Raw genomic sequence first — 55,362 nt, forward strand, 5'->3', positions numbered from 1 at the left:
CAAGGATGCATTTATCCATTCAGATCAAGGGAGTCATTATACGAGCCCTAAGTACCAAGAACTTTTGAAGCAAAAAGGGTTAGGTCAATCCATGTCTAGACGAGGAAATTGCTGGGACAATGCGCCTCAAGAGTCTTTTTTTGGCCACATGAAGGACCATGTTGACCATCGTAATTGTTCCTCATTAGGAGAACTACAACGAGAGATTGACCGTTATATTCGCTACTACAACAATAATCGATATCAGTGGGGATTAAAAAAGATGACTCCTGTGCAATACAGGAATCATCTATTGTTAGCCGCCTAGACACAAGGCTTTTTTCAAGTGTCCTTGACAAAGGGTCCAGATCACTTCTATCGCGAGACTCCTTTTTTGATTCATGAACTAACAATTAAAACTTCAGAATGGCGCCTGCGCTAGCATTCGTCACCATTTTGGTGTAACGCGCCAAATATCCAGTTCGGATTTTCGGCTCAAAACCAGTCCAGCTCTCGCGGCGCTTCGCAAACTCTTCATCGCTGATTTGCAATTCGATTTTACGGCCGTCCATGTCCACATCAATGATGTCTCCGTCTTGTACGAAAGCAAGAGGTCCGCCCTCAGCCGCTTCCGGTGACATATGACCGATTGAAATACCACGGGATGCGCCTGAGAAACGTCCATCTGTAATCAGGGCAACCTTCGCGCCAAGACCCATACCTACGATTTGGGAAGTAGGGGCCAGCATTTCCGGCATACCAGGTCCACCTTTCGGTCCTTCGTAGCGGATAACAACTACATGGCCTTCTTTGACTTTGCCGTTGGCAATGCCGTAAAGAGCTTCATCTTGCGAGTTGAAGCAAATCGCCGGACCTACGTGACGACCGCCAACAGATTTATCAACCGCGCCAACTTTAACAATACTACCCTCAGGAGCAAGGTTACCGAACAGAACAGCTAGTCCGCCTCTTTCACTGTGCGGGTTGCTCAGTGGTCGAATCACATCTATGTTCTGGATTTCGCAGCCAGCTACGTTTTCACGAAGCGTTTTTGCTGTGACCGAGAGGCGATCGCCATCGAAAGCGCCTGGCTTTTTCAACAGCTCATTGATAATGGCACTAACACCACCGGCTAGATGCACATCTTCAATGTGATAGTCGGAAGCTGGCGCAATTTTCGCAAGGTGAGGAACACGCTCCGCTACTTCGTTAATACGTGCTATTGGATACTCGATGCCTGCTTCAGCTGCAATAGCGAGTGTGTGCAGAACCGTGTTCGTGGACCCACCCATAGCCATGTCGAGAGCAAACGCGTTATCAATCGCTTCGATCGTAACGATATCACGAGGCTTGATATCTTTTTCGATGAGAACCATCAATTGCTTTGCACAATCTTTCACAAATTGCTTACGTTCTTCAGCAACAGCAAGAATTGTACCATTTCCTGGCATCGCAAGGCCTAGACCTTCAGCCAAACAGTTCATGGAGTTCGCTGTAAACATACCTGAACAAGATCCGCAAGTCGGGCAGCCGTATTGCTCAAGCTCTTCTAAGCCTGCTTCATCCAATTTACCAGCTTGGAAAGCGCCCACGCCTTCAAATACGGAGGATAGGGAAATGGATTTACCGTTTTTATCTTTACCGGCTTTCATTGGGCCACCACTGACTAACATCGTAGGAATGTTAACGCGTAGAGCACCCATGATCATACCCGGTGTAATTTTATCACAGTTAGGAATACAGATAAGGCCATCGAACCAGTGTGCGTTTACGACCGTTTCCAAGGAGTCGGCAATAATCTCACGGCTTGGCAGGGAATAACGCATACCGATATGCCCCATCGCAATACCATCGTCAACACCGATTGTGTTGAATTCGAATGGAACACCACCCGCTTCACGTATCGCTTCCTTTACGAGCTTACCGAATTCTTGCAAATGAACATGTCCAGGAATAATGTCTATATAAGAGTTACACACCGCGATAAACGGCTTGCCGAAATCTTCCTCTTTAACGCCGGCTGCACGCAGCAAACTGCGATGTGGAGCGCGGTCGAATCCTTTTTTAATCATATCGCTGCGCTGTTTTGGATGAGCCATTCTCTATTCCTCCTAGATTCCATTTCTTTTGAGAAAACAATGAATCTATCATACCACACTTTTCATAAAATTTCTCCCTTTAGTGTGTTGAAGCGTCAACGTAATACCGAAGATTCCAACATTAAGCTTCTTTGTTTTCTCCTTCGTTTCGACTACATGTTACTTTCTACCGAAGTCGGCCTTAATTTCTCCCCACTTCTTCGTATCCCATTTCACGATTTTGTTGGCGTAGCTATTCGTACGAAGCCATTTCAGTGCGCGGTCAACAAGTGTCCAAATCTCTTCCGTAGAGGCATCTCGGACTAGATTGGTGGAGACTTCTTTCTTCCGAATCCAACTCAACGCCGTCACGGAATCCGTATAAATGGTTTTATTACTGCCTTGCTTCTGCAAATAAGCTAGACCATGCACAATGGCTAGAAACTCGCCCAAATTATTCGTTCCTTTAGAAATAGGGCCTTGATAGAAAATAATTTCACCGGTTCTCGTATCAACCCCTTTGTACTCCACAATACCCGGATTACCCGAACAGCCCACATCCACAGAAATGCTGTCATAATCAACTTCCGGAGCCGTTTCAGGGGTTGCGGACTTGCTCGTAGAGGTCGCAGCCGCACCTCCATTTCCAGAGAAATTCAGCGATTTCTGCCAACCCTTCTCAAATGCTTGTCTCGCTTCTGACTCTGATTCATAGGATTTAAATCTTGCTTGCGGGTAGCCTTTGGTCTGCGCTTGGCAGTCAGCCCACGTGCGATAGATCCCTGGTTGATGCCCCACCCAAACGACATAATATTTCACTGACGCCATGTTATTCACTCCGTAATAGTTGATGTAATTGATGTACAAGATCTTCGACAACTTTCACTGTAGCGCCGAAATAAGGTCGATAATCCAAGCCTTTAATAAATTGAAGATAAGCTTCCCCTATCGCCAAAACCTGTTGGCAGTATGCCATCCTGGGAATAATATGCGCCTCGAGCTCGCGGTGCGTTCCATTCGTGCGTTCCTCAACCGCTATAAGCTCTAATTGTTCTTCCGCCAAATGACGTACTACGAACGAAAATCCTCTACATTCCGGATCTCCGCAGCCACATACAAAGAACGGCATCCGTTCCCATTGATCTGCTGGAGCAAAACGATTGGGCGTTGTATCATGCAGTGCACTGTACAAAAACGCAGGAAGCCCCACATCGATACACAGAGGCTCTTCAATAAGAATACTATCGAAAGCTGTCATAAGGACATCTGCCTGAATAATTTGCAAATCTTTATCTAGAGACCAGCCCTTAACAGATACATTAAACATGATTCCCGCCTCCGTTCTCTCCATGATTGGTTTTCTTATTATAGCAAAGACTGTACATTCCTGCTTTTAAGGTTTAAATCGTGGATATAATTTCCAGTTTAGGCTATGAGTATAATTGCCAAAAGAGATAATACTACCTACTACTGGAGGTGATATCAGATGGCATCAGGACAATCTCGCAGCAGCAACTCCCTAGTTGTTCCACAAGCTAACCAAGCTTTGGACCAATTGAAATATGAAGTTGCTCAAGAACTAGGTATCCAAATCCCTCAAGACGGCTACTATGGATACATGACTTCCCGCGATACAGGCTCCATTGGGGGCAACATCACTCGTCGTCTCGTTCAAATTGCTGAACAGCAGCTTGCAGGCGGTACCAGCGCTAACAGATTCAGCAGATAACAGTTCCCCCTATACTTACGCACAAAACGGGCTTTCTTTTAAGTAGCTACCTACTTGGAAAAAAGCCCTTCGTTTCTTCTATCAGCAAAAAAAGGACTGCTATCTATAAGCAGTCCTTTTCGTTTTACGGCTTGACCTGATATAAATTATATAAATCATCCAGCATAATATTCGCGGCTTTCACACCGCCGGCTGTATTCCATGTCGCATCATTAACTTTGATTAATTTATTTTCTTTAACCACTTTGAGATTTTTCCAGAGCGGGTCATTCATCCACTCCTGTTCTTGCTTGGCTCCTTTGCCATCTCCGGTTTCATAAGTAAAATAAAACACTTTATCAGCGGCATCAAGCTCAGTTAAGCGCTCCTTTGTAATGTCTTCGAACGATTTCTCATCACTCTTGGCATCCGAACGAACGATACCGATTTGTTTAAAAATAACACCAGTGAACATATTCCCGTAATAGTATCTGGTTTTACCACCCATAAAACGAACGACAGCTACTTTCTCTTTCAGCTTATCGCCTGCTTTGCTTTTGAAATCATCAATGCGTTTATCAAAAGCTGCAATGACTTTATCGCCTTCTGCTTTCTTATTTAACGTATCGGCATACAGTAGGAAGTTAGTTTTCCACTCACCACGTAGTGTCTCCGAATATACCGTTGGAGCGATAGCTTTTAATTGATCGTACACTTTCTCATGACGCATCTTGTTACCAATGATTAAATCCGGTTTTAGCGATGCGATCAGCTCCAAGTTCGGCTGTGCTTCACCGCCAACCGTCGTTACACCCTGCATATCAGCTTTTATATGCTCAAACCACGGACTCCCATAGTAAGATTCAACAGCACCAATAGGTTTAATGCCAAGCGCAAGAAGTGCTTCCGTTCCTTCATTAGTCAAAATGACTACACGCTTTGGATGAGCAGGTACAGATGTTTCTCCCATGGCATGTTTAATTGTACGAGGACTTTCCGACTTTGCTGTTTCTTGTGGTGCTGCAGATGCCGAAGGCTGTGCACTTGGTTTCTCTCCACATGCCGACAAAACAATAGAGAAAACAAACATAAGAGTAACAAGAGCCCAAGCTCTCCCTTGGCGACGATTTCTTTTTCCAAACATATAAATGAGTTCCCTCCACGCTTTCAATTGCTGATAACGATTATCATTATCTATCATACTACTAAACTTGAAGTCAGATTGTCAATAAATATTGATAATGATTATCATATTCGTTGACTTCGTTTGCCGGACTCATTAAAATAAACGAAGCAGCATTTAAGGAAGCAGGCACTCATTCATGAACTATTCAAGCAAAGAACGTCTCAACCATTTCTATAAAAGTATTGGATTTCTCGCGGCTTGCTGCATACTGGCTGGCATGATGCTCAGCAGTGTCATGTTCGGTCTTCATTCCTACTCATGGGATCAAATCATGACTTCTTTCGAACATGTCGCAAAGTCGACGAATGAGGCCATTATTATCCAAACTGTACGTATTCCAAGAGCGCTGATAGCCGCACTTGTAGGCGGAAGCTTGGCTATCGCTGGCGCACTTATGCAAGCTATCACCCGAAATCCACTGGCCTCTCCTAGTATTTTCGGGATTAATTCAGGTGCAGCCTTTGCCATTGTTCTGTCAGTTGGTTTTTTTAATGTGTCCAGCCTCTCGCAGTTCACATGGATTGCATTTCTCGGAGCCGCAGTGAGCTCCGCCCTGGTCTATGCACTTGGTTCATTAGGTCGCGACGGCTTAACGCCGATGAAAATAACACTTGCCGGTTCTGCGATGACAGCATTTTTCGCTTCGCTGACCCAAGGCATTTTACTTGGGAATGGCAAAGCGTTCGACCAAGTCCTATACTGGCTCGTCGGCTCAGTGGAAGGTCGAACCATGGCTATGCTTCAATCCGTATGTCCTTACATCCTCCTCGCTTGGATTGGTGCCTTACTACTATCGCCGCACATCAACATTTTATCTATGGGGGATGATGTAGCCAAAGGGCTTGGACAACGCACTGTACTCGTGAAATTCATCACCGCTGTGGTGATTGTCATACTTGCAGGAGGCTCTGTAGCTGTCGCTGGTCCTATTGTTTTCGTAGGGATTATCGTTCCTCATATCGTCCGCTTTCTCGTCGGTATCGATTATCGCTGGGTCATTCCGTATTGCGCGATTCTAGGCGGTATTCTCTTAGTTGGAGCAGACATCATTGCTAGGTTCATCGTTATGCCGAAAGAAGTTCACGTCGGTGTAACGACAGCGATTCTCGGAGTTCCCTTTTTTATCTACATAGCTCGCAAAGGGGGCCTTCTGAAATGAGTCATTCGAATCGTTATCTCACCATTCGGAGCAGAAGCTTCTCTTATCTGATTAGTAAGAAATCTCTGATTATTTCTTTGCTGCTGCTTCTTGCAGTCACCGTAGTGATGATTCTGAGCACAGGAATTGGCAGCATTTATATCAAACCTACAGAGGTCGTTCGTGCTGTTTTTGGTTACGGGGCTGATCCTAGCACTATGATTGTTAGGACTTTACGTCTGCCGAGAGTTATTGTTGCTGTGTTAATCGGTGCATCTTTGGGAGTATCCGGAGCCATCTTGCAAGGCATAGTGCGAAATCCGCTAACCTCACCAGATACAATTGGCACAACAGGTGGTGCTACACTCGGTGCAGTATCATTTTTCTTCTTTTTCTCGGATAAAATCAGTATTCACTGGCTGCCAGTTGCCGCAATAATTGGTGCTTTCACTGCTACAATATTGGTCTATACTCTCTCATGGAAAAATGGAATCACGCCGCTGCGACTTGTCCTTATTGGGACAGGATTCACCGCAGCAATGAGTGCACTTTCTTATCTGATGATGCTTTCAGGACCGATTATTCTCGCTAATCAATCTCTGACCTTCATGACTGGCAGTATTTACGGAGTTTCCTGGCAAAAAGCGGTATACCCGCTCTTACCCTGGGTAGTGCTGCTAATTCCCATCATCTTCGTGTATGCGCGGCACATTACGATACAGTCCTTGGGTGAAGACATCGCCCGTAGTGTTGGAAGCAACGTCCAACGTCAGCGCTTCCTTTTGATTATCCTGAGCGTTGCACTTTCAGGTGCTGCAGTGGCTTTCGGGGGAGCCATTAATTTCATCGGTCTCATGGCCCCGCACATCTCTCGTAAGCTTGTAGGTCCTAGCTTTGGTGCGCTTATTCCAGTATCTGCGTTGACCGGCTCCCTGCTCTTGCTTTTAGCAGACTTGGCTGGACGCTTTTTATTCAGACCGCTCGATATCCCAGCAGGTGTATTCACAGCGGCTATCGGCGCTCCTCTCTTCATCTACGTGCTATATCGCAGTAGAAATCGTGGTTAACATTCCCGTTTCATATAAAGGAGGACAAACGAACTTATGACCAGGAGCACAGTACTAGAGGCACAATCGCTTCAGTTAACATATGGAGAGACTTCTATCTTCCAAAGCTTGAGTTTGCAAATTCCTAAAGGCAAAATAACCGTTTTCATAGGCAGTAACGGTTGTGGGAAATCAACACTCCTACGATCCCTTGCTAGGCTTCTGAAGCCGAAATCTGGAGCTATCCTACTGGATAGCAACGAAATCGCGAAGCTCTCAACGAAAGAGGTAGCCCGGCGAATGGCTATATTGCCACAAGCCCCTTCTGCACCCGAAGGGCTCACGGTACGCCAACTCGTGAAGCAAGGACGCTACCCCTATCAAAATTGGCTGCAGCAGTGGTCCGCTGAGGATGAGAGCAAAGTACAAAGCGCACTCCAGCTTACCGATATGCTGACCTATGCGGATCGCAGCGTCGATTCCTTATCTGGTGGGCAACGTCAAAGGGCTTGGATCGCCATGACACTGGCCCAGGATACCCCTACCCTATTACTCGACGAGCCCACTACCTATCTGGACTTAACCCATCAGGTTGAAGTGCTGGACCTATTGTTCGAGTTGAACGAGAACGAACAACGCACAATCGTGATGGTTCTTCACGACATCAATCTCGCCTGTCGCTATGCTCATCACATTGTGGCCATCAAAGACGGCTCCGTTTATGCAGAAGGAATGCCGGAACAGATCGTTAATGAGCAGCTGCTTCTTGATGTGTTCGATATGCAATGCCGCATTGTACTTGATCCTCTCTTCGGTACACCCATGTGTATCCCTTACGGGAAGGGCCGCATTCTTTCCCGTAAATAAAGCAACACCCCTGGTCATCGACGTGACCAGGGGTATTTGCTATATAAGGAATGAGTCCTAAATCGTTCTTGCAAAATTAGCCATATTATAATTGCTTTCAAACATGATGCTCGCGGACACCATATTCTGCCTAATCGTGAAATCAAAGAATATTTCGCCATGCGTCCAACTTTTCTTCCGCTTCAACGATTCAATTGCCATCTGGCGAAAGGATTGATACTGCAACTCTGTCAAACCATTGGTCGTGGTTGCAGGCAACACACCGTCCTTGCTCTCAAACGGAAGGTGTTTAATACCGAATTTACCGATTTCATTGTTGCGAATGTGAACAAACACGGTACCCGAATTCACATGAGATAATTCTTCTTTGATCTTTCTAAACACCAAATCGATTTGTCTTGCGAGTGGTTTCTGTTCCAAATTCATCACTTTCCTCCTTAAGTTTTAATTTTTTACTTATTATGTAATTTATGTGACTGTGGACCTATTATATCCATACAATTTGCATATTTCAACAGATTTTTTCCAATTTTCATACAATTACTTGTATTCTTTATGAGATTTTTATAAAAATTCCAATTTTAGATTCGAATATAAGCGATTTTTGTCGAATTGATGTAGAATGTTTCCCGTTACAATGGTATAATTTTCAAACATAACTCACATATTCCTGCACAAATAAACAAATTTCGCGAGGAGTCGGTCAGAATGGACAAAATGTCAACCCTATCGTTTAGAAGGAAATTACAACTAGGTTGCTATGCACTGATTGGTCTAAACTGTGTATTCTTGCTAGTTCTAACTTTCGCCTCAGAATGGAATCGCTTACTAGGTATTATTTTCGTTGTCGTTATTTTGGGATGCAGCTTTCCCTTCATTAGATGGTTTGAGAACCAACTGACGGAACCCGTGACAGACTTATCCCGAATTGCACTGAACATTTCCAAAGGTGACTTCTCTCAAAAGGTAACCGTAACCTCGGACGATACATTAGGACAACTTGGCCAATCTTTTAACAAAATGATTGATAAGCTCCGTGAAATTCTTCACGACACAGGCTCTATTTCAAAGCAAGTTTTTCAAACAAGCCGAGATATTTATGTCAAAAATGAAAGCTTCCGCACCGTCCTCGAGCAAGTGAGCATTTCGGCCCACGAACTGGCCTCAGGTGCCGGGCAAATTTCAGAAGAAGTATCCGGTGTTTCGATCACCTCCAAAGACATTGAAATGAAAATCGTCAACTATGCCGGATCAGCGAAAGAAATGAAAGATCGTTCAGATCAAATGATGACTCTTGTAGAAAAGGGACGCACTTCCGTTGAAAGCCAAGGCATAGGTATGAAACGAAATGTAGAAGTCACGCAGCAAGTGTCCGATACAATCGACATGCTGGCTCGTCAAGCTGAAGGCATCAGCAGCGTTACCCGTTCCATATCCGAGATTGCTGAGCAAACGAATTTGTTATCCCTCAACGCTTCTATTGAAGCTGCCAGAGCTGGCGAGCATGGCCGAGGCTTTGCTGTCGTAGCGCAGGAAGTGCGTAAGCTTGCCGAGGAGTCGACTTCACTCACACGCGAAGTATTCGGTTTTGTAAAAAGCATCGAGCAAGGCATACAAGATGCCATACACAGCATTCAAGTAAACGAAGATGTCGTTAAGAAACAAACCGTGTTAATCGACCAAACTGAAATTGTCTTCGCTGAAATTGTCGGCAGCGTAGGCTTTATTTCGGAAGAAATTACCCGCTTCGCGGAAGAGAGCGAGCAAATGCTGGCGAGTTCCGGACAAATCGCTGCCGCCATGGAAAACATATCGGCTATCACAGAGGAATCTGCAGCCGGCACGCAAGAAGTTTCGGCATCTATGAATGAGCAAATTTCTACAGTACAAGGGATTGTAGCTCAAGCTGAGGAAATGACGCGTGTTGTAACACAATTACAGCAAACCATTCAGGTTTTCAAATTATAAGGGCTCCGCAAACCACGAAAAAGGCTTTCCCTCTATTAAGGGAAAGCCTTTTGGCTTATAATTGGACCTTTGCTTCTGTCAGCTGCATGAACTGCTTCACGTCTTGAGCTGCCATATCAACAGCGCTCTGCCAGAAATCCGGCTCTGTCAGATCAACGCCGAGATGTTTCTGAGCAAGCTCCTCCACGTTCATACTCCCTGTATCTCTAAGCAAAGAGATATATTTGTCTTCGAAGGCTGCGCCTTCTTGCACTGCTCTCGCATAAATACCGCTACTAAACATGTAACCAAACGTGTATGGGAAATTATAAAAAGGTACGTCTGTTGCATAGAAATGCAGTTTAGCCGCCCAGAAATGCGGGTGATAACTACTTAATGCATCTTTGTAAGCAAGCTTCTGAGCATCTACCATAAGCTCATTTAAACGCTCAACGCTAACTAATCCTTGACGTCGTTCTGCGTAGAAGTTCGTTTCAAAAATGAATCTTGCATGGATGTTCATGAAGAAAGCGATCGCTCGCTGGATTTTATCTTCGAGCAAAATGATGCGTTCTTCATCCGTGGAAGCACTCTTCACAACCGCGTCCGCGACAATCATTTCAGCGAAAGTAGAAGCTGTCTCCGCCACGTTCATCGCATACTCCTGCGCTAATGCAGGCATATCTGTCATGACATGCTGATGATAGCCGTGACCAAGCTCATGAGCTAACGTTGAAACATTGTTTAGCGTCCCGCCGTACGTCATGAATATCCGTGTTTCACCGGCTATCGGGAACGATGTGCAGAAGCCGCCTGGCCGCTTGCCTGCGCGATCTTCCGCTTCAATCCAGCGTTTCTCGAATGCTTCTGCCGAGAAGGCAGCCAGCTTCGGACTGAAACGTTCGAATTGTTCAATAATCAGACTCGCACCCTCGTCGTAAGAAATTTTCTTCGAAGAATCGCCCAGCGGTGCATCCACGTCTACCCAAGCCAGCTTATCAACGCCAAGCAGCTTCGCTTTACGGTTCAAATAATCAACGAAAATCGCTTTATTACGGTCAATGACTTCCCACATGACATTCAGCGTTTTCTCTTCCATGCGATTAATTGCAAGCGGCTCTTTATGTATGTTCTTCCAGCCTCTGTACTTATAAACTTGGAGACGGAATCCTGCCAAATGATTCAGTGCTTCCGCACAATATTCCTCTTTGTCAGTCCAAGCCTTTTCCCATTTTTCAAACAGTGCCAGTCGTTCTTCACGATTCTCTGTATGCAGTTTATTAAACGCTTGACCAGCAGAAAGCTCCACTTGTTCACCGTCAACCTCTACAGGCATGCGGAATTGACTAACGCTCGTATTATACAGATCCCCCCACCCATGATAGCCATCTACGGCCAAATCATTAATTAAGGCTTCCTGCTCAGGGGGCAACTTTTCTTGTGCCAAGGCACGGCGTTCATCTAGCGGGAATGCGATCGCTTTGAACGGCTCTTTCTGCAGCAGCTCTGACCATACATCATCTGGAATACCCGTCAGTACTTGATCGAAATGTGTGAGTGAAGAAAGATGCTCCGCAAACAAGCTTTTGACCTGTCCGTTAAGTACGGGTGCTTTCTTATCCTTCTGATTATCCGCTAACAAACAACCTACGAAAGAATCCGCCTCATGGATATGTTTCAAATTATGCTGCAGCAATTCAATCAGTTTTGCTAGGGAAGCTGTATCTGCCGCCTGCTGTGGCGAAGGGGTGCTTCGCACCTGCTCTTGAAAAGAAGCAATTGAGGCTTGAAGCTCCTTGAGATGAGCTGCGAATGCAGGTGACTCACTGCCGCCAGGAAAAAAGGTTTCCAAATTCCATGTTTGATTAAGTGGTAAATGAAGCAAAGCTATCACCTTTCCTTTCCATCTTTTATTAAATCATAAACAACGCATTATGGGCAATAATCCTAATCTTCCTCATTGCTTATAGGTAAAAAGTATGATTCAATTAAGTATAGTTCCACATTATAAATCTTAACAGGATGGTGTGATTTCCAACAATGAAACCATTACAAATTTCTCCAGAAACTGCTGTGAAGCTTGCTGAACAGCTTAAAGTGCCTTTAGAACATCTCATGCATATGCCACAACATATTTTACTTCAAAAATTAGCGGAGCTCGCAAAAAATTCCTCTTCGGAAAATAGCGGCCCAGAATCGAAGTAAGCTTTGATCCCTTTCGCTAACACTTGGCCTTATGACATTATTATGAAGGACGTTTATGTGGCCGAATGTCCATTTTGCCATAGCCCCAATGTGCTGCTACCGCTGAAGATCCACGAACTGAAATCCATTCATGAAGGTAAAAAAAAGCTGCTTGTGTTTCCTTGCTGTCATAATAAGCTGACGCTCGTTGACACAGACCGCGATTATTTATTGGCGGACACCGCTGTACGAAACAATTAATCGTAGCTTCCAAGCGCAAGGAGTAGAAAAAGCCCCTATGAATGAGTACCTCGTTCCTTTGACAAGCGCATGTACACTAGTCACGCTAAATTACATGGCGATGAAAGTTCGCAGCAAGATGCTGATCGAGTCCTATGAGCATTTTCTGGCTCCATTGCTCACAGGTCTTGCCTGCATCATCATGATGCTAGAACCCTTGCCGGAGCCGCTAGGTCTGATTGATTTGCGCTCCTTGCCCATCTTCATGGCCGGCTTGCGTTATGGACTGCCTGTTGCCCTTTTATCAACAGTATTGCCATCGGGCTTCAGCCTCCTTTTTCAAGAAAGCAATGCCTGGTTCATCACCGCACAAGATCTAATCGCCCCAGCTTTGATAAGCTCCTTGTTCCACAATAAAGAATACCGCAGCGGCTTCTTGGACATTCCTATTCGTCACGGGCTACTAATATGCTCATTCCTCTTTCTCCTTCGCCTCTTGATACACGGTTTACTAGAAAGCCACCTATCCTGGCCATACGCGGGAGATCAACTGTTTATGCTAGCCATCATGTCAGCCACATTCATCATCCTCATCATCATGGTCAATGATGAGAATAAAAGTTGGCGGCTGCAGCGCCAGCTGGAACTGCAAGCCAATCAAGACGGCTTAACCAAACTTCCGAATTTACGCAGCTTTTTACCGATTGCCGACAATGCGCTCCTCAAAGGCAGAGTATCCATCTTTATGATTGATCTTGATAATTTCAAGCAATACAACGATAGGTTCGGACATTTGGAAGGAGATCAACTGCTTCGAGAGATTAGCAGTGTACTGCGGCACCTTATTCATGAGCAAGATTATATTGCAAGGTACGGCGGGGAAGAATTTATTCTGCTGAGCACAGAGATTGATCCGCTGCGGCTTCGCATATATGCAGAGCGATTATGCTCTCTTGTCGCTGACACATTCCTCCATAAGAACCATGGTGATACTGCACCCATCACCATCTCGATAGGAATTTCTACGGCAGAAGAGCCTCAGGTCGAGTTGACCCGAATTATTTCTGAAGCGGATCATGCGCTCTATGAATCCAAGCATCGCGGCAAAAATCGCTCTACCTTTTACAAAGATGTACCATTCATCAACCAAAAAATGAACGCTTAACGATTCAAGGGATGCAGTACAGCCCCAAGAATTGAGAAGCGTTCATTTAATTTATAAGGCATATGTTATGTCGCATGTTTCATCTCGTCTGGCAGCTCCATGCGCCTGGCAAGCATATCTTCACGCGTTGTTATCCATTGTTCCCGACTTGCTCTAATCATTCCGGCATCCATAATTTTGCGGTCATTAATAATTCGCGAAAACCATTTAACCGCCTCATTAAAGCGACTCAATCTGCGATTGAGTTCTCCCATTAAGTACATGAGACGGGCGTTATTGAGATCCATTCCTTCTGTTTCATACACAATGACATACGCATCCAAGGCAAAGTTCAGGAATCTCTTCTCTTGCTCCCAGTCTCCTTTGGTACGATACAGCCAAGCCAAATGGTGCAGAAGACCTGCTACAACACGGGATTTCTCATCCTTAATCTGCGCGCTTAGCAGAGCCAGCTTATAACTCTGAAGCGTATCTTCCCAGGTTCTTTCTCCACAATAACTGCGCATCGACCAGTTCTGGGCAACTTTCTCGTGAAAGGCTTGCCTCTGCGCTGGTTTCCATTTATCCGAAAAGTTTTCTGTATGAGCATACCCACAAAACGGACAGATCCGAACAACATAGTAATCGGGGTTGATGTCTTTATAATGAACACAGAAATCCGTGTCTGTTTTACTCGCCTTTTTGAAACTTGGGCGAACCTTCATCGTTTTGAAGGAGTTGTCGCAATAGGTACACTTCACCGAAATTTCATATAAAGGATCGACCACCATCTTTGAAACCCCGCCTTTTACTTAAAGGTATATAGGAAAGAAGAACTATTCGTCTGCAGGTGTGTTAACAAAGTGATATGCAGAGCCTTTCAGCCGATCAAGTAAAAAGTCCCGCAGATCATTCGGTATGCCGACTTCCACCATTGCTTCTGACATGCAGCCTAACCATGCGTCTGCACGTTCCACTGTAATGGGAAAAGGCATATGCCTTGCTCTCATCATCGGGTGTCCATGAGCATCTGAATACAAGCTAGGACCGCCAAAAAACTGACTTAAAAATAGGTATTGTTTATCAATAACGGGTCCTATATCAGAAGGGAACAGAGGCGCCAATAAAGGGTGCTGCTGCACTTTAGGATAAAAGGCTTCAACGATTCGGCGAACCGTCTCCGCTCCCCCCATCAATTCAAACAACGTGCTGCGATCACTCTCTGACATCAGGGTAAAACCTCTCTATTCATAATCACTTTAATAGTTTTCTAAATCCTCATCCCCTGCATGCATGAGCGTTTCTCGAATGACAAACACAAACATACAAACAATCAAACCGGCAATGATACCTGTCATTTGAATCACTCCCGTTGCCTAGGATATAAGACTGTAATTAGTTCTATTTTACCATAAAATCAGGCTCTGAACAGTACCGAAGTCTAAGTTTTTGGGGACGGCATGTATGTCCCATCCTATTCATATAGTTGAGTAGGAGGAGGTGTAGAGTTCCATGCAGAAACGAAACTTCACCGCTGCGTTACTCATGGCTTTTGTTGTTATTGCCATTATTCTATGCTTATTTGCGTTCCCTCATGACGGCCTTCATGCAGCTTTGCGCGGCGTTTCCATTTGGTGGGACGTGCTCTTTCCTGCACTCTTTCCCTTTTTCGTCATTTCTGAAATTATGCTTGGCTTTGGCATCGTTCATTTCTTCGGCACGCTGCTTGATCCGATGATGCGTCCCGTCTTCCGTATTCCAGGCATTGGAGGCTTTGTGATGGCCATGGGCTTCGCAGCGGGGTATCCTGTCGGCGCAAAATTGACCTCTCAACTGTGGGATCGGCAGCTTGTGAATCGGGAGGAAGGTGAACGACTCGTTGCGTTCACAACAAGCTCCGATCCGATCTTCTTAATCGGAGCTGTTTCGATTGGCTTCTTCCATGACGCCTCTCTGGCCATGATTCTAGCTGTTGCCCATTACGGAGGCTCTATCCTTATAGGTTTGATGATGCGATTCCACGGCAGGAAGAGCCTGCCTACTCCACAAAAGAGCAACAGTGAGGGCTGGGTCTGGAAGCGTGCATTCGATGCGATGCACGCCGCTCGTATCAGTGATGGCAGATCCATAGGCGCACTGCTTAGCCAATCCATCATGCAATCAATTAGCTTGATTTTCGTAGTAGGCGGACTGGTTGTCTTTTTCTCAGTTGTTTTAGAGGTCTTAACAGCAGCTAAGGTCATGAATGCCATGTACCTGCTCATCTCCTACATTCTGCAACTCACCGGATTACCTCATGAGCTATCCCAAGCCGTTATGAATGGTTTGTTTGAGGTAACACTCGGAGCGAAGGCCGCGGGTAACGCTCCGGCAGCGCTAGCTCTTTCCAGCAAAGTTGCTATCGGCGCTTTCGTTTTATCATGGGGCGGCATGTCCGTACATGCTCAAATTGTCAGCTTGTTAAGCCATACGAATTTGCGCTACCTGCCTTTCGTCATCGCTCGTTTCATCCATGCCCTGCTCTCCGCTGCTATTGTGCTCGTTATTTGGGAGCCTATGCAGATTTTCCGCGATTCGAAAGCCGTTTTCTTACCACAATATGAACCGTCTTCTCCTGTTCTAAGCTATCTGCGGCTTATGCTTCCTGTTAGCGGAACGATTTTCCTAAGTGTTTTTGCAGTCATTGCCGGGCTCTTTGCTGCATATTCCTTACTTAAACTCGTGTATGAAAAGGTTGGTGGAACAAGATAATATGGTTAATCACGATCATGATCATAAAGGGAGAGAACATCCAGACATGCAAGCAGCCTTCCCCCAAGAAGCGAAACATTTGCCTCCTTCTATTGAGCGATTAACTGAGCTGGCAACCAATTTATGGTTTAGTTGGAACCATGATGCTTTACAGCTTTTTGCTCAAATGGATCCCGCAAAATGGACCCAATCCGGCCATAATCCGGTTCGCCTGCTTCACGATTTGGACGATTCCCAGCTCATTACCCTCAGCACGAATACAGATTTTGTAGAGAGCTATCGACAAGTGATCGACAAGTTCGATTCATATTTGAACAGCAAGACTTGGTTTCAAGAAAAGCACTCGGATCAGGGCTATGTGCAAATTGCCTACTTCTCCGCAGAATTCGGCTTCCACGAATCTTTGCCGATTTATTCGGGTGGACTGGGCATCTTAGCAGGCGATCATACGAAGTCAGCGAGTGATCTGGGCATCCCTTTAATCGGTGTTGGCCTACTGTATAAAAAAGGATATTTCACACAAAAAATTGATGTCTCAGGCGGTCAGCAAAGTGAATTGTACCCGTATGATTTCACCAAACTGCCAATCGAGCCCGTGTTTCAAAATGGCCAACAGCTCGTCGTGTCTATCGAAATGCCTGGCCGCGCCATCACCTTACAGGTTTGGCGTGTACGTATCGGCCGAAATTCAATCTATTTGCTGGATGCCGATCATGAAGCCAACAATCAGGCGGACAAAGAGTTGACCGCTCAGCTTTATGGGGGCAATCAAGATACGCGTATTGCCCAGGAAATGGTACTTGGCATTGGTGGTGTTAAGACGCTTCGCGCACTTGGGATCTACCCCAATGTGTACCATATCAATGAGGGGCACGCGGCTTTCCTCACACTTGAGCGTCTAAAGGAGCTTCTGAAACTTGGTCTTCCGTTTCACGTGGCGGTTGAAACTGTACGCTCTGCCACTGTGTTTACTACCCATACGCCCGTACCTGCGGGCCATGACACCTTCTCTATCGAGATGGTGGAACACTATCTCGGCCCACTTCTCCAGGAGCTGTCACGTTACAAACAGGACATTATTGCGCTCGGGCTCGATCATCACACGGGTCAATTCAATATGACACATTTGGCCATGAATACGGCTGGACTGCGCAATGGCGTCAGTAAGCTGCACGGTCATGTATCCCGAGAAATGTTCAAAGATTTTCACGGTCATATCGATGCGAGCGAAGTTCCCATCAGCTCCATTACGAATGGGGTTCACCTGGACACATGGACAGCGCCTCAATGGAAGGAGCTGCTTGATCGTTTCCTTCCCGGTTCCTGGCGTGAAGAACAGGCCAATAAGCATCAGTGGCAGCAAGTCGAAGTCATTCCAGACGAATCCATTTGGAAGGTGCATCAACAGCTGAAAGAAGATTTAGTACGATACGCTCGCCGAAATTTGCTCGAGCAGCGAAAGCGCAACGGAGAATCAGAGTCGCGAATCGAGGAAGTTAGACAGTATTTGAATCCCAAAGCCTTGACTATAGGATTCGCCAGAAGGTTTGCGACTTACAAGCGTGCTAATCTCATTTTTAATGATTTGTACCGGCTCAAGAAATTAATCAATGATCCCGAAAGACCGGTCCAAATTATTTTTGCAGGTAAGGCTCATCCTGCAGATTACCCAGGCCAAGAGCTTATCCGTGAAATTTACCGCGTTTCGCAGATGAAAGAATTCGTTGGCAAGATCGTTATGCTTGAAAACTATGACATAAATATGGCCCGCTATCTAGTTCAAGGTGTAGACGTTTGGTTAAATAATCCCCGTAGACCCCTTGAGGCTAGTGGAACGAGCGGTCAAAAAGCCGCCATGAACGGAGTACTTAATTTTAGTGTACTAGATGGTTGGTGGGAGGAAGGCTACAACGGTACAAACGGTTGGGCCATTGGTTCTACAGGAGCAGCTGACTGGGCTACACAAGAGAAAGAAAATACGCAAGCGATCTATCACATACTGGAGAAAGAAATTATACCGCTGTACTACAATCAAGGAAATATCCCTCATCAATGGATCAGCCGTATGAAGCGTTCTATCATATCGCTTAGTCCAATCTATAACACTCATCGCATGGTACAGGATTACACAGAGCTTACCTATTTGCCAACAGCGCAGCGAGCCCGACTGTTTGTCGCTAATCAATACGATGTGGCAACCAAGGTCGCCGATTACAAGCAGTTCATCCGTAATAACTGGTATCACGTAAAAATCATTGGTATCGATGACCGCGCTGCCAAGTTATCCACAGAAGTACCGTTAAGCGAAATTAAACCTTCAACGAAGGAAGTCACGACGCAAGTCCATTTCGGACCTATTTGGCCGCAAGATACGGCTGTTGAAGTCATATATTACGAGGAAAATGGCGAAACATGGGAGCAAAAAATCATTCCTATGGAACCTACGGGTGAGCTGATTGAGCAAATACAGAGCTTTAAAGCGACCATTCCTGGTCATCTCGTTCATGGGCCGCACTTCTCTATTCGCGTTCGACCCATTTCATCAAACTTCGCCCACTCCTTTGAACTTTCCTTAGTAACTAGCACATTATCGTGGCAGTAAATACGTAATTTCTCGGATAAAGCCCCGTTTGGGGCTTTTCTTATTTTCTATTATAAATTATTATGAAAGAGGACTTTCGGTATGTGCATGCGTTCATGAATGCAAATCTAACCACTTGGTGATGCTATGGATTGGAATAAGGCACTAGAATTGGCATATATCGCTCCGAATACGGACTGTCATTTGATCGTTGTCGGAGAATGTAAAGATGGGCAACCTTTTTGCTATGAAGAGAATTTCACCATTGATAAAATAGGTGAAACTTCGTTCACGGTTTGTTTAGAGCTATCGGGACTTTTTCCATTCGACAAACTTGAACATGTTTCTTTCATTGAATTTTCTTTTAGAGATCGTGGAATTTTATATTATACAAATGTCGATTTGCTTCAACTTGAGTTGAAAAAGACGATTTGTTACCTCACACTATCCATTCCCGAAGAAATTCAGCATCATCAGAACAGACATTACAGCCGAACTAAGCTTTCCCTTCGAACGCCGATCACACTCCAAATTGTTGGCATTCGCGGCATATCCGCACGCAAGGGTGTCGCCTTCTCAGGACAGCTGCTTGATATCAGCGCGGGAGGTCTTTCTTTCATTACAACGAATCGGCTCTTCTATCCCTTATTTTTGGAATTCAGCTTCATTCTCCCTGGGTTTCCCTATCCCATTACGGCCTATGGTGAAATTGTCAGGGTGACGAATTTCAGCAACGATTCCTATCGCGTTGCCGCCGAATTCCGACATACACCTGAATCGATACTTCAAGAAATTGATAAATACTGCTCGACTGAATAAAAGCTTATGCTTACGATGCAAGTTTTCTTACGAAAACTCAGCTTATGCTTACGAAGAAAGTTTTCTTACGAAAACTCAGCTTATGCTTACGATGCAAGTTTTCTTACGAAAACTCTTAGGAGGAAAACGATTGAAATACAACGTCATTGAACGAGGGGATGACATCTCCAAGAAGCTGACAGCGCGATTCCACACACTCGCCGCAGAGCAAGGTATGCCGAGGGATGAAGAAAATCCCGACATTGTCCTCTCAATTGGCGGAGACGGTACGATGCTGCAAGCCTTTCATAAATATGTTCATCAGCTAGATCACATCGCTTTCGTTGGTATCCATACCGGTCACTTAGGCTTCTTCGCTGATTGGAAACCGGATGAACTGAACCATCTCGCTTCGTTGATGTTCAGCGTAACCACCCCTGAAGAGCTGCGCGCTGTGCAGTACCCCGTTGTTGAGATCGAAATCACAACTGAGAAGGGCGTCGAAACGCATCTAGCTCTAAACGAATTTACCATACGAGGAATCGAAGTTTCGCTAGTCGCTCGTCTTCATGTGAACGATGAAATGTTCGAAATGTTCCGCGGGGACGGAATTTGTATTTCCTCGCCTGCCGGCAGCACAGCTTATAATAAAAGCTTAGGCGGAGCCATGGTTCACCCTTCACTGGAAGCCATTCAAATTGCTGAGATCGCTTCGATTAACAATAGAGTCTACCGAACACTTGGCTCTTCCATGATTTTACCGAAGCATCATCACTGTGACATATATCCCAAGGCGCAGCAGAATATGCTTTTATCCCTTGATCACTTATATATGCAGCGGAACGATGTGGTTTCCATACGCTGTCGTGTAGCAGCTAATGTGAAAGTAAAATTTGCCAGGTTCCGTCCATTCCCTTTCTGGAATAGGGTTCGAGAAGCTTTTGTTGGTTTAGAATTGAAATAAACAATCAAAAAAGACGCCCCACTCCCCCTAATTCACGGGAGATTGAGGCGTCTTTATTTTGAAACGATTATGGCGTGGTTGAGATCACTTCAGAAGGCGACTGCTGCTTAGCAACATTCACTTTCTCAATAATAAAATACGCGCAACCGAAGTTGCAATATTCATTCAAGTAATCCTGAAGTGCTGCAATCGATGATTCCTTCGTCGCTTTAGGATGGATTTCTTTAAAAAATCCTCTCAGCCTTAACTGGCTGTAACCCCAATCGCCAACAATATAATCATAACGCTCCAACACTTCGCTAAAGCGTTCTTTAAAAACTTCAAAGTTCCAGCCATTCTTATGGTCTGTGACAAGCTCGTATGTTTTATTCGCAATATGAATCATGATGTTAGGAAGCTCTCCTTTCTCTAATCCGTTAGTTAGATGCGGCTTGAACCTGCTCATGGGCATGGTACGAGCTTCGCACCAATGGCCCCGACTCTACGTGCTTGAAGCCGCGCTTCATGCCCTCTTCTTTGAGAACGGCAAACTGCTCCGGCGTATAGTATTTCGCTACTGCCAAATGTGTCGTGGACGGCTGCAGGTACTGCCCAATAGTCATAATATCACAGTCAACTGCGCGTAAATCGTCCATTGTCTGCAGCAGCTCGTCCCACTCCTCGCCTACGCCAATCATGACACTAGATTTGGTTGGGATGTTTGGAGCAATACGCTTCGAGCGCTCGAGCAGCTCGAGCGAACGGCGATATTTCGCTTTGGAGCGGACCCGGTCCGACATGCGCTCAACTGTCTCCATATTATGGTTCAGGATATCTGGCTTCGCCTCCAGAACCGTGGCCAGTGATGCTTCACGACCCAAAAAATCGGGAATCAGCACTTCAACTGTGCACATTGGTAATTTGCGGCGAATCGCCTTGATAGTCTCAGCGAATATCATCGCACCGCCATCTGTCAAATCATCACGTGCAACGGAAGTTACGACACAATGGCGCAGTCCCATTTGTAAAGCGGCATCGGCTACACGTTCCGGCTCTTCAAGATCCAGCTCTGTAGGAAGCCCCGTCTTCACTGCGCAGAAACGGCAAGCTCGGGTACAAATATCGCCCAATATCATAAAAGTAGCTGTTCGATTCGCCCAGCACTCATGAATGTTCGGGCATTTGGCTTCCTCACAAACCGTATGCAGTGTTTTGGAACGCATCATTGACTTTATTTCTTTGAAATTCTCATCAGTCTTGAGATTGATTTTTAACCAGTCTGGTTTTCTTTCTAATGGCTTTGTAGGCACTATATTTCCCGCCTTTTATTTGGTTTCTCATTGTAGTTATTATAACATGAATGCCTGACAAAACAATCCACTTTGCCAGCCAGTTGTGATACACTTATCTAGATGAACCAAAACAGCTCTACGAAGATATAAATGCTGTATGGGAGGGAAGAAACATGAGCATACAAGAAGTAACGCGAGAGAAAGACCGCAGGCTGGGAGAAATTTTAAGAGGAATGGGCCGTGTGTTGATCGCCTTCTCCGGAGGTGTAGACAGTACTTTTGTCCTCAAACGTGCGAAGCAGGAGCTCGGAGATCAAGTTTTGGCCGTCACTGCAGCATCCGAAACGTTCCCTTCTCGGGAATTCGATGCAGCCGTTGAACTCGCAGAACAAATCGGTGTCCCACTGTATAAAACAGAGGTCAAAGAATTGGAGAACGCTAATTTCGTCGCCAATAATCCAGACCGCTGTTATCATTGCAAAACGGGACTTTATTCACATCTGCAGCAACTAGCCAAAGACTTAGGTTACCCTTATATTCTGGATGGCTCAAACATGGACGATCTAGGTGATTACAGACCGGGTCTGCAAGCCAAGAATGAGCAAGGAGTCCGCAGTACTTTACAAGAGGCCGGCATGACCAAAGACGAGATCAGAGCGCTTTCCAAAGAGTTAGGTCTGCGTACTTGGAATAAACCGTCTTTTGCTTGCTTGTCTTCACGTATCCCTTACGGGACGCAAATTGAGAAATGGAAAATCGACCAATTGGACGAAGGCGAATACTTCTTGTCCCAGCTTGGTCTATATCAAGTGCGTGTGCGTCACCATGAGAAGATTGCCCGGATCGAGGTTATGCCGGATGAGATACATAAAGTGGTTGAACACCGTGATGCGATCTATGAAAAATTTACTAAACTTGGCTTTACTTACGTGACACTGGATTTACAAGGCTACCGAACAGGCAGCATGAATGAAGTGCTGTCTGAGGAAACCAAAGAAAAGGTGAAAGAAGCATCCTTATGATGGACTTGGAGAAAATATTAAAGCTCGTCCAGGCGGGCGATCTGGACGTAGAAGAAGCAAAAAAGCAAATCATCAAGGATGGTATCGGCGAAGGCCCTGCCAACCTTGATCTTGGATTTGCTCAGCTCGACATCGAGCGCGAAAAGCGCACGGGCTTCCCCGAAGTCATATTTGGGGAAGGCAAGACAGCCGAGCAGATCGAGGCGATTTTCCGGCGGCTGATGGAGCACACCGACCGCGTGCTTGCTACACGGGTAGATGCAGCCAAAGCCGCCCATGTTGTCGCTGCCGTGGAAGGTGTCACCTACCACGAAACCGCAAGGTCGCTCACTTGGTTCAAGCGACCGATGCTTAAAGTCCACGACGGCTACATCGCCGTCGTGTGCGCAGGCACCTCCGACCTCCCCGTGGCGGAGGAGGCGGCCCTTACGGCAGAATGCCTAGGCAGTCACGTTGAACGTGTGTTCGACGTGGGTGTAGCGGGCATTCACCGGCTCTTCCGCCGGCTAGACCTCATTCGAGGTGCCAACGCGATTGTGATCGTCGCCGGCATGGAAGGCGCGCTCGCCAGTGTCGTCGGCGGGCTTGTGGCCAAGCCCATCGTCGCTGTGCCGACGAGCATAGGTTATGGCGCGAACCTTGCAGGTATCGCGGCTCTGTTGTCGATGTTAAATAGCTGTTCGCCAGGCATCTCTGTCGTGAACATCGACAACGGATTTGGAGCCGGCTACTATGCAGGGCTCATCAACAAAAATATGTCGAAACGAGCGTGAGGTTCCTACAATGCGCATTTTATATTTGGACTGCTTCTCCGGAATCAGCGGCGATATGACACTCGGTGCTTTGGTTGATGCGGGAGCAGATCGAGCTTACATTGAAGAAGAGCTTACCAAAATCAAGCTAGAGCCTTATATCTTGGAATGGAAGCGCGTCATTAAGCGCGGGATCTCTGCTCTGAAGCTTGATGTCATTCTAGATCCACTCCATCCCCCGAAGCATCATCGTCATTATTCGGAGATCGTACAAGTCATTCAGACGGCTGGATTTAATGAGCGTGTCACGGCTCTCAGTTTAGCCATCTTTGAAAAGATCGGTATTGCTGAAGCCAAAATCCATGGCATTCCCGTTGAGAAAGTACACTTCCATGAAGTCGGAGCCATAGACTCCATTGTCGACATCGTAGGTGTGGCTCTAGCCATTGACTCTTTGCAAATCGAGCGCATCTTCGCTTCTCCGGTACCTCTAGGTTCAGGAACGATACATATCGATCATGGTACATATCCCGTACCCGCTCCTGCGACACTGGAAATGATGCGAGGCTTACCCATAGCCTCAACCAACTATAGCCTAGAGATGACCACGCCAACTGGAGCCGGCATTATTTCCGGTATCGTGGACGAGTTCTCCAAAAGCTTTCCTCCTATGATCGTTGACACCATCGGTTACGGTGCAGGTACAAGAGATTTACCTAATCAACCTAATGTGCTTCGCGTCGTGGTTGGCAAAGTTGATCCTTTCATTGGGAAATGGCAAGTAAGCCATGAACACCTTGCACATGAGCATGGTCATACCCATTCACATGATGATCATCACCACCATGAACATTCGCATACGCATTCTCATCACCCAGGTGCAGCCAATCAGGGAGCTCATCAATAAGAACGCCAAAAACGCCCCTTCCTTTCAAAATCAGGAGGAGGCGTTTTTTTGTTTTTGCTGCATAAACTGCAGCCTAACTTCTTCATAAACCTGTTTCAAAGGAACTTGATGCTCCTTAGCCACTTGTTCACATTCTTTAAACTCAGGTGCATATTGCACTAATTTTCCTTGGTGATAACCGACTTTTATAGTTAACAATCCCCACCGTGTTTGCACTTGTTCAAATTCTCTCGCCAATCTATGACAGGAAGCTTGCATATACCGTATGCCAAGTGTCGTTGTCTCGCTAAATATAACTTCCTCAATAGCAGAAAGGCGTTCACTTTCAAGCAACACATTCAGCATTATACCTGGCCGGCCCCTCTTCATTATAATCGGTACCACGAATACATCATTCGCACCAACTTCAAAGAGCTTGTCCATGATATAAGAAACCCACTCCGGGTTCATATCATCCAGATTAGCTTGAATTAACAGCATACCATCATCCACATGCTCATCCCTGTGATTAAAACTCAATGTTCCCACCTCTTACAGGCATCATATCAAAAATCGGATAACAACGAAAGATGCGGGGATAAACATTCGTTGATGAGTACATCCTAAGAACTAACATTTCAGGAAGGATGATAGAGATGAAAAGCAGACCGTTTTGGTCACGGGTTCTTGTAATTAGCCTCCTCCTATCAGTAACCGAATCCGGGACTCTTTCAGGCAGTGCTGCATCCCATGCCGTTACATCTGACCAATTAGTTGTCCCAGCCCCGCCAAAGGTTACTACAAATCTAAACGCTGAGCGGAAAGAGCTATTTGAAAAAGCAAGCATCTTGTCAGGCATTCCATGGGCGTATCTGGCCGCAGTTGACCAATACGAAAGAACGATGAATATCGCGAAAAAAAGGCCTGTGCATCAAGGAATTACCAGTATTTATTTCCCTGAATCGGATTGGGTAGGTCTCTTGAATCCAGACCAGCTGGATACGAATCCGAGAAGCATCTCCTTCTTTCATGGTTTCGGCCGAGATGGCTCAGGGGACGGGGTCGCAGATCGAAACAACGATTTGGACGTGCTTGCAGCCATGGCCTCTATAATGAGCAAAAAGGGTAACCGCGAGGGAAATTTACAAATAAACTTATGGAATTATTATCAAAACTCACGCAGTGTTGAACGTATCAAACAATTCGCAACAATCTATGCCACTCTAGGTACACTTGAAGTTGGAGAACACGCCTTTCCACTTCCTGTCACTTCAGACTACTCCTATCGCAGTACATGGGGAGACAGTCGCGGCTGGGGCGGGCATCGTTCCCATGAAGGGACAGACTTATTTGCCAATTACGGCGTTCCTGTAAGAAGCACCTGCTTTGGCATTGTGGAAGTAAAGGGTTGGAATCCATACGGGGGTTGGCGGATTGGTATTCGAGATGTTAACAATATTTATCACTACTACGCTCATCTTTCCGGTTATCAAAAAGGGATCAAAGAAAATGACATTGTAAAGCCTGGTCAAACCATTGGCTGGGTTGGTAGTTCTGGTTATGGTAAGCAAGGAACATCTGGGAAATTCCCACCTCATCTTCATTTCGGCCTTTACCGTGATAATGGGCTAACGGAATGGAGCTTCGATCCTTACCCCTCCCTTCGCAAATGGGAACGTGAGGATCTGAATAAAAGACATAAATAAGCCGTCCCTTATTGGGTCGGCTCTTTTTGTGTCTTGCTATCTTGCGTTGAACTTCCCTCACCCTTAGGAGTAGTTGTTCCTGCATTCGGTAAACTAGGTAGTGATAAGCTCGGTAGCCCTGCGTCCTTATTACTACCCACAGGCTTCCCTTTGTTATCATAGTAATACGTAGGGACATCCCCAACTACGAGTGAATATGAAATGGGAATTTCGGTTTCTACAATTTCAGTATCGGAATCAAATGGAATAATCACAGATACTTCAGCAATAATTCGAACATACACTTCAAACATAACCATATTGATACCCGCATTTTGCGAACGCGTATTCAAATCAACCTTCACATTACCAACCGGCAGCAGCCGGATCGGAATATCCGGGCCAAATGAAGATAGAATAGCACTATTCAACGCCTGCCCAACCGGAATATGCTCTGATATACTTTGCAAATGAATTAGTTCACCTTGCACTGTTTTAATCGTATCCGCTGTAATGCGCATGTGTTCATTATAATTTAGCATAAACCCAGTCACTTTGCCGTTTTTGTCCATTTTCCAATCAATTAATTGCTCCGCATTTGTACTTTCAGCCACATGATCGGCAATAGCACTATTAATCGCTTGTGTTGCTATCTGCTTTATGCGTACTTTTGCCAAATTCATCAGTGGAGGCCTGAGATTTCGTTCCACGAAAATAAAAAACTGTACACAAAATAAGACAAAGATGAGAAGACCGATCAACAGCACCTTTTTGCGGTTTGTTTTCCCAGTAGGTCTGCTTCTCCACCGTCGCCTTTGCAGCATCACGTTCCCCCCTAAACCCACTTATCATTAGTACTACCTTATGCGGACATGAAGTGAAAAAGAAGAACCTATAGCTTCCGGATCTCGATACAACCGAGTTAAAGGGCTGCCGGACATAGGTGACCACAAACGAAAACCCACCTTCGTTAAAGGTGGGCAGTTAAGTTAGTGAGTGTTTGAGTGGTCAGATAAATTTCATTTCAGTATGTCTTGGAGTTCATCCCAAGCTATAATTCTGGGCAGGTTCATATGCTGATTATACGTTCTATCTTTCACATATACCTTTAAAGGCAGGTGGGACAAGGTGTCCAAAACGGTTGGTTTATCATCGAAATAATAGTCCAAGTTCAATTTTTCAATAATATGAACCTTTTCGGAATCACTCATTCCGCAAAAAAAATGGCCTTCAACCACCGGAAATCCATTGGCAATTAGCCAATTTTTCGTTCGTTCCGTATGCTCTACAGCCCTTGCCGTAATATAGAAAACCTCATGACCTTGACGAACTAATTCCTGCAGCATGTCAACGGCATAGGGAAAAGGAGGGCACTGGGTATAATAGATCTCATCCCGAAGGCTTAACCAAAGCTGACCTCCTTCTTCCTTCGTCAAACCGAAGGCCTCGTGTATTTCCATTGTTGTTAAGTCATGGAACACATCCAGCCCAATATTTTGTTTCAGCTTGCTATTATAGATATGAAATGCATGTTCTCTTAAATTAATGAGTGTATCATCAATATCAAAACCAAATTTCACGGTTGCCTCCTCATTTCACTGTTGCCTTTATTCCTTTAGTATAAGCCCGAAAAGACTTGCAAATACAGAAGCTTGTCCTCTCGAAATTATGCAGCCGCGCAAATCCTCTATACCTACACCTAAACTAGTGAAATCACAACTACTTATATCGATGCCTGCAAGCTTCGCACCCGTGAATTGAGCCCGATCTAGCTGACACGAATTGAAATACACTTTTTGGAGAGTCGATTCATAGAAATCGGCGTTTAAAAGCGAACATTCTTGAAAAATAATTTGTCTGAAATTGGCCATCCGAAAGGTTGCATAATCGCTTAAGCAGGCATGGAATAAAACATTTCTGATAGTTGCTCCCGTTAGGTCAATCCCAATAATTTTACAATTTCTAAATTCAGTCCGATGAATCGTGGCTTCACCGAAATCAACATTTGATAAATCGCATCGCTCGAAAATGACATCTGTCAGCTCAATGTCTTTCATCGAAATTCGTGTAAAAGTAACATTCCGAAAAATGACTTTATCAAACGCGACTTTATAAGCTGTCTGATTATCAAGCGTACAATCACTTATAATACCTGTATGGTAGCTGTCCTCCGAACCAATTTCCTCATTTGGCAGCAAAATTGTTGGCAATTCATTGGGCATCTTTGGTACTTCAATTTTGGGAATGCTCACAGGGTACTCCTTTGTCATCAAGTAATTTATGTATATTTGTTAGAAAATAATGATGGAAGCCAAACTTTGCATCATGAAGAATAAGGATCCCCATTTTCTTTTGATGTAATTTCGACCGCGAAACAATCTTGTTTTAATCGTCGAAACGGGCAAATTAACTTCTGTACTAATATCCTCTAAAGACATGTCTAAATAGTATTAATAAACGATTAGCGTTTTGTATTTATCAGGCAGGTCTCGAATCATTTGCTCTACTTGCGCGGCAGTTTCTTGCTGAATCAATTGAAGCTCAGGCGTTTTCTCATGACTTGTCAGCTTATCATAAAAAGGAAGTGCATCCTGGAATGGATGTGGATTCGTATCCATAGACAGCTCAATCTTCTTTTTGCGCAAAAAATCAATGGCCACATTTTTACCGATACTAAAAATCCAGCTAGAGAAATTCTTGGTCGCGTCAAATCGATGGGAGTGAAGGTACGCCCGAAGAAATGTCTCTTGTACGACATCTTCCGAGTCCGACTTATTATGCAGCATCCGATACGCTAATCGATAAATTTTGTCCTTGTACAGCTCAAGAAGTCGACTGAATGCTTTAGAATCCCCTTGACTCCACATTGTTGCAAGCTGACTATCGCTTAATTGCAGCATGTTAAATCTCCTTTTTCATGAAACTACCATCTCTTCTTCTCTCCGGACAATAAATTCCTTAAAATCCAGCAACGTACATCCCCTCCCGAACATCGCAAACCCTATCTTACATTCTACCAAATCACATCAAAAAAAAGAAACCTTTTCAGGTTTCATAGATGACTATTTATCAATAAATTTAGACACAGATTCCGCTTTTTCAGAGCTTGCTACGACAATGAGTACGACGATTATTCCGAAAAGTATAATCCCGCCTATCATCATACTTTGCACCTTCTTTGACAGATTTGACCATCTATTATCAAAGATATGATGCGCAGCTTTTTTTATTCGCGATTGCTCGCATTTAGGCTAGTTTGAAATGTTCATAACAACCGATTTCTCGACATAACTGGCCAAAATATCATAGGTCGGTTTTTGAATATCCACTGTCTCACCCAAAATCGATTTTACAGCCAAGTAACATCCTTGAATTAATTTCAAGTAATTTAGGCACTCCCTGGTTATACTTCACTTGAATGTTGTAATTAAACGGAATCCGATACGTTTCGACTCCTTTATGATGAATGGATTACTTAGTTCCACGTGTACGCCTTGTACAAACTTCAGAATTTCACCGGGACGGAAATATCTCAAAACCGATCCCTCCCTCTTTCGTGTAAAAAACAATCCCTCCGTCAAAGGAGGGATTGTCATGTAATGTCGGTATGATTAGTTAGTTGACTCCGGCTTGTCCTTCTTTTGAAGCAAGCTAAGAACAATCGTGCCTCCAAATATGACAATAAGTGTGGAGAAGAAGATAACATGCGAAATTTCGAATCCGAATGCACCAGCAATCATCTTAATACCGATAATGATAATAAGGATGAACGCTGTTTTCTCCAATTCCGGGATCTTGTCAATGAGCTTTAAGAAGACTTGAGCTACGCCTCTCATCATAAGCACGCCCAAGACGCCTCCAAGGAATAACACCCAAACTTTTTCACTGACACCAAAAGCGGCAAGAACACTATCGACACTAAAAGCGATATCCATAACTTCTACTGCTAAGACCGTACGCCAGAAGGAAAGTTCTTTATTCTGAATTTCACCTTCCTCTTCATGCTTCTTGAAGAAGAGATTGCTGATGGCAATCCAGAGGAGATACACACCGCCAAGCACTTTAATCCAAGTAATTTGTACCAGGAATGTACCAACCCCAATTGCTAGAAATCGGAATATGTAAGCTCCTATAAGCCCGTAGAACAAGGCTTTTTTCTGCTGATCCTTTGGTAAATGTCTAACCATTACGGCGAGAACTAGTGCGTTATCGGCTGATAGCAAACCCTCTAAGATAACAAGTGTACCGATAATTCCCCAGTTAACCGGGTCGGTGAGTGTAGCTGATAGTACTTCCCAGCTGAAAAAGTTAAGAAAATTATTAATAAAACTTTGAAAAAAATCTGACATGTGCCTTGACCCTCCTGTATATTTCGTCATTTATTTACTGCCTGCGACCCATCTCATGCCCCATCCAAAAGCTTCATCCAATACCTTATGACCGGAGAAATATTGCTTTTCCCGAACAATCCAGAGGATTTCTTCTTTTGATTCTTCTTCTTCAATTAATTGGAGCCGGAGGAATAAGAGGAGGTTTAATCGTTGGAGTCGCCTTCAGTCCACCTGAAAAACCAGATCCAACCGCACTGAATTTCCATTCAGCACCATATCTATATAATTCCCCAATAAAAATTGCTGTCTCTACGGAGAACTGATTTCCTAATTCATACCGCAACATATCTTGCCCTGTGCCAGGATGGAAAATCCGTATATTGCTGGAACGTCGGAGAACTGAATGGAAAATTGCTTCTTATCCGTCTCCGGAGGAGGGGGTTGAATAATCAAATTCACAAAAGAAAGCCGAGGTATCCAACTCCACATTAGCTGGAGCATTCCATCCGATCCCAATACCCATAATTGAAGGGTGATGCCTTACCCGCACCACCCTATCTATATCTGATCCTACTGGACATCAAGTCCATAATTTTTACATAGCGCTTGAAGACCGCCTTGAAAACCACTTCCAACGGCTTGGAACTTCCATTCTTGACCTTGACTGTCTCTGTATAATTCACAGATGATAACGGCTGTTTCAATGGAGAAGTCCTCGCCAAGGTCATAACGTAAAATTTCCCGATTCGTTACTTCATCTACAAGACGTACGAACGCATTGGAAACTTGTCCGAAATTTTGACTGCGGTTTACTGCATCATGGATCGTTACTGCAATATCGACACGTTGAATATGCGCAGGAATCTTGGAGAAATCAACCCTTGGCACCAACCAGATTATTATAAAAAATGAAATCCTCAATTCCTAGCTAATTGTCATTTTTCTGCAGCTCCTTAGAGTTTTCGCAAGAAATCTAGCATTGTAAGCATAACCTTAACTAGTTCTTGTAAGTTTAGTTCTTAGGAAGTTTGCAAGCCGTAATCGCGAGCCAGTCCTGCAAGACCGTCTTTGTAGCCGCTGCCGATTGCGCTGAATTTCCACTCACCATTGTTACGGTATAATTCGCCGATAACAACACCTGTTTCAATGGAGAAGTCCTCGCCAAGATCGAAACGGATTAATTCTGCGCCCGTACCTTCGTTTAGAATACGTACATAAGCATTGGAAACTTGTCCGAAGTTTTGCGCTCTTGCTACTGCATCATGGATCGTAATGCAGAATGCGATTTTATCGATTTCAGCTGGAATATTCGTTAAATCTACACTTACTTGCTCATCATCACCATCTCCTGCACCTGTACGGTTATCACCATTATGTACAACGGAGCCATTCGCGTTCTTAGAGTTGTTATAGAAAATAAAATCGGATTCAGATGCTACTTTACCCGCTGCATTCACACAGAAAACGGATGCGTCTAAATCGAAATCTTTACCGCCGTCATACTTATTCGTATCCCAGCCTAAACCGACAACGACTTTAGATAAACCTGGGTTTGTTTTTGTTAAATCTACTTTTTGACCTTTGGATAATGAAATTGCCATTGTAATAACCTCGCTTTATAGGGGATTTGATTTTGCTTTATGTGTAACGTTTGACCAACTGTCCAATTGTTGTATCCGTACTGCCTTCACCAATTGCGCTGAATTTCCATTCACCGTTATGGCGATATATTTCACCGGCAATCAAAGAAGTTTTACCTGAATAAATCTCTGATAGATTAAATTTAACCAATTCTTGATTATTGGAGTCATTCACTATCCGAATATAGGCCGATTGAATGAGTCCGAAATCTTGTTTTCTATTCACACAATCGTAAATATTAACGACGAAGATGATTTTACTAACATCCGCAGGCACCTGACCCAAGTTAACAGAAACTTGCTCATCATCGCCTTCGCCTTCCCCTGTGCGGTTATCACCAGAGTGAACGACCGAACCATCAGGACTTTGCAAGTTAGCGAAGTATACAACATTCTTCTCTTTTGTCAATTTACCGTTTTCATCTAACAAAATGACAGAAGCGTCACAATCAATTTCTACGGTTGTTTTTTTAGATCCAAAAAAGCCTTTCTTCTCAACCACTGCAGGATCCCAGCCTAGTCCTACAATCACCTTAGTAAGACCAGCGTTGCCTTTTGTTAAATCGATTTTTTGACCTTTGACCAAATTGATAGTCAACGAGGTCACCTCCCTTCAGAGCCTGTTTGATAAAATCACACTATTTTGATACGGATGAATCACCATCACGTTTCAATATTCCGATTAAATATTTGTAAATTCGACGATCACAGACTAAATTCGGCAGGATTAAGGTTTAGCGTTGTACAAATATCTCTGACTACCTTTTTCTCACTATCATCAAAATCTACGTCTGCAGCACCAATAGCACAGCATACCGCAATGATAATTCGTCCAACTTCCGGCTTATTGTTAAATTTGGAAATCACCTTAAGCGAATACTGCCATCAGCGGCTGCTACAATTGCACAACCGGCTACAACGGCATCCAGAAAATCTTTGTTTTGAAATTTTTTGACTTGCTCCGACAAGCCAGTTTTTGCACTTGAAAACCAGGATTTAAATGTACTCATTTTAGCACCCCCTATATGTTATAGTTACAGAATTTGACTTTAGGATACATTTTTTTCCAAAATAGCTCTATATCCCACAGTTTAAACCATTGCCTACTTGTTTTCAAATATTGGGAATTTCATTTTCGGACCGTGTAGCTACAAGCCAAACATTTCCATACTTTAACTTAGTTCGATACAGCGTCCCGAAACATGAATAAGGCTCTTGGAACTCCTAATTGGGAGTCTCAAGAGCCGTTTGGTAGATCCGCTGATATACGGAACTTCATTTTCTTAGTTACTGATGAATTCCTGTACCCATTCGCCGTTGTAATTAGCTGCACCAATTTTGGTGAAGTTGGGGCTTAGGATATTTTGGCGGTGCCCCGCGCTATTCATCCAGGCGTTCATGACATCTTCAGGCGTTTCCTGGCCTTTGGCTATATTTTCACCTGCGTAGGAATAATGAATGCCATATGCGCTCATCATGTCAAAAGGGGACCCATAGGTCGGTGAGGTATGATCAAAATAACCATTATTGTACATATCCTTCGCTTTGTCGAGGGCCATGCCTGTAAGTGCGCTGTCGCTAGTCAAAGGACTAAGTCCTGCTTTGGCACGTTCTTGGTTAACTAGGTTAACGACTTGACTGGCAAAAGCTGATTGCGATGGCGCGGCTACTTTTGAAAATCCGCCCGTGCTCGTGCTTCCAGGAATTTGCAGTGTCATGCCCGGCCAGATGACATCCGGATTGGCAACCTGAGGGTTTGCCTGAATGAGCGAAGTGAGGCTTACGCCATTCTTCTTAGAGATTGACCACATCGTGTCGTTGCCCGACACCGTATAAGTGGATGATGCGGCCATTGCCGCACTTGAGCCCAGAAGGACACTTAGTCCCAATGCGCCTGTTACTATAAGCTTTTTGTAACGTTTCAAAACAATCCTCTCCTTTTGCGGCCTGCGAGGTTAGCTGTCGGATTCGGGTCAAAGAGTAATCACCCGGCCGCTTAAGCGGCTTCACCCCAAAGGATGGGTCCCCCGTGCTTCAAGAAGCTTCGGCCTTCTTAGTTGTTTGATCGGAATCGATCATATTAAAATTGTACCACTAGAATTCTATGAAAACATGGTACAATGATTTCCAATCCTATTAATTGGAGAGGATTGGAGAGCGCTCAACCACATTATCCGGGTCCGTACCTTTTGTTTCTTTGCCGAAAAATAGCAGAGTCAGTGCTCCGATAACAATGGCAACGAAGAATACCAAAAAAATGGATGTGATTGCTTTGTCTTTCGCAACCAGCAAACCAACAAGGTATGGGCCGATGATACCGCCAACACGTCCGAAGGAAGCGGCAAGCCCAACACCCGTAGAGCGGACTCCTGTTGGGTACAACTCAGGTGTATAAGCATACATAGCTCCCCATGCGCCAAGATTAAAAAAAGATAAGCTAATACCGGCTGCTATCAGCATCCCTTCCGTTTCAGCATTGCTGAACCATAGTGCGCTTGCTGCGGTCAGCAGCAAATAGGTGACGAGCACAAACTTGCGGCCGAATTTCTCAATAATGTAAGCTGCAGTAAAATAACCGGGAAGCTGTGCCAACGTCATGATTAACACGTATTGAAAACTTTTTACGAGACCGAAGCCCTTAAGAACCATGACGGTTGGAAGCCACAGAAACATTCCGTAATAAGAAAACACCACTGTGAACCACAAAATCCAGAGTGTTAAGGTAGACCTACGATAGTTAGATGACCATACCGAGGCTACCCGTTCTCCGATCGACAACTTCTGACTTTTCAGTTCGGTATAGCGAGGTGAATCCTGAATAGCCCTTCTAAGATATAAAGCATATAAAGCCGGGATCGCACCAATGATAAAGGCCGCACGCCAACCGTAAACAGGAATGACGAAGTAAGAAATAAGCGCCGCGAAGATCCACCCACACGCCCAAAAGCTTTCGAGCAGCACTACAGCACGTCCCCTTTCCTTAGCTGGGAACGACTCAGAAACAAGCGTTGAAGCGACAGGAAGCTCCCCGCCAAGACCAAATCCGGTAATGAAACGCAGCACACATAGCATAACAAAGCTTGTGGCAAGAGCAGATAATCCGCTAGCTGCGGAGAAAATTATAAGCGTACCCAGAAGTACCGCCCTTCGTCCGTACCGGTCAGCAAGTGAACCTGCTACTAGCGCACCTGCCGCCATTCCGATCGAATTAATGGCTGCCAGCAGTCCGATTTGCTGTGCGCCCAATTTCCACTCAACGGATAGCGCGGCAACGATAAACGAAATGATCCCAACATCCATCGCGTCGAACAACCAGCTAATTCCCATACTTAAAAGCAATTTACGTTTTGCTGGTTCACGCAATAAAATTGTTTTATTCATGCTCAAGACCCCTTCTCCTAATCATTACATTAAGTTCTTTCCTCCTATTTTGCGTTACTTAAGAAGAAAAAACACCCTCCTTGAAGTTAGGTCTTCTCTTGCTCCTGCATATAAGCAAAGCTTAGCATTGCAACATAATTTCTCTCATGAGTGGTTATAAAAAAATCCCGATGTATTAAGGCTTTGGCCACATCGGGACTAACTTTTGTTTTGATATTATACCTTTTTAACAAATTCAGATTTTAATTTCATAGCTCCAAAACCATCAATTTTGCAATCAATATCATGATCTCCATCAACCAAGCGAATACTTTTTACTTTTGTACCATTCCAGTTTCTAATTCTAATGTCGACTCATGACCACATTCTGGGCAAACAAAAAGACTTCCATTTTCGTAAGTGTATTCTGATTTACATTTTGGGCAAGTTGGCAAATCTATCATGATTTCATTTTCTCCATGCACTTACTTGTCATGAAATCCAGTTGAAGGGTTCGTTATGAAAAAACCATCTTGAGGCACATGAAAATATTGAATCCAAACCCCATCTAAAAGGCCTTCTCGTTTATCTAGTAAAATTTCAATGTCTTTGTCTGTTTTTACGATTTCATCATGTTCAGTAGGCGTATCAAGAATCACATCATAATGAGCGTGATCTCCATGATTCTGTGTAATAAATACACGAATCATTTTCCCTTTAGATTCTTCACTACTCAACATATTTTTTAGAACCTTTGCTGCATTTCGATTGATTTTACATTTCATGTTTTATGTCCCCTATTCATTTCATTATACTGTAATAATATTAGTTACAGTAAGGTTTGTCAACATATTCATTAGTCGTGCAACAAGCAAGAACCGCTCTTGAACAAATGAAATATGAAGTTGCTCAAGAATTAGGTATTCAGATTCCTCAAGATGGTTATTACGGATACATGACTACTCGTGATACTGGCGCAATCGGTGGTCACATTACTAGAAGATTAGTTCAAATTGCAGAACAACAACTAACCGGCGGATTTAGACGCTAATTCCATTTATGTAAGTGTAAACAAAAAAAGACTGTATTCACCACTTCCTCCTTTGGTGATTTCAGTCTTTTTGTTTGCTCAGATAACGAATTCCATGAAAACGGGTGATCGAAGTTTTCCACTTTTGGTCCAGTTTCTTGTCTTAATCCTTGCCATGATCCGTGGTTCCATATATGCAAAATTCTTGTCTTCCTTGAATACTAAGCGTTTCTTCACACCATCTAACGCTTTTTTGTGGATGGGTGTTACACCTAACTCAATGACCCCGACTGGGAACTTGGATCCATCGGCTGCATCAATAGAGGCTAGTAAGGCAAAATTATTTTTTCTATAACCGGAAATGTAGACTTCCGCATAAGTCCAGTTGATCACCTTTTGCCATTGGTTGGAGCGTTTTTCTATTTCGTATATGGAATTCTCTTTTTTTGATTTAATGATTATACCGTCAAGTCTCTGTTGACGGGCCCGCTCAAAATAATCAACTGCATTACCCTCAAACACTTTAACCTTTTTATAGTTCTCATTTTCAATGAAAGCCAGGTCCAACAGCTCTTTACGCTTGAGTAAGCTTAGACCCGTGACGTCAATTCCTTTGTATCTCAAGATGTCAAATGCGCAAAATATCACAGGAGTCTTGTTTTTCTTAGATAAGAACCTGGCCGACATGGCTTCAAAGTCTGGTTTCCCTTGATCATCAGCAACAATTAATTCACCATCAAGTATTGTTCCTTCCGGCAGGGGGCAATTAAATAACTCAGGGAATTTATTCGTGATCAAGTCATTTTGCCTCGTGTAAACATAGAGTTTATCCATATTGGAAATAATACATCGTAAACCATCTAATTTTAATTCCGCTATATGATTTTTACTGTTAAATGGCTTATTATTCTTTGCATTATACAGCAGCATAGGAGAAATGAACATTTAGTATCACCCTATACTAAATGATACTTCACTGTTATACATCTGCCTAATGGAACTTGAAGGAAAGAAGAGCCGGAGCATCTAACCAGGGCTTCTTATTGTTTATTATTGCACATAGCAGAGGAGGATCATGATCGATCCTCTTTCTTGACCAAAAATGTTGAAAAATCTCACAAGTCAGACTTTATTGTTGTTGTAAACCAACCGCTGTCGCGAAGCCTCAAACAGCAGCACGGTCGCCGCCATCGCGACATTCAGTGATTCCGCTTTGCCCTGCATCGGAATAATGACCTGCACATCCGATTGCGCTTCAACCTCCGGCGACACGCCCTTGCCTTCATTGCCGAGGATCAGCCACGTCGGCTGCCGCAGGTCTGTGTCATAGCACGAGCGCTGTGCCTGCAGGCTCGTGGTCACAAGCCGCACGCCGCGCTCACGCGCGCGCGGCAATAACAGGCTAAGATCTGCCTCCACTATCGGCAGATGATACATCGATCCCATCGTCGAGCGGATCGTCTTGGGATTGTACAGATCGACCGTGCCGCGGCCGAGCACGACTGCACTGGCCCCGACGGCATCTGCGCTGCGGATAATCGTGCCGAGGTTGCCCGGGTCCTGAACGCCGTCCAGGACGACGACAAGATCATGCTCTCCAGCGAACAGCTCGTCCATGCCAAGCTGCGGTCGAGCCACAACGGCTAGTACGCCTTGCGGCGTCTGGGTATCCGAGCATTTCTCCAAGACGGCCTGGCTAACGCCGACCCATTCCACAAACGGAGCCTGCTGGGCTAATCCAACAGGCACACCCTTTTCCAAGCTATAAACAATGGTTTTAACCGAAGCCTCTGCACGCAGTGCTTCCTCCACCAGATGGTAACCCTCGATGATATATTTCCCTTGTTTGTCCCTGCCCCGGCGCTCTAAGAGCTGCGCCCATTCTTTGACTCTGGCATTCTGAACAGACATGATTTCTGTATGTATACTTGTCATTTATCTTTACCTACTCCGCAAAAGTCACTTCAAAAGTTTGAAGATTTGAATTTTCACCGACAATAACCAAAATATCTTCCGGTCTAAGCGATTCTTCCGCACTTGGCGGAATGATCAGCTTTTCATTTTGTTTGATCGCGATAACATTACAGCCATATTTGGCTCTAATATCTAGTTGTTTAAGGCTTTTGCCAACCAATTGGCGGGACACTTTAATCTCCACGATGCTGTAATCCGCAGATAACTCTATATAATCAACGATATTAGAAGAAATAAGATGATGCGCCACACGCTGTCCCATATCTCTTTCCGGATAAACGACTTTGTCTGCGCCAATTTTTTTTAACACTTTGCCATGCAGATCATTAACAGCTTTAACGACTACCGTAGGGATGCCCATTTCTTTGAGAATTAATGTCGTCAAAATACTCGCTTGAATATCCTCGCCAATAGCCACCACGACAACGTCAAAATTACGAATACCTAAGGCTCGGAGCGCTTCTTCATCCGTAGAATCTGCTTGAACGGCATGCGTGACAAGAGCTGAAATATCTTGTACCGTCTCTTCGCGAGAATCAATTGCCATGACTTCAAATCCTAATTGGGACAACGTTCTAGCGACGCTGGACCCGAATCTTCCCATCCCAATAATCGCAAATTGTTTTCTCATCGGTTGGTGTCCCCCAAATTCTTAAGATATTTTAAAATTATAACATAATTGCGACCCACAACTCACTATTCAAGGGAAGGTGTTAAGTGTGAAAGGATGAACCGTCCGAAACTTGCGCATATTAGTAACGATAACGACATGGAAGCGAGGTCCACGAATGAACATCACCTTAAGACAGGCCATTGTCCAGCGAGTCCAAAATAAATCGAATGATGAACTTCAAGAAGTTATTGAGGATTCCATCGGCGGAGAAGAACGGGTATTGCCCGGACTTGGTGTGCTTTTCGAAATCATATGGCAGCATAGTGAAGCAAACATTCAAAACCAACTCGTAGAAACACTTAAAGAGCATCTCGAATGACGCCATTCAATCAAGCTAGCTAGGGGGCTGCTCCCGCGTTCCCTTAGCTGGTTTTATCTTCAAGTTCAAGAAATTTACATGAAGCTGGGAATCGTCCTCTTAGGCGGCGATTCGCTGTGCCATTTAGATAAGAAGGCCAAGTCAATCTTAGTATGCTCAAAATATCATGAAACGTCTCAAATGGATAAAAATTTGTACCTTCCTCCGTCAAATACCTGGCAAGACTCCCACGTGCAAAAATCCAATCGGCAAAGCCGGAACCATAATAATCACTGCTGCCATCTCCAATGTAAATGACAAGCCAACCATCCTCTTTTAACTGCTTGACGACACTCGCTTTGCAGCATCCGCACCATTTGCATGCCGCATTCGTATTTTGAACGCCGAATTGAAATTCACCATCTGTCGAGTATTGAATCGGATTCCCGATAATACGGTTAACTTTCATCTGCTGGCGACTTAAAATTTGCTCAATATAGTAAAGCATACCATCACTCAACACCGTAACCGGCACATCTTTCTGCTGGCAAAAATCAATAAAATCCCGCGCCCCATCCCGCAAATTCACGCTCTCAATCAACCGATCTACCTGCTCCTGCTGACCGGCAAGTAGGGGGTAAGCCGCTTCAATCCATGCCAAAGAGCCCACCTTTTTTTCCCGAAAAAGACGTGAAGCTTCAATAACCTGTTTTTCATTTAACACGCCTAATTCTTCCATCAACATATCGCCAACATCCTGCTCCATCAAGGTTCCATCAAAGTCTGTCACCACAGCTATTTTTGGCATGGCTAATTAGTCCTCCAATCACGAGTGCTTTTTCCCGAGAAACGACACAATTCCTCCGCAAAATAAACAAAAATCCCCCTCTAACGCAAAGAGGAGGATGCCCATATATATTATTATAGCACGGAATCTGGTGACAGCGGGGCTGGTTTCTCACAGCTGCTTTGCATTACATAATGCTTGCCTGAGTCGGACGCATCATGGAAGCCATGCATCGCCTCCAGCACGTGGTAAGCCAGCTGCCCGTTCGCACGATGTGCATCACTTTCGCCGCTCATCAACGCTTGAGCCATGGCCGCAACACCTAAACCGCGGTGGTTTTCTTTGTAGCCATGCGACAGAGGAATCGGTTCCCAATCAGAACCCCCTTTGCGGATAAGCACCTGACCGCCGAATGTATTCGGATCTGGTACGCGTATGGAGCCTTGGCTGCCGTAGATTTCAATGTTCGGCAATTGTGTGCCTCCCATAATATCGAAGCTTGTGACAAGTGTAGCAATTGCACCGCTATGGAAATCAAGCACGCCCGCAATATGTGTAGGTGTTTCTACCGTGATTTTCTGTCCGCGTTTTTTCTCGCTCTTTATCGTGCGCTCTTGGAAGCTTATTCCTGCCGAACCTGTTACTCGGCGAATAGGCCCAAGTAAAGCCACTAGCGCTGTTAAGTAATAAGGACCCATATCGAACATCGGGCCGCCGCCTTTTGCATAATAAAATTCCGGATCCGGGTGCCAGTGCTCATGGCCTTTGCCCATCATGAATGCCGTTGCCGCAATCGGTGTACCAATCCAGCCGTCATTAATCAGCTTCACGCACGTTTGTATCCCTCCACCGAGGAATGTATCCGGTGCACTGCCTACCAGCAATCCCTTGCGATGTGCAACTTCCAGAATCTGCAGACCTTCTTCACGGGTAACGGCAAGCGGCTTCTCCACATACACGTGTTTGCCCGCTTCCAGTACTTGAATACACACTGCGGCGTGTGCTGCCGGAATCGTCAAATTGATCACAATATCAATATTAGAATCATTTAATAACTCTTGCACGGTATACGCATGAGGAATACTAAATTCCTCCGCCCGAGCCTTTGCTCTGTCCATATCGATATCGGCACACGCTAGCAGCTGCAAATGCTCAAAGTTAGGAATATTTTTCATATAGGCTGCGCTAATATTCCCGCAACCGATAATACCAACTTTCTTCTTACTCATCTCTTGCTTCCCCCTTTTCGTTATCGTGTTGCCCACAGCAAGCCACGACGCATTAATTTCAGTGTTTCTGGCATACGAACAATGTTGGCTTGATGGCCAAGCGAATTATAATATACCTTGCCCGCTCCATAAGTTTTGGTCCATACAACCGGCATCTCCACATCACCGAAGTCTGTAACCGCATGTACGTGAATAGCTGGATCCACATGCATGTAATACTTTTCCGACACAACGACGAAATCCTCCATGCCCGCTGTCAAAGGATGCTGGCGATCCTTGATCCGAACCGTATACGTGACCCCGTCATTTCCGGGATGCGCAACCCATTGACCGCCAACCATGTGTTGATACTCGACTTCATTACGGAAGGAATCTCCCATGCCGCCATGACAACCTGCGATACCGGTTCCGCCTTCTTTCACCGCTGCGATTAATGGTTTCAACTGCTCGCTCCCAATTTTACCCATGGTCCATACAGGCACGATGAGATCAATGCTCGCCAAACGCTCTGCGTCCTTGAAGCTGTCCAGTGTATCGGATACTTCCACGCCAAAGCCTTCCTCGCGCAGCAGCCCAGCGAAAATTCCTGCCACCTCTTCGGGCTGATGACCATCCCAGCCGCCCCAGACAATCAATGCTTGTTTACTCATATGCCATAAGCTCCTCTCTATACTTATCTATCATTAAACTTCGCTGATACTCATCCAACGACGCTGCGCAATCGATCATTTGGTTATTTCCCAATTTTATATGCCATGGCTTCTTATTTATTGTGACTGCTCTTCGAAGATTGTCGCACAACCAACCGGGTCGGCAGCTTAATACGTGGATTGTTCGCGCCTTCTCCATGCAGCACACCTGCAAGGACTCCGCGCGCCGCCTCTTTACCCATTTCATAGAATGGCACATTAATACTGCTCAGCGGGGGATCGCTCAGCTTGGCGGCATCCGAGTCATCACAGCCGACAACAGCGAAGTCTCGCCCAGCGATCCAACCTCGTTCTCGGAGTCCTTGCATCAAACCGATCGCCATTCGATCATTGGCTGCAAATATCGCTTCCACTTGTTCACGATGCTCCCACAACTGATCTGCGGCTTCATAACCGCTTTTGCGGCTGTAATTGCCTTCGAGCAGCAGCTCAGGCAGTACCTCTAAGCCAGCATCACACATCGCTTTCATGTAGCCCTGAAGTCTGTCGCCAGAGTTCGAATAATGAGGCGAACCGTTCAGGAAAGCAATTTTCCGATAACCCTCATCCTGCAAATGCCGAACAGCCTGATAGCTGCCCTCTACATGATCCGCGTCCACCTCGTGAAAGGATAAACCCTCGAATCGTTGATTTACCAAGCAGAAGGGAAGCCCCTGATCCTGCAGCTGCTCAAGCGATTGCCGCTGCTGCGGAGTATCAATAGAACCCAAGATGACACAAGCATCCACTTTCTGCGAACGATAGAGTCGGGTATAATCCAAGCTCTCATCCGGTTTCAGGAGAGACAACAGCATATCGTAGCCTTGCTCTCTCACTTGTTCCCCTATACCGCTTAATATTTCGGCGAAATAATACGCAGAGAAGAGATGCACTTTAGGCATATAGGGAAGCACTACGCCAAGATTACCACTGCGTCTTCGTGCGAAGCTTTGTGCAATGGCATTCGGATGGTAATCAAGCTGCTTTGCTGCTGCTAGCACACGCTCTCTGGTAGCAGGCTTCATGGGTCCGAGCCCATTGAATACACGGGATACGGTCGCTTCTGAAACCCTAGCTAATTCAGCAACCTCTTTTCTTGTCACCATGTAAAAGCCCCCATAAATTCATCAAATTAAACAACTATGTACACGCGTACATTTTCTCATTCATAAGCCATTTTTGTCAATACAAAGTTCCTGAAAATTATTTTCATCAAGATTCGACAATCTTATCAATCTCTAGTAATGAGAAATAAATTAAATGACCATATTTTGTAAAATAAACTAAATAATAATATTGTCTACAGCTTGCATTTCGTTTTATGATAAGAGTTAAATTAATATACAACTTTGATGTGGGAATGAGTGATAGCAATGAAAGCAGTCTGGCGCCTTTTTCACTTCGCCGCATCGACAACAATAAGTGCTCTCAGGAGCAACAAAAGAGTCACTCGAATTCACCATCGACAAGAGCTCCAAACATTGTTAAAAAAGTCTATTCGAAGTCATAACAGAGCTGCGCATTCAGCCCCTTTACGTACACTTCTCATCCTAGATATTGACCGTTTTCGACAAGTGAATTTCTCGCTCGGATACAAGTCCGGCGATCTTCTTCTAGAAGAAGTGGCCAACCGACTGCGGACCATACCTAATTGCAACCTAGTTGCTCAATCTGGGGATGATGAATTTGTGCTCCTTTTTCATGCAGACACCCAAGATCAGCTTTCACAAATCATTCAGAGCGTGCAGCATATTTTTGTGAAATCCTTCAGGGTGATGGAGCAAGAATGTTATATTAATGCCAGCATCGGTATGAGTGCTGTAGACATCTCACCAACTACGATCGAACAAGCATTGAATCAAGCAGATCATGCTCTCTTAGCTGCCAAACATACAGGAAAGAATAAACTTGTTACCTATAATTCCTTGCACAAGCCGCAGTTCACCAGTCAAATTCAGATGGAAACTGAGCTGCGTAAGGCGATACTTGAAAATCAACTCGTCCTATACTATCAGCCACGTCTTGAACTCTCAACCGGAAAAATCATTTGTCTGGAAGCCTTGGTGCGATGGAATCACCCAAAACATGGAATTCTTTCTCCTAATGAGTTTATTCCGCTTGCTGAAGCGAGCAGTTTGATTATTCCACTTGGTGAATGGGTGCTTCGCGAGGCTTGCCTTCAGAAGATGAGATGGCTGGAAACTGGCATTTTAGACTACCAAGTTGCTGTAAATATCTCACCCTGTCAATTCCGAGATGAAGGCTTTTCCGATAAAGCTATTCAGATTTTTGACCAAACCGGAATCAATCCTTCTTATCTGGAATTTGAAATCACTGAAAGCTCTATTATGCAAAATATGGAAAATACTGTAGCTATTCTGGAGAAGCTCTGTAAAAAAGGGGTTTCCATCTCCATCGACGACTTTGGAATTGGCTATTCCTCGCTCAATTACTTGAAGCATTTTCCAATCCATTGTTTGAAAATAGACCGTTCTTTTGTGAAAAATATACATAGTAATAAAGATGATTTGGCCATTACGAATGCCATCATTCACCTTGGACATGCCCTTAACGTACAAGTTGTTGCAGAAGGCGTAGAAGAATTGAGCCAGCTTGAAATATTGAAAGAAACTACTTGTACGACGATTCAAGGCTTTTTATTAAGTCCCCCTGTTTCTGTTTACGAAATTGAGCAAAGCTTTCATATGTATGACAGCAGACCGGTTATGAGTTCATAACCGGCCGTAAGCCTTGGCATAACGTCTTATTTTTGCAAATATTCGCTTGTCTTTCAATCTACGGAAAATGTAGGGATCCGGACTCGTATTAACCTCAAGAATCCATGGGTGCAGCTCATTGTCCAAGGCGACATCGACACCGATCTCCTTAACCCCTTTATACCGCGCATTAATTGCCTTTGCCACCTGTATCCCAAGAACATACAGCTTCTTAACATAAGCCTTCTGTTTATTTGCAGGTAAATACTTGTGCAGCAGAATATCAACCGGCTTCAATGTTCCCCCATTATGAAAATTAGTAACAACTTTGCTCGGATGAGCCACTCTGCCGATCACGCCTGTTGTCTCCCATTTCCGAAGAGGCGTTTGTTGAACCATGACACGAAGATCGAAGCGGTTTCCTTTGTACTTGAGTAGATGGATCCCTTTTTGTACGAGGTAATTCCGTTTTTTCGTCAATTTATGGATGGATGCATACATCTCTTGAAATGTTTTAAACTGTCTTAAGCGGACACCGGACTGATAAGAATAAAGCTTTCTCGCCCCATCCTCCGCCATTTCCACACGAATAACACCGTTTCCAAACATGCCTACATTCGGTTTGATATACACCATTTTATACTGGCTAAGCATTTGTTTTAGTGACTCAAGATTCATTTGTTTCGTAATGGGAACATATTCACGCAGCTTCACCGAAGCTTCTAGGGCCTTTGTTTTAGCTATTTTACTTGTGACGTACCTGGCATAACTGATTTTAATCGGTTTCTTCAAGGTCTTTTTCTTTTTCATGTTTTGCCTCCAGCTTCAGTCTATAGAAGTCGGCCATGATTGCGCTGTAGCATGCCAGTTGAATTGTTTAACGGCATGCTGCCGGGCCTGATTGGCTAAACTTTTCCCATTCTATTACGTTTGACCACAGCCACGTTACTCCGTGCAATTCGACGGAACCACCTAGAATTGGCGGCACTGGAAATTGTACATTGGCTATGATTAAGAGGTGCACGACTCTAGTTCACTTCTTTAGGGCTGGCAGAATGGCTACTTATTTACCCGTTCCTATTGTATGAAGCAAACCGTTCATCGGCTACTTAAATTGAAAGAAGAGGCGTGCCCCAGATGATGTTCTGGAGACAGCCTCTTCTTGATTTATAACACTTATGGCGCGCTAGTTAAAAACTTAGCATTTGGATTTTTCTCTATGGAAGATCTCAGCGCATACTCGCTTTCGAACAATCCGACGAAATTCCCTTTTTTATCCTTCACCAGCTGTGAATTAATCCGAAATTTACTTGGATCGAGCTTCTCATCGATAATCCAACGGGCGAACTGATAGTTCTGGCGCTGTAGTAGAATATCTACGCCATATTCGGACTTCATCCGATGTTCAAGCACTTCGAATTGCAGCTGACCGACCACACCAAGGATCATATCCTCGAAACCGATCGTCGTGAACACTTGAATCATGCCTTCTTCAGTCAGTTGATCTATCCCTTTAAGGAACTGTTTTTGCTTCAACGCATTTTTGATCGAAACTTTGCTGAAAAGCTCAGGTGAGAAAGTCGGCAGTTCATCGAATACAACCTCTTCCCCTTCGCTAAGGGAATCGCCAATGCGGAATATGCCTGGATCGAACAAGCCGATGATATCACCAGGAAATGCCTGTTCCACGATATCACGATCTTGTGCCAAAAATTGCTGCGGCTGAGCCAACTTAATATCTTTACCGATTCGTACATGCTTCACGGACATACCGCGTTCGAACTTTCCAGACACGATGCGAAGGAAAGCAATACGGTCACGGTGAGCCGGATTCATATTCGCTTGAATTTTGAAAACATAACCCGAGAATTTCTCTTTGGTAGGCTCAATAAGGCCCGCTGTGCTGTTGCGCGGTTCCGGTTTGGGAGCAAGCTGTAGGAAATTCTCCAGAAACGTCTGCACACCGAAATTGTTAACGGCACTGCCGAAGAAGACAGGTGTAAGCTCGCCCTTGAGTACTTTCTCCATATCAAAAGGATCTCCCGCTACATCCAGCAATTCAATATCCTGGCTTAATTGTTTATGCAGGAATTCGCCGGCAATTTGCTTCACTAATGGATCATCAACACCATCCACCTTGCGCACTTGAATGTCTTTGTGATCATCGCCTTGATACAGCTCCAATTGCGATTTACCGCGATCGTAAACACCGCAGAACTGTTTGCCCGATCCAATCGGCCAGTTCATCGGATATGAACGAATGCCGAGTACTTCTTCTAACTCCTCCAAGAGTTCAAACGGGTCGCGACCCTCTCGGTCCATTTTGTTAATAAACGTAAAGATCGGTATTCCGCGCATCCGGCAAACCTGGAATAGCTTCTTCGTCTGCATCTCGACCCCTTTGGCCACGTCGATTAGCATGACCGCGCTGTCAGCAGCGGTAAGCGTCCGGTAGGTGTCCTCACTGAAATCTTGGTGACCAGGTGTATCCAGAATATTAACGCGGTGCCCTTCGTAGTCGAACTGCATCACGCTGGATGTAACCGAGATTCCACGCTGCTTCTCAATTTCCATCCAGTCTGATGTTGCATGCTTGCTAGCCTTTCGGCCTTTGACTGTTCCGGCTAAGCGAATCGCGCCCCCGAATAACAGCAGTTTCTCGGTCAATGTTGTTTTACCCGCATCCGGGTGAGAAATAATCGCGAACGTACGTCGTTTAGCGACTTCCGTTTCGAGAAGTTTTGTGAGTTGCGTAGTCATTTGTTGGCTTGTTCCCTTCTTCTTTTACATAGGTGCTACCCATTATTAGGCATGGGCTTTTTGCAAATCGATACTCCAATTCGCTTCGTCAAGAAAAGTGCGGTTGCTAAACTCTCTGCCGCGTACAACAACCTTATCAGCGAATACTTGCACGTAAATTCCCTGTGCTTTATTCTTGGCTTCCTGCTGGTAGGCACGGTTTAGTGTTCTACCGACTGAAGCATTGTGGAAGTAATGGAAGGATTCTTGCACATAATGCGGAGTCCCATTCTGGAAATCTTGGTGCCGATGTCCGCAGAACACAAACACATTCTTATAGGGCTTTAGCGTCTCGCGGAACTGGATGGCACGCATTAATTGGTGCGATCCCCCATCTGTGCCATTCGGCGGCAGTGGCTGATGCGTCATCACGAACAGTGGTTTTCCAGGTTGATACAGGCTTTTCACCCGTTCTTTGAACCATGCCATCTGCTCATCGGAATACCAGGCACCTTCACCAACTTCCGGCTTTTCTTGCACATAGGCTTCTTGCGAGAGCAGCAGGATAGAGTGTCCCTTTGTAGTAAAATCATTGTAGAGTGTTTTGTAGCCAAAAAACTTCTTGAACTGCTCTCTGCTCACCGCATCACTTTTGCCGTTCGGAACGGCCGCTTGATCCCAGATATTCGCTTTATTAATCCAGATCGTGTAATAATCATGATTTCCCATGTTCGCATGAACAGGTGGAAGTTTATATTCACTTACAATGGTACGCAGCTCCTTATAATCTCGTTCCGTTCCTGTATCCGTCAGATCGCCTGTTAACATGATGGCATCAACAGGACCGTCGAAATGCGTAATATCATCCAGCGCTTGCCTTAATTTCTTACCTGTCAGTTCATCACCAATACTGACATGAAGGTCGCTTAATATAAAATAGGACATGAGCGGACCTGTTGGCAGCGTTTCACTCGAAGGTTGCGCCACAGCTTGAAGGGGCTCCGGTTTGATAGTTGATAAGGCGGGCTGATCATCCGACATAAACTTTTTCTTAACCATTTGACTAAAAAAAGCACTTAATCCAACCAATGCAGCCCCGATTGCCAGCAGCCATTTTATAAAAGCTCTTCGTGACATAAACGCACCTCAAGTATAAATAGTAATGTATTACCTATTATACCACAAAAAATCCAACAGGCAGAGTCGCCTATTGGATATTAATCTCATTACTTCAAGTTAAAACAATCGTTTTCTGAACAGCTTCCCAATCAACTTCGCCTTCATTTTGACCGTTAATCGGCCACCACTTAAAGCCGTCATCGCTCAGGAGCTTTGTTGCTTCTTCAGGGCCCCAAGAACCAGACGGATAGTGCTTCAGATCCTCCGTCTTCTCACTCCACGCGGCTGCAATGCGATCCACATAAGACCAAGCAAGCGCTACTTCATCCCAACGGGTAAAGTACGTAGAATCTCCACGTGTGGCATCATATAGCAAACGCTCATAGGCTTCCGGTGTATTGATGCCGATCTGGCAGCTTTGGCAGAAATCCATCGCTACGGGGACGATAACACCTTCGGATCCCGGCTGCTTCGCATTCATTTTCAAATAGATGCCTTCCATCGGATTGACACGGAAAACAAGCAAATTCGGCTCCAATTCATGCTTCTTGGCCAAGTAGACATTATTCGGGATGTTCTTGAATTCAACAACGACCTCTGTTGTTTTAACTGGCAGCCTTTTTCCCGTACGAATGTAGAAAGGCACGCCTGCCCAGCGGAAATTATCCACGTGAACTCTTGCCGCGAAATACGTTTCTGTCGTTGATTTTGGATTTACCGAATCTTCTTCGCGATAAGCCGGCAGCGCCTTACCTTTGGCGGAGCCGCTCGCATATTGACCGCGAACCACATTCGCACGAACGTCATCGCCGGATTCGAATAAACGCAGAGAACGCAGGACCTTCACCTTCTCATCGCGGATATCTTCCGGATGCAGACGGCTTGGCGGTTCCATAGCCATCATCATCAGCATTTGCAACATATGGTTCTGACCCATATCCCGCAGGGCGCCTGAGTGATCGTAATAACCGCCACGCTCTTCAACACCGACCGTTTCACTTAATGTAATTTGAATATTAGCTATGTATTTATTGTTCCATAGCGGTTCAAAGAAGGCATTCGCGAAACGAACGAACTCAATATTTTGCACCATTTCTTTACCTAAGTAATGATCGATACGGTAAATATCTTTTTCCTCGAACACTTGACGAAGTTGTCCATTCAATTGTTCAGCCGATGGAAGATCATATCCGAAAGGCTTCTCAATAACAAGACGATGCCAGCCTTTGGTTTTGAGCAATCCGCCTTCACTTAAGTTATAAGAAACGTTACCGAAAAGCTCTGGCGCCAGAGCCAGGTAGAACAACCGGTTTCCACCTGTATGATATTTATCATCCAGCTTCGCTGAGAGTACGTTCAGGTCATGGAAACCAGCGACATTATTGATATCCAGTGACATGTATTCAAAGCGCTGCGCGAAACGATCCCATTCCTTGTCGTCCGTAATCTTATAACGGGCAAAATCTTGAATCGAGTGCTTCACATCATCACGAAACTGTTCATTCGTGCGCGGTCTGCGAGCCAGACCCACTACCGCAAAATTATCCCCTAACTTCCCTTCACGATATAGGCTGTAGAAGGCCGGAAACAGCTTTCTTTTCGCCAAATCGCCCGTTGCACCGAAAATATAAAACACAGCTCCACTCATCTATGCATCATTCTTTCTCTCTTAGGATTAGTTAATATGCTTAGCATACATAAAATTGTCAAGTTATTCAACTTTTCAGAGAACTTTAGGTAATAACATTTTCTTATACAAAACTAGACGTTCGTCTATACCGAATCTTCCGCTATCGAATAGGCTAAAGTACACAACAAACGGAGGTGCCAAGATTCTGATGCAGCCCATTCATCCGATTACCCAAAAAACCTGCCAAGGCCTATACGGAAAGCCAGTTCTTATTTATTTAAACGATGGCTCGGAAATATACGGCGTTCTAAGTCGTATTGAAAAAAACACGTTGATTCTAAATGACGATACCTTGCCAAAGCTTAACACGTCTTCGAAGAAAACCAAAAAGACCGTCTCCAATACCAAATCAGTCAAAACGAAGACATCGAAATCTCAAGCTCAGCCTCCGCTCCAGGACCAAGCACTCGAGGAATATTCTTACTTCGGACTTCCCCTTTTCGGCGGCCCAACCCCTGGCTATACAAGAGGCTTCGATATTCCATTGGGAAGCATTGCTGCCATGTTCAGCGAATAATAAAGGAGCTGCGGATGTTACGATCATCTGCAGCCCCTTGTTTTATCGACGAATTTGTTTGCCCATCTTATAGCAGCCTAACTCCGGAAGATACTGCTTGATATCGTAACCTTTGCCTAAGTAAAATCGAAGGGCTTTGGGGTTGCTCTCATCAACAAAAAGTTCTGCCGAAAGACAGCGCTCGCTTTTCCCGTAGTCTTCGGCGATCTTCATAAGCTCATGCCCCCAACCTTTTCCCTGTTCACGGGGATCAACGGCCAGCATATCAACGAATAACACATTCGATTTGCGAATCACCGAGATGAAACCAAAAGGTTGTTTATACCCTTTGGCGATAACAAACGTTTTGTTATGGTTTAACCGCTTGCGTATCTCCGAGAAGGTCACGGAAGCGCCTTTTTCATACAAGCTAGAAAAGGGTACTAACTGTTCAACGACCAATCGATGGATAGCCCGATCATCAATGGAAGCCAATCGTTTGCGAATCACATTGCACCGCCTCCCACAAGAAGCAATAATGCTATCTTATGTTCGTTAGGTCGCATTTGACTCCGTTTGACGGAGCTACTTTCTAATTGTTCCTAAAGCAAGTACCAATTTACCCCAATCTCTTCGAATGCTATACTATAATTAAGCGAAAATGAGGTGATTTGAATGATTTATGCCTATCCTCCGATTATGGCTGTGAACAGCTATCAAACCCATAAGGACTACTACCGTGTAAGCGCGGTACGCAGCATTGCCGGCGGTAAATCAAGTACAATTCGGCAGCCTTTAGATAGGTCCTTTGAAGGATCAACATATCAACAATTCGCCCAGTCTGCTGCCAAAAGTATGGCCGGATTCATTCAATCCGCCCAAAGTGTCAAGCAGTCCGCACTAGCCCTGATGGAGTCTCGACTTCCCGCAATCTCTTCCCCAACAACACCCCTTTCGGCAGAAGCCGATAGCGAATCTATCACTCAGCCCATACGACAATTTATAGATACATATAATGAATTTCAGACCAGTTTGAGAGACTCTCCGGAATATTTGAATCGCTCTCTTCTCTTAGGAATAGAACATGCTGCTAAACCCTATTCACTGAAAGAGCTTGGTATAACGACGCTTGATAATGGAAGCTTAGAGCTCCAAGAGGACACACTTCAGGATCAATTAAAGAACCATTTTGATTCCCTTCGAAAAAGTCTTGGCACCATAACAAGCTTCGCTGCTTCCTTAGCTAATACGCTTGGACATTTGCAGCAATTGCCTTCTGATTCCTTGTTCCAAATGTCCCGTTCACAGCTCAAGCCGTACGGTCAATATCGATCACAGCTGCAAGCTTATTTGCCGGTTCCGATGAATGGACTGCTGCTTGATACTCAAATGTGATGGTTGAAACCTAAAAGCGCATAAAATTCAGGCTATTTTGCTATAGATCCGGGAACTCAAAGAAACGACCCTCTTGAATGAGCTTATGCACATGCATGCTCACCAGAGGGCCGCTTTTTTTAGAATAGCTTCTTTCCTAATACATGATCTAGCGGGACGAATCCGATCACTCGGCTATCCATACTGTTATTTCGATTATCTCCCATCACGAAAACATGATCAGCTGGAACCGTCCACTGCTTGTTCCCGTTGGCTCTCATGGCTTCATTAATATAAGGCTCGTCGAGTAACTGTCCATTTCGGTACATCTTATCTTCCTTGAGTTCTAATTGATCGCCTGGCTTACCAATCACACGTTTGATCCAGACATGTTTGTCATCGCCTTTGGTAAAAAGACTAAGCAAAGGGCTGTCCAACAGGTCGTTCTTGAACGTTCTTTTAAGCTCGACTCTGGAGTCGATAATCACAATATCACCATAATTAGGCTCATAATTAAAGGTATGAGAAAGCTTCGAAACATACACACGCTGAGTATCGTGCAGCGTCGGGTCCATGGAATGTCCCATGACTTTCGTCGATTGAAACACAAAAACTCCAAGAAACACGACTAAAATAAACGAAATGGCAATTGAACCGAACCAGCTCCAGATTTGCTTTAATAAATTCATCTTTATCGCTCCCTTGTGACTATATGCTATTCAGCCAAGCCATGTTTAAAGGCATAAATTGCGGCTTGTGTGCGATCTTCTACACCTAGCTTGGCCAGTACATTCGTGACGTGAAACTTTACCGTCTTCACACCGATGAACAAATCATCCGCCAGCTCCTGATTGGACTTGCCTTTTGCAATCAACCGCAGCACTTCCATCTCCCGATCGGTTAACTCTTCATGTGGTTCCGCTACCGGCTTAGGCTGACGAAAACGATTCATGATCTTCGAGGCAACCTGAGACTCTAGAATGGACTGCCCTTTGGCCGCCGCTCTTATCGCTTGGGCGATCTCAGAAGCACGGGATGTTTTGAGTAAATAACTAAAAGCCCCAGCTTCAATCACTGGATACATTTTCTCATCATCTAAGAAGCTAGTCAATACAATGACTTTACAATCCGGGTACAATTGCAGGAGCTTCCTCGTCGTTTCGATACCGTCCATACCTTCCATAACCAAATCCATGAGTACAACATCCGGTCGATATTCCTGTGCAAGACGTATGCCATCCTGGCCATTGCTGGCCTCTCCGACCACTTCAATGCCTTCCTCTGTCCCCAGAACGGCTGCAAGTCCGATCCTAACCATTTCATGGTCATCGACAAGCAGTACTTTAATCAATGTGTTGTCCATTTGCTTCTCCTCTCGTCAGGAAAACTGTTTTGACATCACGGATGGCGTTAATTATCAGCAGCATAATCTGTGGCTAAAATGGGCACTCGAATCTCAATACGCGTACCGCGATCAGGCGCTGTAATGATATCAACGGAGCCGCCGATTTCATTAACCCGCTCCTTCATGGATACGATACCATACGATGTAAGCTTCTTAGCATCTAATTCAAATCCGACACCGTCATCACGAATCGCCAGTCGAACGCCGTCAGGACGATGCAACAGCTTGACTTCCAACTTGTTCGCCTTTGAATGACGCAAGGCATTTGAGAGCGCCTCCTGCACAATACGGAATAAGTGGTCCTCAATCCCTTTGTTTAAGCGGATCTCTTCGTCCATATCCCAAGTAATAGCCATTGGCACCTTAGCCGCCAGCTCCTTCAGAAGCTCGACAAGTCCTTCGGACAGCCGTTTTCCTTCCAGATGTATCGGTCTTAGATGCAGCAGTAAGGCTCTCATCTCCGATTGAGCAACAGAAGCCATCTCCTCGATAAGATGGATTTGCCGTTTGGCTTTCTCGAAATCCTTATCCAAGGTCCGCCCTACAGCTGTTGCGGTCATCGAAATCGCGAATAATTGTTGGCTTACCGCATCATGGAGCTCCCGCGCCAATCGCTGCCTTTCCTCAATTACAGCAGATAGCTTTGCTTTCTCCGCAAGCTCCGCATTATCGTTAGATAAGCGCTGAAGGGAAGTAACCTGCTCCTCCCAACGCTTCATTATACGTCCTAACTGCTCACCCAAGCGTCCAATTTCATCTTCACCGTTTTGGAAGCCGCCTCGGGTAAATGTCCCTTTTTCCAGCAAAAGCATCGTTTCCATCATCGGCTCAAGCCTCCGAGTAATACGACTGCTGTTCCAATAGCCGTAAACAGCGCCAATGCCGCCGATAATTATAATCGCCATGAAAGTAAAGCTGACGCCTTCCTGCCAGCTAGGAAATGGCACAATCAGATTACGTGAATTCAAAAAATAGATAATAGCGCCGAATACAAAGAAACTAAAGATGATCGATTCACCCATGCTGCGCCATATCATATTCGTTAATCGTCGTTTATAGCCGTCCAATAGGTGATGAACCTCCTCGAGATCTTTACAATACTTTGATCTTGATATCTCCTACGATGAAAGATAGCACAAGTTTCACACGGTGATCGCAATACTCATAATTAGACGACTGCCACATTAATTTGTTCATTACGCCGGATTCCCTCTCATTAGCAACTTGGATCTGACCAAACGTGACGGAAGCCATCACAGAGACACCGATATCATCCGGTACTTTTATATCTATATCACCTACAACTCCTTGTAGGATGACAGTCGTTTCCTTTTGTTCCAAAATCGCAAGCGAGAGATCAATGTAAGTTTCCCCAATAATGTACCACGTCGAGCTGTTGCGCAAAATCCAAGGCTCGCGGCCTAGACGGACGCTATCCATAAGCTTCTGCTTTTGAATATAGGTATCATCTTTGTGCACTTGTTTAGATCTTATGAAAAACAAACCTAGCGAAATTAAAACAATAGAGAACACGATCGTCATATGATCGCCAAATAAAATCACAGCTCCCACGCCTATTAGCAC

The 55,362-nt window shown here is 44.8% G+C and carries 65 protein-coding genes, 2 pseudogenes and 1 riboswitch (1 of these 68 only partly in view); of the genes and pseudogenes, 22 read left to right on the top strand and 45 right to left on the bottom strand.

Annotated features, from left to right (window positions below):
- Positions 1-307, top strand: a 307-nt coding sequence (locus tag BLT91_RS24210; RefSeq protein WP_141225073.1) for an IS3 family transposase, incomplete at its 5' end; no start/stop codon positions are given.
- 85 nt (positions 308-392) lie between these two features.
- Here the strand turns inward: BLT91_RS24210 and ilvD are convergent.
- The 3 genes from ilvD to BLT91_RS24225 form a co-directional block, all read right to left on the bottom strand.
- On the bottom strand, positions 393-2,078 hold the full coding sequence (ilvD, locus tag BLT91_RS24215; protein ID WP_090825829.1) for a dihydroxy-acid dehydratase: 1,686 nt from the start codon (positions 2,076-2,078) through the stop codon (positions 393-395).
- Positions 2,079-2,237: 159 nt separating this feature from the next.
- Complete coding sequence (gene rnhA / locus BLT91_RS24220; protein ID WP_090825832.1) at positions 2,238-2,885, bottom strand: ribonuclease H; 648 nt, start codon at positions 2,883-2,885, stop codon at positions 2,238-2,240.
- 1 nt (position 2,886) lies between these two features.
- The gene (locus BLT91_RS24225) at positions 2,887-3,384 is read right to left on the bottom strand and encodes a hypothetical protein (RefSeq protein WP_090825835.1); all 498 of its coding nucleotides are present in this window, start codon (positions 3,382-3,384) and stop codon (positions 2,887-2,889) included.
- Positions 3,385-3,543: 159 nt separating this feature from the next.
- Between BLT91_RS24225 and BLT91_RS24230 the strand changes: the two genes are divergently transcribed.
- Complete coding sequence (locus tag BLT91_RS24230; RefSeq protein ID WP_090825837.1) at positions 3,544-3,786, top strand: alpha/beta-type small acid-soluble spore protein; 243 nt, start codon at positions 3,544-3,546, stop codon at positions 3,784-3,786.
- Between the two features lie 124 nt (positions 3,787-3,910).
- Here the strand turns inward: BLT91_RS24230 and BLT91_RS24235 are convergent, their stop codons facing one another.
- Entirely contained in the window at positions 3,911-4,909 is a 999-nt protein-coding gene (locus BLT91_RS24235) for an ABC transporter substrate-binding protein (RefSeq protein ID WP_175532500.1), read from the bottom strand.
- Between the two features lie 178 nt (positions 4,910-5,087).
- Between BLT91_RS24235 and BLT91_RS24240 the strand changes: the two genes are divergently transcribed.
- The 3 genes from BLT91_RS24240 to BLT91_RS24250 are packed head-to-tail and all read left to right on the top strand — an operon-like array spanning position 5,088 to position 8,002.
- A complete protein-coding gene (locus BLT91_RS24240; protein WP_254777123.1) occupies positions 5,088-6,110 on the top strand; it encodes a FecCD family ABC transporter permease in 1,023 nt (340 codons plus the stop codon).
- Entirely contained in the window at positions 6,107-7,156 is a 1,050-nt protein-coding gene (locus BLT91_RS24245) for a FecCD family ABC transporter permease (RefSeq protein WP_090825840.1), read from the top strand. The genes BLT91_RS24240 and BLT91_RS24245 overlap by 4 nt, the downstream gene beginning before the upstream one ends.
- Positions 7,157-7,192: 36 nt before the next feature.
- The gene (locus BLT91_RS24250) at positions 7,193-8,002 is read left to right on the top strand and encodes an ABC transporter ATP-binding protein (protein ID WP_090825842.1); all 810 of its coding nucleotides are present in this window, start codon (positions 7,193-7,195) and stop codon (positions 8,000-8,002) included.
- 57 nt (positions 8,003-8,059) lie between these two features.
- Here the strand turns inward: BLT91_RS24250 and BLT91_RS24255 are convergent, their stop codons facing one another.
- Positions 8,060-8,428, bottom strand: coding sequence for an O-methyltransferase (locus BLT91_RS24255; RefSeq protein ID WP_090825845.1), 369 nt, complete (start codon positions 8,426-8,428; stop codon positions 8,060-8,062).
- A gap of 282 nt (positions 8,429-8,710) precedes the next feature.
- Here BLT91_RS24255 and BLT91_RS24260 point away from each other — a divergent pair, with 282 nt between their 5' ends.
- On the top strand, positions 8,711-9,970 hold the full coding sequence (locus tag BLT91_RS24260) for a methyl-accepting chemotaxis protein (protein WP_090825849.1): 1,260 nt from the start codon (positions 8,711-8,713) through the stop codon (positions 9,968-9,970).
- A gap of 55 nt (positions 9,971-10,025) precedes the next feature.
- Here the strand turns inward: BLT91_RS24260 and BLT91_RS24265 are convergent, their stop codons facing one another.
- A complete protein-coding gene (locus BLT91_RS24265) occupies positions 10,026-11,834 on the bottom strand; it encodes a M3 family oligoendopeptidase (RefSeq protein ID WP_090825852.1) in 1,809 nt (602 codons plus the stop codon).
- Between the two features lie 155 nt (positions 11,835-11,989).
- Between BLT91_RS24265 and BLT91_RS24270 the strand changes: the two genes are divergently transcribed.
- The 3 genes from BLT91_RS24270 to BLT91_RS24280 are packed head-to-tail and all read left to right on the top strand — an operon-like array spanning position 11,990 to position 13,538.
- A complete protein-coding gene (locus BLT91_RS24270; protein ID WP_090825855.1) occupies positions 11,990-12,154 on the top strand; it encodes a YycC family protein in 165 nt (54 codons plus the stop codon).
- A gap of 3 nt (positions 12,155-12,157) precedes the next feature.
- Entirely contained in the window at positions 12,158-12,394 is a 237-nt protein-coding gene (locus tag BLT91_RS24275; RefSeq protein ID WP_090825857.1) for a hypothetical protein, read from the top strand.
- A gap of 37 nt (positions 12,395-12,431) precedes the next feature.
- Positions 12,432-13,538: a GGDEF domain-containing protein gene (locus BLT91_RS24280; protein ID WP_090825861.1), complete on the top strand. Its 1,107-nt coding sequence runs from the start codon at positions 12,432-12,434 to the stop codon at positions 13,536-13,538.
- A 65-nt stretch (positions 13,539-13,603) separates the two neighbouring features.
- On the opposite strand, the gene BLT91_RS24285 is transcribed toward BLT91_RS24280, so the two are convergent.
- Positions 13,604-14,308, bottom strand: a complete 705-nt coding sequence (locus BLT91_RS24285) for a DUF2225 domain-containing protein (protein WP_175532501.1) — start codon at positions 14,306-14,308, stop codon at positions 13,604-13,606.
- Positions 14,309-14,353: 45 nt separating this feature from the next.
- Entirely contained in the window at positions 14,354-14,746 is a 393-nt protein-coding gene (locus tag BLT91_RS24290; protein ID WP_090825865.1) for a globin domain-containing protein, read from the bottom strand.
- Positions 14,747-15,029: 283 nt separating this feature from the next.
- On the opposite strand from BLT91_RS24290, the gene ylbJ reads away from it, so the two are divergent.
- The 4 genes from ylbJ (at position 15,030) to BLT91_RS24310 (ending at position 20,611) form a co-directional block, all read left to right on the top strand.
- Entirely contained in the window at positions 15,030-16,268 is a 1,239-nt protein-coding gene (gene ylbJ / locus BLT91_RS24295; RefSeq protein WP_090825868.1) for a sporulation integral membrane protein YlbJ, read from the top strand.
- Positions 16,243-18,870 carry an alpha-glucan family phosphorylase gene (gene glgP / locus BLT91_RS24300; protein ID WP_254777124.1) on the top strand — a complete coding sequence of 876 codons (2,628 nt, stop codon included), beginning with the start codon at positions 16,243-16,245 and terminating at the stop codon, positions 18,868-18,870. Before ylbJ ends, glgP begins: the two co-directional genes overlap by 26 nt.
- A 126-nt stretch (positions 18,871-18,996) precedes the next feature.
- Complete coding sequence (locus tag BLT91_RS24305) at positions 18,997-19,668, top strand: flagellar brake protein (RefSeq protein ID WP_090825871.1); 672 nt, start codon at positions 18,997-18,999, stop codon at positions 19,666-19,668.
- 130 nt (positions 19,669-19,798) lie between these two features.
- Entirely contained in the window at positions 19,799-20,611 is an 813-nt protein-coding gene (locus tag BLT91_RS24310; RefSeq protein WP_090825874.1) for an NAD kinase, read from the top strand.
- A 67-nt stretch (positions 20,612-20,678) separates the two neighbouring features.
- Here the strand turns inward: BLT91_RS24310 and BLT91_RS24315 are convergent, their stop codons facing one another.
- Both BLT91_RS24315 and lipA read right to left on the bottom strand, forming a co-directional pair.
- Positions 20,679-21,056: a YutD family protein gene (locus BLT91_RS24315; RefSeq protein WP_254777125.1), complete on the bottom strand. Its 378-nt coding sequence runs from the start codon at positions 21,054-21,056 to the stop codon at positions 20,679-20,681.
- A complete protein-coding gene (gene lipA, locus BLT91_RS24320) occupies positions 21,028-21,900 on the bottom strand; it encodes a lipoyl synthase (RefSeq protein ID WP_090825880.1) in 873 nt (290 codons plus the stop codon). The genes BLT91_RS24315 and lipA overlap by 29 nt, the downstream gene beginning before the upstream one ends.
- Before the next feature lie 155 nt (positions 21,901-22,055).
- Between lipA and larE the strand changes: the two genes are divergently transcribed.
- Genes larE through larC (BLT91_RS24335) form a run of 3 tightly spaced genes read left to right on the top strand, consistent with a single transcriptional unit; the run spans position 22,056 to position 24,563 of the window.
- On the top strand, positions 22,056-22,904 hold the full coding sequence (gene larE, locus BLT91_RS24325; RefSeq protein WP_090825883.1) for an ATP-dependent sacrificial sulfur transferase LarE: 849 nt from the start codon (positions 22,056-22,058) through the stop codon (positions 22,902-22,904).
- On the top strand, positions 22,901-23,677 hold the full coding sequence (gene larB, locus BLT91_RS24330) for a nickel pincer cofactor biosynthesis protein LarB (RefSeq protein WP_090825886.1): 777 nt from the start codon (positions 22,901-22,903) through the stop codon (positions 23,675-23,677). The genes larE and larB overlap by 4 nt, the downstream gene beginning before the upstream one ends.
- 10 nt (positions 23,678-23,687) lie before the next feature.
- Positions 23,688-24,563: a nickel pincer cofactor biosynthesis protein LarC gene (gene larC, locus BLT91_RS24335; RefSeq protein ID WP_090825889.1), complete on the top strand. Its 876-nt coding sequence runs from the start codon at positions 23,688-23,690 to the stop codon at positions 24,561-24,563.
- Positions 24,564-24,593: 30 nt separating this feature from the next.
- On the opposite strand, the gene larC (BLT91_RS24340) is transcribed toward larC (BLT91_RS24335), so the two are convergent.
- Positions 24,594-25,091 carry a nickel pincer cofactor biosynthesis protein LarC2 gene (gene larC / locus BLT91_RS24340; RefSeq protein WP_368086850.1) on the bottom strand — a complete coding sequence of 166 codons (498 nt, stop codon included), beginning with the start codon at positions 25,089-25,091 and terminating at the stop codon, positions 24,594-24,596.
- Between the two features lie 107 nt (positions 25,092-25,198).
- Here larC (BLT91_RS24340) and BLT91_RS24345 point away from each other — a divergent pair, with 107 nt between their 5' ends.
- A complete protein-coding gene (locus BLT91_RS24345) occupies positions 25,199-26,248 on the top strand; it encodes a M23 family metallopeptidase (RefSeq protein WP_090825896.1) in 1,050 nt (349 codons plus the stop codon).
- An 8-nt stretch (positions 26,249-26,256) separates the two neighbouring features.
- Here BLT91_RS24345 and yunB read toward each other — a convergent pair whose 3' ends face one another.
- The 18 genes and pseudogenes from yunB to BLT91_RS24415 form a co-directional block, all read right to left on the bottom strand.
- A complete protein-coding gene (gene yunB / locus BLT91_RS24350) occupies positions 26,257-27,051 on the bottom strand; it encodes a sporulation protein YunB (protein WP_254777126.1) in 795 nt (264 codons plus the stop codon).
- 195 nt (positions 27,052-27,246) lie between these two features.
- Positions 27,247-27,807 carry a 5' nucleotidase, NT5C type gene (locus BLT91_RS24355; RefSeq protein ID WP_090825899.1) on the bottom strand — a complete coding sequence of 187 codons (561 nt, stop codon included), beginning with the start codon at positions 27,805-27,807 and terminating at the stop codon, positions 27,247-27,249.
- 27 nt (positions 27,808-27,834) lie between these two features.
- Entirely contained in the window at positions 27,835-28,479 is a 645-nt protein-coding gene (locus BLT91_RS24360) for a pentapeptide repeat-containing protein (RefSeq protein WP_254777127.1), read from the bottom strand.
- Between the two features lie 39 nt (positions 28,480-28,518).
- Entirely contained in the window at positions 28,519-28,665 is a 147-nt protein-coding gene (locus BLT91_RS33995; RefSeq protein WP_368086851.1) for a hypothetical protein, read from the bottom strand.
- A 12-nt stretch (positions 28,666-28,677) separates the two neighbouring features.
- Positions 28,678-29,127 (bottom strand): sigma-70 family RNA polymerase sigma factor, encoded by a 450-nt coding sequence (locus tag BLT91_RS24365; RefSeq protein ID WP_090825907.1) that lies wholly within the window; start codon positions 29,125-29,127, stop codon positions 28,678-28,680.
- A 433-nt stretch (positions 29,128-29,560) separates the two neighbouring features.
- A complete protein-coding gene (locus tag BLT91_RS34000; RefSeq protein WP_368086852.1) occupies positions 29,561-29,641 on the bottom strand; it encodes a hypothetical protein in 81 nt (26 codons plus the stop codon).
- On the bottom strand, positions 29,638-29,763 hold the full coding sequence (locus tag BLT91_RS33660; RefSeq protein WP_302847548.1) for a hypothetical protein: 126 nt from the start codon (positions 29,761-29,763) through the stop codon (positions 29,638-29,640). The genes BLT91_RS34000 and BLT91_RS33660 overlap by 4 nt, the downstream gene beginning before the upstream one ends.
- Before the next feature lie 75 nt (positions 29,764-29,838).
- Positions 29,839-30,576 (bottom strand): TerC family protein, encoded by a 738-nt coding sequence (locus BLT91_RS24370; protein WP_090825910.1) that lies wholly within the window; start codon positions 30,574-30,576, stop codon positions 29,839-29,841.
- Positions 30,577-30,727: 151 nt separating this feature from the next.
- Complete coding sequence (locus BLT91_RS24375; protein WP_090825913.1) at positions 30,728-30,904, bottom strand: TerD family protein; 177 nt, start codon at positions 30,902-30,904, stop codon at positions 30,728-30,730.
- A 224-nt stretch (positions 30,905-31,128) separates the two neighbouring features.
- Positions 31,129-31,498: pseudogene (locus BLT91_RS24380) on the bottom strand (TerD family protein); the annotation flags it as partial.
- 79 nt (positions 31,499-31,577) lie between these two features.
- Positions 31,578-32,159 (bottom strand): TerD family protein, encoded by a 582-nt coding sequence (locus tag BLT91_RS24385; protein WP_090825917.1) that lies wholly within the window; start codon positions 32,157-32,159, stop codon positions 31,578-31,580.
- A 37-nt stretch (positions 32,160-32,196) separates the two neighbouring features.
- The gene (locus BLT91_RS24390; protein ID WP_090825919.1) at positions 32,197-32,796 is read right to left on the bottom strand and encodes a TerD family protein; all 600 of its coding nucleotides are present in this window, start codon (positions 32,794-32,796) and stop codon (positions 32,197-32,199) included.
- A 107-nt stretch (positions 32,797-32,903) separates the two neighbouring features.
- Complete coding sequence (locus tag BLT91_RS33165; protein ID WP_254777128.1) at positions 32,904-33,065, bottom strand: TerB family tellurite resistance protein; 162 nt, start codon at positions 33,063-33,065, stop codon at positions 32,904-32,906.
- Positions 33,062-33,208, bottom strand: coding sequence for a hypothetical protein (locus BLT91_RS33170; protein WP_254777129.1), 147 nt, complete (start codon positions 33,206-33,208; stop codon positions 33,062-33,064). The genes BLT91_RS33165 and BLT91_RS33170 overlap by 4 nt, the downstream gene beginning before the upstream one ends.
- A gap of 273 nt (positions 33,209-33,481) precedes the next feature.
- The gene (locus BLT91_RS24400; RefSeq protein ID WP_254777130.1) at positions 33,482-34,123 is read right to left on the bottom strand and encodes a CAP domain-containing protein; all 642 of its coding nucleotides are present in this window, start codon (positions 34,121-34,123) and stop codon (positions 33,482-33,484) included.
- A gap of 2 nt (positions 34,124-34,125) precedes the next feature.
- Positions 34,126-34,258: riboswitch (cyclic di-AMP (ydaO/yuaA leader) on the bottom strand.
- A gap of 76 nt (positions 34,259-34,334) precedes the next feature.
- Positions 34,335-35,579, bottom strand: coding sequence for an MFS transporter (locus BLT91_RS24405; protein ID WP_090826027.1), 1,245 nt, complete (start codon positions 35,577-35,579; stop codon positions 34,335-34,337).
- Positions 35,580-35,795: 216 nt separating this feature from the next.
- A pseudogene (locus BLT91_RS24410) lies at positions 35,796-36,022 on the bottom strand (alkylphosphonate utilization protein).
- Between the two features lie 21 nt (positions 36,023-36,043).
- Positions 36,044-36,343 (bottom strand): iron-sulfur cluster assembly accessory protein, encoded by a 300-nt coding sequence (locus BLT91_RS24415; RefSeq protein ID WP_090825921.1) that lies wholly within the window; start codon positions 36,341-36,343, stop codon positions 36,044-36,046.
- Positions 36,344-36,399: 56 nt separating this feature from the next.
- Between BLT91_RS24415 and BLT91_RS24420 the strand changes: the two genes are divergently transcribed.
- Positions 36,400-36,609 carry an alpha/beta-type small acid-soluble spore protein gene (locus BLT91_RS24420; RefSeq protein ID WP_090825924.1) on the top strand — a complete coding sequence of 70 codons (210 nt, stop codon included), beginning with the start codon at positions 36,400-36,402 and terminating at the stop codon, positions 36,607-36,609.
- A gap of 78 nt (positions 36,610-36,687) precedes the next feature.
- Here the strand turns inward: BLT91_RS24420 and BLT91_RS24425 are convergent, their stop codons facing one another.
- From BLT91_RS24425 to BLT91_RS24435, 3 genes are all read right to left on the bottom strand, one after another.
- Entirely contained in the window at positions 36,688-37,533 is an 846-nt protein-coding gene (locus BLT91_RS24425; RefSeq protein WP_254777131.1) for an ATP-dependent DNA ligase, read from the bottom strand.
- 177 nt (positions 37,534-37,710) lie between these two features.
- Positions 37,711-38,499: a TrmH family RNA methyltransferase gene (locus tag BLT91_RS24430; protein WP_254777132.1), complete on the bottom strand. Its 789-nt coding sequence runs from the start codon at positions 38,497-38,499 to the stop codon at positions 37,711-37,713.
- A 34-nt stretch (positions 38,500-38,533) separates the two neighbouring features.
- Positions 38,534-39,193, bottom strand: a complete 660-nt coding sequence (locus BLT91_RS24435; RefSeq protein ID WP_090825930.1) for a potassium channel family protein — start codon at positions 39,191-39,193, stop codon at positions 38,534-38,536.
- A 157-nt stretch (positions 39,194-39,350) separates the two neighbouring features.
- Between BLT91_RS24435 and sspI the strand changes: the two genes are divergently transcribed.
- On the top strand, positions 39,351-39,554 hold the full coding sequence (gene sspI, locus BLT91_RS24440) for a small acid-soluble spore protein SspI (RefSeq protein WP_056829385.1): 204 nt from the start codon (positions 39,351-39,353) through the stop codon (positions 39,552-39,554).
- A gap of 43 nt (positions 39,555-39,597) precedes the next feature.
- On the opposite strand, the gene BLT91_RS24445 is transcribed toward sspI, so the two are convergent.
- The 4 genes from BLT91_RS24445 to BLT91_RS24460 form a co-directional block, all read right to left on the bottom strand.
- Positions 39,598-40,341 carry an MtnX-like HAD-IB family phosphatase gene (locus BLT91_RS24445; RefSeq protein WP_090825933.1) on the bottom strand — a complete coding sequence of 248 codons (744 nt, stop codon included), beginning with the start codon at positions 40,339-40,341 and terminating at the stop codon, positions 39,598-39,600.
- Between the two features lie 113 nt (positions 40,342-40,454).
- The gene (locus BLT91_RS24450; protein ID WP_090825936.1) at positions 40,455-41,549 is read right to left on the bottom strand and encodes a Gfo/Idh/MocA family protein; all 1,095 of its coding nucleotides are present in this window, start codon (positions 41,547-41,549) and stop codon (positions 40,455-40,457) included.
- Between the two features lie 20 nt (positions 41,550-41,569).
- A complete protein-coding gene (locus BLT91_RS24455) occupies positions 41,570-42,199 on the bottom strand; it encodes a ThuA domain-containing protein (protein WP_090825939.1) in 630 nt (209 codons plus the stop codon).
- Positions 42,200-42,312: 113 nt separating this feature from the next.
- Positions 42,313-43,344 (bottom strand): LacI family DNA-binding transcriptional regulator, encoded by a 1,032-nt coding sequence (locus BLT91_RS24460; protein ID WP_090825942.1) that lies wholly within the window; start codon positions 43,342-43,344, stop codon positions 42,313-42,315.
- A 267-nt stretch (positions 43,345-43,611) separates the two neighbouring features.
- Here BLT91_RS24460 and BLT91_RS24465 point away from each other — a divergent pair, with 267 nt between their 5' ends.
- Entirely contained in the window at positions 43,612-44,976 is a 1,365-nt protein-coding gene (locus BLT91_RS24465) for a putative bifunctional diguanylate cyclase/phosphodiesterase (RefSeq protein WP_090825945.1), read from the top strand.
- Here BLT91_RS24465 and BLT91_RS24470 read toward each other — a convergent pair.
- From BLT91_RS24470 to zwf, 4 genes are all read right to left on the bottom strand, one after another.
- Positions 44,971-45,765, bottom strand: coding sequence for a YheC/YheD family protein (locus BLT91_RS24470; protein ID WP_090825948.1), 795 nt, complete (start codon positions 45,763-45,765; stop codon positions 44,971-44,973). The two genes, BLT91_RS24465 and BLT91_RS24470, sit on opposite strands and share 6 nt — an antisense overlap.
- 366 nt (positions 45,766-46,131) lie before the next feature.
- Positions 46,132-47,715: a peptide chain release factor 3 gene (locus BLT91_RS24475; protein ID WP_090825951.1), complete on the bottom strand. Its 1,584-nt coding sequence runs from the start codon at positions 47,713-47,715 to the stop codon at positions 46,132-46,134.
- A 45-nt stretch (positions 47,716-47,760) separates the two neighbouring features.
- Positions 47,761-48,831 (bottom strand): metallophosphoesterase family protein, encoded by a 1,071-nt coding sequence (locus BLT91_RS24480; RefSeq protein WP_090825954.1) that lies wholly within the window; start codon positions 48,829-48,831, stop codon positions 47,761-47,763.
- A 94-nt stretch (positions 48,832-48,925) separates the two neighbouring features.
- Positions 48,926-50,461: a glucose-6-phosphate dehydrogenase gene (zwf, locus tag BLT91_RS24485; protein ID WP_090825957.1), complete on the bottom strand. Its 1,536-nt coding sequence runs from the start codon at positions 50,459-50,461 to the stop codon at positions 48,926-48,928.
- Between the two features lie 190 nt (positions 50,462-50,651).
- On the opposite strand from zwf, the gene BLT91_RS24490 reads away from it, so the two are divergent.
- Positions 50,652-51,020 carry a hypothetical protein gene (locus tag BLT91_RS24490; protein WP_090825960.1) on the top strand — a complete coding sequence of 123 codons (369 nt, stop codon included), beginning with the start codon at positions 50,652-50,654 and terminating at the stop codon, positions 51,018-51,020.
- Between the two features lie 42 nt (positions 51,021-51,062).
- On the opposite strand, the gene BLT91_RS24495 is transcribed toward BLT91_RS24490, so the two are convergent.
- On the bottom strand, positions 51,063-51,509 hold the full coding sequence (locus BLT91_RS24495; protein WP_175532504.1) for a GNAT family N-acetyltransferase: 447 nt from the start codon (positions 51,507-51,509) through the stop codon (positions 51,063-51,065).
- A gap of 165 nt (positions 51,510-51,674) precedes the next feature.
- Between BLT91_RS24495 and fliD the strand changes: the two genes are divergently transcribed.
- Positions 51,675-52,394, top strand: a complete 720-nt coding sequence (gene fliD / locus BLT91_RS24500) for a flagellar filament capping protein FliD (protein ID WP_090825966.1) — start codon at positions 51,675-51,677, stop codon at positions 52,392-52,394.
- Between the two features lie 119 nt (positions 52,395-52,513).
- On the opposite strand, the gene lepB is transcribed toward fliD, so the two are convergent.
- The 4 genes in view from lepB to liaF are tightly spaced (at most 47 nt apart) and all read right to left on the bottom strand, a layout consistent with a single transcriptional unit that may run on beyond the window.
- The gene (gene lepB / locus BLT91_RS24505; RefSeq protein WP_090825969.1) at positions 52,514-53,062 is read right to left on the bottom strand and encodes a signal peptidase I; all 549 of its coding nucleotides are present in this window, start codon (positions 53,060-53,062) and stop codon (positions 52,514-52,516) included.
- Between the two features lie 26 nt (positions 53,063-53,088).
- Complete coding sequence (locus BLT91_RS24510; RefSeq protein ID WP_090825972.1) at positions 53,089-53,736, bottom strand: response regulator transcription factor; 648 nt, start codon at positions 53,734-53,736, stop codon at positions 53,089-53,091.
- A gap of 47 nt (positions 53,737-53,783) precedes the next feature.
- Positions 53,784-54,845 carry a sensor histidine kinase gene (locus BLT91_RS24515; protein WP_090825975.1) on the bottom strand — a complete coding sequence of 354 codons (1,062 nt, stop codon included), beginning with the start codon at positions 54,843-54,845 and terminating at the stop codon, positions 53,784-53,786.
- A gap of 25 nt (positions 54,846-54,870) precedes the next feature.
- Positions 54,871-55,362, bottom strand: the 3' portion of a protein-coding gene (gene liaF / locus BLT91_RS24520; RefSeq protein ID WP_090825978.1) for a cell wall-active antibiotics response protein LiaF. Its footprint extends 171 nt past the window's final position; the window shows 492 of its 663 coding nt (coding positions 172-663); the start codon falls outside the window, past its right edge — the gene reads right to left on this strand; it ends in the stop codon at positions 54,871-54,873.

The organism is Paenibacillus sp. yr247 (assembly GCF_900103825.1).
Classification (GTDB): domain Bacteria; phylum Bacillota; class Bacilli; order Paenibacillales; family NBRC-103111; genus Paenibacillus_E.

Excerpts from the sequence above, each read along its gene's own strand:
- BLT91_RS24305 (WP_090825871.1), top strand. The coding sequence starts at position 18,997 with ATGGATTGGAATAAGGCACTAGAATTGGCATATATCGCTCCGAATACG.
- BLT91_RS24465 (WP_090825945.1), top strand. The coding sequence starts at position 43,612 with ATGAAAGCAGTCTGGCGCCTTTTTCACTTCGCCGCATCGACAACAATA.
- lepB (WP_090825969.1), bottom strand. The coding sequence starts at position 53,062 with ATGAATTTATTAAAGCAAATCTGGAGCTGGTTCGGTTCAATTGCCATT.
- BLT91_RS24385 (WP_090825917.1), bottom strand. The coding sequence starts at position 32,159 with ATGGCAATTTCATTATCCAAAGGTCAAAAAGTAGATTTAACAAAAACA.
- BLT91_RS24370 (WP_090825910.1), bottom strand. The coding sequence starts at position 30,576 with ATGTCAGATTTTTTTCAAAGTTTTATTAATAATTTTCTTAACTTTTTC.
- BLT91_RS24365 (WP_090825907.1), bottom strand. The coding sequence starts at position 29,127 with ATGCTGCAATTAAGCGATAGTCAGCTTGCAACAATGTGGAGTCAAGGG.
- BLT91_RS24480 (WP_090825954.1), bottom strand. The coding sequence starts at position 48,831 with ATGTCACGAAGAGCTTTTATAAAATGGCTGCTGGCAATCGGGGCTGCA.
- rnhA (WP_090825832.1), bottom strand. The coding sequence starts at position 2,885 with ATGGCGTCAGTGAAATATTATGTCGTTTGGGTGGGGCATCAACCAGGG.
- BLT91_RS24345 (WP_090825896.1), top strand. The coding sequence starts at position 25,199 with ATGAAAAGCAGACCGTTTTGGTCACGGGTTCTTGTAATTAGCCTCCTC.
- BLT91_RS24255 (WP_090825845.1), bottom strand. The coding sequence starts at position 8,428 with ATGAATTTGGAACAGAAACCACTCGCAAGACAAATCGATTTGGTGTTT.
- BLT91_RS24470 (WP_090825948.1), bottom strand. The coding sequence starts at position 45,765 with ATGAAAAAGAAAAAGACCTTGAAGAAACCGATTAAAATCAGTTATGCC.
- BLT91_RS24450 (WP_090825936.1), bottom strand. The coding sequence starts at position 41,549 with ATGAGTAAGAAGAAAGTTGGTATTATCGGTTGCGGGAATATTAGCGCA.
- BLT91_RS24435 (WP_090825930.1), bottom strand. The coding sequence starts at position 39,193 with ATGAGAAAACAATTTGCGATTATTGGGATGGGAAGATTCGGGTCCAGC.
- larE (WP_090825883.1), top strand. The coding sequence starts at position 22,056 with ATGAGCATACAAGAAGTAACGCGAGAGAAAGACCGCAGGCTGGGAGAA.
- BLT91_RS24405 (WP_090826027.1), bottom strand. The coding sequence starts at position 35,579 with ATGAATAAAACAATTTTATTGCGTGAACCAGCAAAACGTAAATTGCTT.
- BLT91_RS24445 (WP_090825933.1), bottom strand. The coding sequence starts at position 40,341 with ATGCCAAAAATAGCTGTGGTGACAGACTTTGATGGAACCTTGATGGAG.
- glgP (WP_254777124.1), top strand. The coding sequence starts at position 16,243 with ATGAAAAGGTTGGTGGAACAAGATAATATGGTTAATCACGATCATGAT.
- BLT91_RS24270 (WP_090825855.1), top strand. The coding sequence starts at position 11,990 with ATGAAACCATTACAAATTTCTCCAGAAACTGCTGTGAAGCTTGCTGAA.
- ylbJ (WP_090825868.1), top strand. The coding sequence starts at position 15,030 with ATGCAGAAACGAAACTTCACCGCTGCGTTACTCATGGCTTTTGTTGTT.
- BLT91_RS24290 (WP_090825865.1), bottom strand. The coding sequence starts at position 14,746 with ATGTCAGAGAGTGATCGCAGCACGTTGTTTGAATTGATGGGGGGAGCG.
- BLT91_RS33170 (WP_254777129.1), bottom strand. The coding sequence starts at position 33,208 with ATGAGTACATTTAAATCCTGGTTTTCAAGTGCAAAAACTGGCTTGTCG.
- BLT91_RS24285 (WP_175532501.1), bottom strand. The coding sequence starts at position 14,308 with ATGGTGGTCGATCCTTTATATGAAATTTCGGTGAAGTGTACCTATTGC.
- sspI (WP_056829385.1), top strand. The coding sequence starts at position 39,351 with ATGAACATCACCTTAAGACAGGCCATTGTCCAGCGAGTCCAAAATAAA.
- BLT91_RS24460 (WP_090825942.1), bottom strand. The coding sequence starts at position 43,344 with ATGGTGACAAGAAAAGAGGTTGCTGAATTAGCTAGGGTTTCAGAAGCG.
- yunB (WP_254777126.1), bottom strand. The coding sequence starts at position 27,051 with ATGCTGCAAAGGCGACGGTGGAGAAGCAGACCTACTGGGAAAACAAAC.
- larB (WP_090825886.1), top strand. The coding sequence starts at position 22,901 with ATGATGGACTTGGAGAAAATATTAAAGCTCGTCCAGGCGGGCGATCTG.
- BLT91_RS24245 (WP_090825840.1), top strand. The coding sequence starts at position 6,107 with ATGAGTCATTCGAATCGTTATCTCACCATTCGGAGCAGAAGCTTCTCT.
- BLT91_RS24280 (WP_090825861.1), top strand. The coding sequence starts at position 12,432 with ATGAATGAGTACCTCGTTCCTTTGACAAGCGCATGTACACTAGTCACG.
- BLT91_RS24475 (WP_090825951.1), bottom strand. The coding sequence starts at position 47,715 with ATGACTACGCAACTCACAAAACTTCTCGAAACGGAAGTCGCTAAACGA.
- BLT91_RS24235 (WP_175532500.1), bottom strand. The coding sequence starts at position 4,909 with ATGTTTGGAAAAAGAAATCGTCGCCAAGGGAGAGCTTGGGCTCTTGTT.
- fliD (WP_090825966.1), top strand. The coding sequence starts at position 51,675 with ATGATTTATGCCTATCCTCCGATTATGGCTGTGAACAGCTATCAAACC.
- BLT91_RS24430 (WP_254777132.1), bottom strand. The coding sequence starts at position 38,499 with ATGTCTGTTCAGAATGCCAGAGTCAAAGAATGGGCGCAGCTCTTAGAG.
- ilvD (WP_090825829.1), bottom strand. The coding sequence starts at position 2,078 with ATGGCTCATCCAAAACAGCGCAGCGATATGATTAAAAAAGGATTCGAC.
- zwf (WP_090825957.1), bottom strand. The coding sequence starts at position 50,461 with ATGAGTGGAGCTGTGTTTTATATTTTCGGTGCAACGGGCGATTTGGCG.
- BLT91_RS24225 (WP_090825835.1), bottom strand. The coding sequence starts at position 3,384 with ATGTTTAATGTATCTGTTAAGGGCTGGTCTCTAGATAAAGATTTGCAA.
- BLT91_RS24490 (WP_090825960.1), top strand. The coding sequence starts at position 50,652 with ATGCAGCCCATTCATCCGATTACCCAAAAAACCTGCCAAGGCCTATAC.
- larC (WP_090825889.1), top strand. The coding sequence starts at position 23,688 with ATGCGCATTTTATATTTGGACTGCTTCTCCGGAATCAGCGGCGATATG.
- BLT91_RS24375 (WP_090825913.1), bottom strand. The coding sequence starts at position 30,904 with ATGTTGCGGTATGAATTAGGAAATCAGTTCTCCGTAGAGACAGCAATT.
- BLT91_RS24250 (WP_090825842.1), top strand. The coding sequence starts at position 7,193 with ATGACCAGGAGCACAGTACTAGAGGCACAATCGCTTCAGTTAACATAT.
- BLT91_RS24425 (WP_254777131.1), bottom strand. The coding sequence starts at position 37,533 with ATGTTCATTTCTCCTATGCTGCTGTATAATGCAAAGAATAATAAGCCA.
- BLT91_RS24230 (WP_090825837.1), top strand. The coding sequence starts at position 3,544 with ATGGCATCAGGACAATCTCGCAGCAGCAACTCCCTAGTTGTTCCACAA.
- BLT91_RS33995 (WP_368086851.1), bottom strand. The coding sequence starts at position 28,665 with ATGTCTTTAGAGGATATTAGTACAGAAGTTAATTTGCCCGTTTCGACG.
- BLT91_RS24455 (WP_090825939.1), bottom strand. The coding sequence starts at position 42,199 with ATGAGTAAACAAGCATTGATTGTCTGGGGCGGCTGGGATGGTCATCAG.
- BLT91_RS24260 (WP_090825849.1), top strand. The coding sequence starts at position 8,711 with ATGGACAAAATGTCAACCCTATCGTTTAGAAGGAAATTACAACTAGGT.
- BLT91_RS24315 (WP_254777125.1), bottom strand. The coding sequence starts at position 21,056 with ATGAGCAGGTTCAAGCCGCATCTAACTAACGGATTAGAGAAAGGAGAG.
- BLT91_RS24510 (WP_090825972.1), bottom strand. The coding sequence starts at position 53,736 with ATGGACAACACATTGATTAAAGTACTGCTTGTCGATGACCATGAAATG.
- BLT91_RS24240 (WP_254777123.1), top strand. The coding sequence starts at position 5,088 with ATGAACTATTCAAGCAAAGAACGTCTCAACCATTTCTATAAAAGTATT.
- BLT91_RS24415 (WP_090825921.1), bottom strand. The coding sequence starts at position 36,343 with ATGAAATGTAAAATCAATCGAAATGCAGCAAAGGTTCTAAAAAATATG.